This is a genomic window from Anoxybacillus sp. B2M1, assembly GCF_001634265.1.
Lineage (GTDB): Bacteria > Bacillota > Bacilli > Bacillales > Anoxybacillaceae > Anoxybacteroides > Anoxybacteroides rupiense.
Window position 1 is genome coordinate 978,698 of the sequence record NZ_CP015435.1, and the last position, 57,671, is coordinate 1,036,368.

51 protein-coding genes and 1 pseudogene are annotated in these 57,671 nt (G+C 43.1%); 22 read left to right on the forward strand and 30 right to left on the reverse strand.

The features are described from left to right. Window positions 1–31: 31 nt before the first annotated feature. Entirely contained in the window at window positions 32–1,414 is a 1,383-nt protein-coding gene (locus tag GFC28_RS04710) for a methyl-accepting chemotaxis protein (protein WP_044745426.1), read from the reverse strand. Window positions 1,415–1,665: 251 nt separating this feature from the next. Here GFC28_RS04710 and GFC28_RS04715 point away from each other — a divergent pair, with 251 nt between their 5' ends. Next, window positions 1,666–1,998: a hypothetical protein gene (locus GFC28_RS04715; RefSeq protein ID WP_044745427.1), complete on the forward strand. Its 333-nt coding sequence runs from the start codon at window positions 1,666–1,668 to the stop codon at window positions 1,996–1,998. A gap of 666 nt (window positions 1,999–2,664) precedes the next feature. Here GFC28_RS04715 and GFC28_RS04720 read toward each other — a convergent pair. Next, a complete protein-coding gene (locus GFC28_RS04720) occupies window positions 2,665–2,919 on the reverse strand; it encodes a DUF1450 domain-containing protein (protein ID WP_044745490.1) in 255 nt (84 codons plus the stop codon). A 191-nt stretch (window positions 2,920–3,110) separates the two neighbouring features. Between GFC28_RS04720 and GFC28_RS04725 the strand changes: the two genes are divergently transcribed. The 6 genes from GFC28_RS04725 to GFC28_RS04750 all read left to right on the forward strand — a co-directional run bounded on the left by GFC28_RS04725 (window position 3,111) and on the right by GFC28_RS04750 (window position 8,862). Then, a complete protein-coding gene (locus tag GFC28_RS04725) occupies window positions 3,111–3,839 on the forward strand; it encodes an amino acid ABC transporter ATP-binding protein (protein WP_044745428.1) in 729 nt (242 codons plus the stop codon). 23 nt (window positions 3,840–3,862) lie between these two features. Continuing rightward, the gene (locus GFC28_RS04730) at window positions 3,863–4,723 is read left to right on the forward strand and encodes a glutamate ABC transporter substrate-binding protein (protein ID WP_044745429.1); all 861 of its coding nucleotides are present in this window, start codon (window positions 3,863–3,865) and stop codon (window positions 4,721–4,723) included. Window positions 4,724–4,925: 202 nt separating this feature from the next. Then, window positions 4,926–5,579 carry an amino acid ABC transporter permease gene (locus GFC28_RS04735; protein ID WP_044745430.1) on the forward strand — a complete coding sequence of 218 codons (654 nt, stop codon included), beginning with the start codon at window positions 4,926–4,928 and terminating at the stop codon, window positions 5,577–5,579. A gap of 26 nt (window positions 5,580–5,605) precedes the next feature. Then, a complete protein-coding gene (locus GFC28_RS04740; protein WP_044745431.1) occupies window positions 5,606–6,256 on the forward strand; it encodes an amino acid ABC transporter permease in 651 nt (216 codons plus the stop codon). Between the two features lie 405 nt (window positions 6,257–6,661). Continuing rightward, window positions 6,662–7,933: a sensor histidine kinase gene (locus GFC28_RS04745; protein ID WP_044745432.1), complete on the forward strand. Its 1,272-nt coding sequence runs from the start codon at window positions 6,662–6,664 to the stop codon at window positions 7,931–7,933. Beyond that, entirely contained in the window at window positions 7,933–8,862 is a 930-nt protein-coding gene (locus tag GFC28_RS04750) for a response regulator (RefSeq protein ID WP_044745433.1), read from the forward strand. The genes GFC28_RS04745 and GFC28_RS04750 overlap by 1 nt, the downstream gene beginning before the upstream one ends. A gap of 240 nt (window positions 8,863–9,102) precedes the next feature. Here GFC28_RS04750 and GFC28_RS04760 read toward each other — a convergent pair whose 3' ends face one another. Genes GFC28_RS04760 through kynU form a run of 4 tightly spaced genes read right to left on the reverse strand, consistent with a single transcriptional unit; the run spans window position 9,103 to window position 12,545 of the window. Then, entirely contained in the window at window positions 9,103–9,729 is a 627-nt protein-coding gene (locus GFC28_RS04760; RefSeq protein WP_044745434.1) for a LysE family translocator, read from the reverse strand. Between the two features lie 34 nt (window positions 9,730–9,763). After that, complete coding sequence (gene kynA, locus GFC28_RS04765) at window positions 9,764–10,615, reverse strand: tryptophan 2,3-dioxygenase (protein WP_044745435.1); 852 nt, start codon at window positions 10,613–10,615, stop codon at window positions 9,764–9,766. Window positions 10,616–10,635: 20 nt separating this feature from the next. Further along, a complete protein-coding gene (gene kynB / locus GFC28_RS04770) occupies window positions 10,636–11,280 on the reverse strand; it encodes an arylformamidase (RefSeq protein WP_044745436.1) in 645 nt (214 codons plus the stop codon). Further along, on the reverse strand, window positions 11,277–12,545 hold the full coding sequence (gene kynU, locus GFC28_RS04775; RefSeq protein WP_044745437.1) for a kynureninase: 1,269 nt from the start codon (window positions 12,543–12,545) through the stop codon (window positions 11,277–11,279). The genes kynB and kynU overlap by 4 nt, the downstream gene beginning before the upstream one ends. 118 nt (window positions 12,546–12,663) lie before the next feature. Here kynU and GFC28_RS04780 point away from each other — a divergent pair, with 118 nt between their 5' ends. Together GFC28_RS04780 and GFC28_RS04785 are read left to right on the forward strand one after the other, a co-directional pair. Then, the gene (locus tag GFC28_RS04780) at window positions 12,664–13,269 is read left to right on the forward strand and encodes a TetR/AcrR family transcriptional regulator (RefSeq protein ID WP_044745438.1); all 606 of its coding nucleotides are present in this window, start codon (window positions 12,664–12,666) and stop codon (window positions 13,267–13,269) included. Between the two features lie 26 nt (window positions 13,270–13,295). Next, the gene (locus GFC28_RS04785) at window positions 13,296–14,021 is read left to right on the forward strand and encodes an NAD-dependent deacylase (protein ID WP_044745439.1); all 726 of its coding nucleotides are present in this window, start codon (window positions 13,296–13,298) and stop codon (window positions 14,019–14,021) included. 22 nt (window positions 14,022–14,043) lie between these two features. Here the strand turns inward: GFC28_RS04785 and GFC28_RS19205 are convergent, their stop codons facing one another. The 11 genes and pseudogenes from GFC28_RS19205 to GFC28_RS04830 form a co-directional block, all read right to left on the reverse strand. Next, window positions 14,044–14,211: a hypothetical protein gene (locus GFC28_RS19205; protein ID WP_156487511.1), complete on the reverse strand. Its 168-nt coding sequence runs from the start codon at window positions 14,209–14,211 to the stop codon at window positions 14,044–14,046. A 239-nt stretch (window positions 14,212–14,450) separates the two neighbouring features. After that, window positions 14,451–15,803, reverse strand: a complete 1,353-nt coding sequence (locus GFC28_RS04790; RefSeq protein ID WP_044745440.1) for an aspartate aminotransferase family protein — start codon at window positions 15,801–15,803, stop codon at window positions 14,451–14,453. Window positions 15,804–15,827: 24 nt separating this feature from the next. Further along, window positions 15,828–17,294, reverse strand: coding sequence for a CoA-acylating methylmalonate-semialdehyde dehydrogenase (locus GFC28_RS04795; protein WP_044745441.1), 1,467 nt, complete (start codon window positions 17,292–17,294; stop codon window positions 15,828–15,830). Between the two features lie 280 nt (window positions 17,295–17,574). Beyond that, window positions 17,575–19,158 carry a PucR family transcriptional regulator gene (locus tag GFC28_RS04800; RefSeq protein WP_044745442.1) on the reverse strand — a complete coding sequence of 528 codons (1,584 nt, stop codon included), beginning with the start codon at window positions 19,156–19,158 and terminating at the stop codon, window positions 17,575–17,577. Window positions 19,159–19,340: 182 nt separating this feature from the next. Next, a pseudogene (locus tag GFC28_RS19695) lies at window positions 19,341–19,581 on the reverse strand (zinc ribbon domain-containing protein); the annotation flags it as partial. Between the two features lie 206 nt (window positions 19,582–19,787). Next, window positions 19,788–20,021, reverse strand: coding sequence for a hypothetical protein (locus tag GFC28_RS04805; RefSeq protein WP_044745443.1), 234 nt, complete (start codon window positions 20,019–20,021; stop codon window positions 19,788–19,790). Between the two features lie 74 nt (window positions 20,022–20,095). Beyond that, on the reverse strand, window positions 20,096–21,514 hold the full coding sequence (hydA, locus tag GFC28_RS04810) for a dihydropyrimidinase (protein WP_044745444.1): 1,419 nt from the start codon (window positions 21,512–21,514) through the stop codon (window positions 20,096–20,098). A gap of 24 nt (window positions 21,515–21,538) precedes the next feature. After that, window positions 21,539–22,822 carry an NAD-dependent dihydropyrimidine dehydrogenase subunit PreA gene (gene preA, locus GFC28_RS04815; RefSeq protein ID WP_044745445.1) on the reverse strand — a complete coding sequence of 428 codons (1,284 nt, stop codon included), beginning with the start codon at window positions 22,820–22,822 and terminating at the stop codon, window positions 21,539–21,541. Window positions 22,823–22,841: 19 nt separating this feature from the next. Next, on the reverse strand, window positions 22,842–24,197 hold the full coding sequence (locus GFC28_RS04820) for an NAD(P)-dependent oxidoreductase (protein ID WP_044745446.1): 1,356 nt from the start codon (window positions 24,195–24,197) through the stop codon (window positions 22,842–22,844). A gap of 554 nt (window positions 24,198–24,751) precedes the next feature. Continuing rightward, window positions 24,752–25,198, reverse strand: a complete 447-nt coding sequence (locus tag GFC28_RS04825) for a DMT family transporter (protein WP_044745447.1) — start codon at window positions 25,196–25,198, stop codon at window positions 24,752–24,754. A 541-nt stretch (window positions 25,199–25,739) separates the two neighbouring features. Beyond that, window positions 25,740–27,854, reverse strand: a complete 2,115-nt coding sequence (locus tag GFC28_RS04830; protein ID WP_044745448.1) for a GDYXXLXY domain-containing protein — start codon at window positions 27,852–27,854, stop codon at window positions 25,740–25,742. A 381-nt stretch (window positions 27,855–28,235) separates the two neighbouring features. Here GFC28_RS04830 and GFC28_RS04835 point away from each other — a divergent pair, with 381 nt between their 5' ends. Further along, on the forward strand, window positions 28,236–29,165 hold the full coding sequence (locus GFC28_RS04835) for an NAD-dependent epimerase/dehydratase family protein (protein ID WP_044745449.1): 930 nt from the start codon (window positions 28,236–28,238) through the stop codon (window positions 29,163–29,165). A 250-nt stretch (window positions 29,166–29,415) separates the two neighbouring features. Here the strand turns inward: GFC28_RS04835 and GFC28_RS04840 are convergent, their stop codons facing one another. Then, window positions 29,416–30,897, reverse strand: coding sequence for a glutamate synthase subunit beta (locus GFC28_RS04840; RefSeq protein ID WP_044745450.1), 1,482 nt, complete (start codon window positions 30,895–30,897; stop codon window positions 29,416–29,418). Window positions 30,898–30,937: 40 nt separating this feature from the next. Next, window positions 30,938–35,500 carry a glutamate synthase large subunit gene (gene gltB, locus GFC28_RS04845; RefSeq protein ID WP_044745451.1) on the reverse strand — a complete coding sequence of 1,521 codons (4,563 nt, stop codon included), beginning with the start codon at window positions 35,498–35,500 and terminating at the stop codon, window positions 30,938–30,940. A gap of 132 nt (window positions 35,501–35,632) precedes the next feature. On the opposite strand from gltB, the gene GFC28_RS04850 reads away from it, so the two are divergent. The 3 genes from GFC28_RS04850 (at window position 35,633) to GFC28_RS04860 (ending at window position 38,931) form a co-directional block, all read left to right on the forward strand. Continuing rightward, complete coding sequence (locus GFC28_RS04850) at window positions 35,633–36,535, forward strand: glutamate biosynthesis transcriptional regulator GltC (protein WP_044745452.1); 903 nt, start codon at window positions 35,633–35,635, stop codon at window positions 36,533–36,535. A gap of 50 nt (window positions 36,536–36,585) precedes the next feature. Further along, window positions 36,586–36,741: a hypothetical protein gene (locus GFC28_RS19215; protein ID WP_156487512.1), complete on the forward strand. Its 156-nt coding sequence runs from the start codon at window positions 36,586–36,588 to the stop codon at window positions 36,739–36,741. Between the two features lie 810 nt (window positions 36,742–37,551). Next, entirely contained in the window at window positions 37,552–38,931 is a 1,380-nt protein-coding gene (locus GFC28_RS04860; protein ID WP_044745453.1) for an amino acid permease, read from the forward strand. A 90-nt stretch (window positions 38,932–39,021) separates the two neighbouring features. Here the strand turns inward: GFC28_RS04860 and GFC28_RS04865 are convergent, their stop codons facing one another. The 3 genes from GFC28_RS04865 to GFC28_RS04875 all read right to left on the reverse strand — a co-directional run bounded on the left by GFC28_RS04865 (window position 39,022) and on the right by GFC28_RS04875 (window position 43,323). Then, on the reverse strand, window positions 39,022–40,377 hold the full coding sequence (locus GFC28_RS04865) for a GntP family permease (protein ID WP_044745454.1): 1,356 nt from the start codon (window positions 40,375–40,377) through the stop codon (window positions 39,022–39,024). Window positions 40,378–40,481: 104 nt separating this feature from the next. Then, entirely contained in the window at window positions 40,482–42,032 is a 1,551-nt protein-coding gene (locus GFC28_RS04870; protein ID WP_044745455.1) for a gluconokinase, read from the reverse strand. A gap of 268 nt (window positions 42,033–42,300) precedes the next feature. Further along, a complete protein-coding gene (locus GFC28_RS04875; protein WP_044745456.1) occupies window positions 42,301–43,323 on the reverse strand; it encodes a LacI family DNA-binding transcriptional regulator in 1,023 nt (340 codons plus the stop codon). Between the two features lie 494 nt (window positions 43,324–43,817). Here GFC28_RS04875 and GFC28_RS04880 point away from each other — a divergent pair, with 494 nt between their 5' ends. Beyond that, entirely contained in the window at window positions 43,818–44,744 is a 927-nt protein-coding gene (locus GFC28_RS04880) for a bifunctional helix-turn-helix transcriptional regulator/GNAT family N-acetyltransferase (RefSeq protein WP_044745457.1), read from the forward strand. A 164-nt stretch (window positions 44,745–44,908) separates the two neighbouring features. Here GFC28_RS04880 and GFC28_RS19950 read toward each other — a convergent pair whose 3' ends face one another. Then, entirely contained in the window at window positions 44,909–45,031 is a 123-nt protein-coding gene (locus tag GFC28_RS19950; protein WP_255357496.1) for a hypothetical protein, read from the reverse strand. Between the two features lie 87 nt (window positions 45,032–45,118). Here GFC28_RS19950 and GFC28_RS04885 point away from each other — a divergent pair, with 87 nt between their 5' ends. After that, entirely contained in the window at window positions 45,119–46,096 is a 978-nt protein-coding gene (locus GFC28_RS04885; protein WP_044745458.1) for a LacI family DNA-binding transcriptional regulator, read from the forward strand. A 617-nt stretch (window positions 46,097–46,713) separates the two neighbouring features. On the opposite strand, the gene GFC28_RS04890 is transcribed toward GFC28_RS04885, so the two are convergent. The 3 genes from GFC28_RS04890 to GFC28_RS04900 form a co-directional block, all read right to left on the reverse strand. Then, on the reverse strand, window positions 46,714–47,346 hold the full coding sequence (locus GFC28_RS04890; RefSeq protein ID WP_044745459.1) for a YdeI/OmpD-associated family protein: 633 nt from the start codon (window positions 47,344–47,346) through the stop codon (window positions 46,714–46,716). Between the two features lie 205 nt (window positions 47,347–47,551). Continuing rightward, window positions 47,552–47,941 (reverse strand): SRPBCC family protein, encoded by a 390-nt coding sequence (locus tag GFC28_RS04895; RefSeq protein WP_044745460.1) that lies wholly within the window; start codon window positions 47,939–47,941, stop codon window positions 47,552–47,554. 3 nt (window positions 47,942–47,944) lie between these two features. Then, on the reverse strand, window positions 47,945–48,268 hold the full coding sequence (locus tag GFC28_RS04900; RefSeq protein ID WP_044745461.1) for an ArsR/SmtB family transcription factor: 324 nt from the start codon (window positions 48,266–48,268) through the stop codon (window positions 47,945–47,947). A gap of 490 nt (window positions 48,269–48,758) precedes the next feature. Between GFC28_RS04900 and GFC28_RS04905 the strand changes: the two genes are divergently transcribed. After that, window positions 48,759–49,118, forward strand: a complete 360-nt coding sequence (locus tag GFC28_RS04905) for a hypothetical protein (RefSeq protein WP_044745462.1) — start codon at window positions 48,759–48,761, stop codon at window positions 49,116–49,118. Between the two features lie 16 nt (window positions 49,119–49,134). Here GFC28_RS04905 and GFC28_RS19460 read toward each other — a convergent pair whose 3' ends face one another. Then, window positions 49,135–49,275, reverse strand: coding sequence for a hypothetical protein (locus tag GFC28_RS19460; protein WP_172798639.1), 141 nt, complete (start codon window positions 49,273–49,275; stop codon window positions 49,135–49,137). A 164-nt stretch (window positions 49,276–49,439) separates the two neighbouring features. On the opposite strand from GFC28_RS19460, the gene GFC28_RS04910 reads away from it, so the two are divergent. Next, window positions 49,440–49,625 carry a spore coat protein gene (locus GFC28_RS04910; protein WP_044745463.1) on the forward strand — a complete coding sequence of 62 codons (186 nt, stop codon included), beginning with the start codon at window positions 49,440–49,442 and terminating at the stop codon, window positions 49,623–49,625. A gap of 23 nt (window positions 49,626–49,648) precedes the next feature. Continuing rightward, the gene (locus GFC28_RS04915) at window positions 49,649–49,942 is read left to right on the forward strand and encodes a spore coat protein (protein WP_044745491.1); all 294 of its coding nucleotides are present in this window, start codon (window positions 49,649–49,651) and stop codon (window positions 49,940–49,942) included. 381 nt (window positions 49,943–50,323) lie between these two features. On the opposite strand, the gene GFC28_RS04925 is transcribed toward GFC28_RS04915, so the two are convergent. After that, window positions 50,324–51,172, reverse strand: a complete 849-nt coding sequence (locus GFC28_RS04925; protein ID WP_044745465.1) for an MBL fold metallo-hydrolase — start codon at window positions 51,170–51,172, stop codon at window positions 50,324–50,326. A gap of 131 nt (window positions 51,173–51,303) precedes the next feature. On the opposite strand from GFC28_RS04925, the gene GFC28_RS20045 reads away from it, so the two are divergent. From GFC28_RS20045 to GFC28_RS04945, 4 genes are read left to right on the forward strand one after another with little or no spacing between them, the layout of a single operon-like run. Continuing rightward, the gene (locus tag GFC28_RS20045) at window positions 51,304–52,683 is read left to right on the forward strand and encodes a globin-coupled sensor protein (RefSeq protein ID WP_044745466.1); all 1,380 of its coding nucleotides are present in this window, start codon (window positions 51,304–51,306) and stop codon (window positions 52,681–52,683) included. A 28-nt stretch (window positions 52,684–52,711) separates the two neighbouring features. Beyond that, window positions 52,712–53,053 carry a hypothetical protein gene (locus GFC28_RS04935; RefSeq protein WP_044745467.1) on the forward strand — a complete coding sequence of 114 codons (342 nt, stop codon included), beginning with the start codon at window positions 52,712–52,714 and terminating at the stop codon, window positions 53,051–53,053. After that, window positions 53,019–53,426, forward strand: coding sequence for an ATP-binding protein (locus tag GFC28_RS04940; RefSeq protein ID WP_044745468.1), 408 nt, complete (start codon window positions 53,019–53,021; stop codon window positions 53,424–53,426). The genes GFC28_RS04935 and GFC28_RS04940 overlap by 35 nt, the downstream gene beginning before the upstream one ends. Continuing rightward, a complete protein-coding gene (locus GFC28_RS04945; RefSeq protein ID WP_044745469.1) occupies window positions 53,423–53,719 on the forward strand; it encodes an STAS domain-containing protein in 297 nt (98 codons plus the stop codon). The genes GFC28_RS04940 and GFC28_RS04945 overlap by 4 nt, the downstream gene beginning before the upstream one ends. Window positions 53,720–54,389: 670 nt before the next feature. On the opposite strand, the gene GFC28_RS04955 is transcribed toward GFC28_RS04945, so the two are convergent. Together GFC28_RS04955 and GFC28_RS04960 are read right to left on the reverse strand one after the other, a co-directional pair. Beyond that, complete coding sequence (locus tag GFC28_RS04955; RefSeq protein ID WP_044745471.1) at window positions 54,390–55,511, reverse strand: response regulator; 1,122 nt, start codon at window positions 55,509–55,511, stop codon at window positions 54,390–54,392. Between the two features lie 848 nt (window positions 55,512–56,359). Next, complete coding sequence (locus tag GFC28_RS04960; protein ID WP_044745472.1) at window positions 56,360–57,451, reverse strand: Delta(10) desaturase DesB; 1,092 nt, start codon at window positions 57,449–57,451, stop codon at window positions 56,360–56,362. Window positions 57,452–57,671 lie beyond the last annotated feature (220 nt).

Consider the following 57,671-nt stretch of genomic DNA (forward strand, 5'->3'; position numbering starts at 1 on the left):
GAACCTACGCTTCGAATAACGGGGCTTTTTCCTATATGACCGACACTGATAAATCCACACCTACTACACCGACAATTTGCTGCTGATGCAAAATAGGCGCAGAAATCGTCAGGCACGGCTTCTTCGTTAACGCTGAGATATAAACGTCTGAAATAAACGTGTTTCCTTTGCTTGCCTCGATAAACCAAGGACGTGCCTTCGCGTTGACAAGCCCTGCGGGAGGATTGGAATAAACGAAGGTCCCATCTAAACGATTCGACCAGACCGCTTCAATATTAGAATGAGAGCGCAAAAATTCGTTCAAATATTTTTGGTGCTGCCGCTCGTCCAGTTTATATAATGGGCACGTCTGCAAAAACGTAAACAGCTGCTTTTTCGCTTCTTCGATCATTTGTTCATCAAGAGAAGCAATCGTTATCGCATGATCTTGTTTCATCATGCCTTGCAATTCGTTGGAAGTTTGCTCTAAAGCTTCATTGATTCGCATGATTTGCTGGACATTTTGGTGCTGACGATCCATATCCTTTGCTACTGTCTGAGCATATTCTTTATTTGCTACCGACATATTGGAGATTTCATCAAGCAATAACGCGATTTCTTGAATGCTTTCCGTTTGTGCCTCTACCGCTTGTGTCGAATCCGATACCATGCCTGTAATTCCGCTTAGCTTCCCCTTAAATGTATCAAGAATGTAAAGCACATCCGTCATTTCTTTTGAGCCATGTTCAATTTGTTCCGTCTCCTTTTTCACCATGTCTGTCGATAAAGCAATTTCTTTTTGGATCAATGATAAAATTTCCCGCGTTTGTTCAACCGCTTTTGATGTTTGTCCAGCTAAATTTCCGACTTCATTGGCTACTACCGAAAACCCTTTGCCGTGCTCCCCTGCTCGCGCCGACTCAATGTTGGCGTTTAATGCCAAAATGCTCGTTCTTTGTGAAATAGCACCGATCGTTGAAAGAATTTGATTGATTTCCTGCGATCGATTGACGAGGCTATCCATTTGCCGCAGCAGCATTTGATGACTGCTCCGAAGTTCCGCCATTTCTTCCTGTAATTTTTTGAGCGACTCCCATGAACGGGCCAGCTCTTCATAAAACAATTGGCTGCTGGAATGAATTTCTTGGGAAACAGCAGAAATCTGCACAGCCGCCGCTTCGATTTTTTTTATTTTTTCCGCCACACTTAACACATCATTCACTGTTTTTTCAAGGTGTGCCGTTAATCCAACTGTGCTTTCCTTGCTGGACGAAGATGTTTCATCGAGAGAATGGGCAGCCAGCTTCATTTGTTCAATAATTCCTTTTAACTGATCAGCTGCTACCTGGATCTGTCCCATAACATGTCGATTATCCGCTTCACCGGAATGATGTAACAAACCGTTTTCTTTCAAACGCCGCTTTAATAAAAACATACAATCTCTCCTTCGATGTTATATTTTATAACAAAATTATAACATTGATTCAAAAAACAACTGAATCTTTTTTTGAATATTCTTTATTTTTTTGGTATCCATTTTCCATCACTCGATGAGCCTTCCTGTCTCACTGATGATCCACTATTCTTTTCCATACATGATTTCGCTTAATTCGTACACATTAATAACTGTTTAAACCGATTCATTTAACCGTTTGTATATATTGACGAAAGAGGAGTGTAAACAAAATGAACCTGTTACGTCTATTCAATTTCGGACGTAATCGCAAGATGTGGAAGCAAGCATTACGTCTAATGGGGCGGCGAAACAATAACCGCACAGCGACTTGGAGCATTCTGAGCTTCGGTTTAGGAATGGCGTTAACGGCTGTTTTGAATAGGAGAAAAGCTCGAATCTCTGCATTTTCCCTCAAACAGCCACTTCAACAAGCCATGAATAAAATGAACAGCTTAATGAACCGAAATCAAGGAATGAAACAGCCGAGTTTAGCAACGGTGGAGCTTTCACAGGAGCTTACACAAAACCAAGCGAGCACGCCGACAAATAACCAATCGTCTTAGCAATCCCTCTTATTCCGCGCAAAATCTCTCCTGCCTTTTATGAAAGAGGCGGGAGGTTTTTCTATACGTTATTTGATTAACCATTTGCTTCTTAACCGTTGTGATACATGTCAAAATAACCGCTTGATGACGGGAATATACTAAAAACAAATCCTCCATCTTTGCATGGTCTAAACTCCTTCTACCCCCAGGTTTGCTGACGTTTTTCTAACTGAATTCACATGATTTTATTAAATAAAAACCCTTCACAGGAATCCTTTTCGTTAATGGGTTCGCAAAATCCAATAAAAAGACTTTTCCTCCCCACGGAACTCGTTAGCCACGACACGCAAAGCGCTGATAGATGAAACTTGTGATTCATCGATATTTGATATGAGCAAGGGCATGCCCCATTTTCTCCGGTTGAAAGTCACATGTACAGACTTGTGTTCTGACCATGAGTTTTTATACCTTTCTCCTACCGATTACCGCCTAAGGATAATCCATGAATCGATTGCATCGCCCACCAAGTCCAACATAAAAAAAAGAACCAATACATTGGTCCTGGTTTCCATCAGCGATTCATCTTCGATACAACGCCATATAAATATGACGCTTTTTCCATCTTTTCTCTCTACCCTTTTATCGCGCCACTGCCGTCAGCTTTTAAATGAAATAGCCAATCGATCATTGCGCGGATTTTGCGCGAATTTTCCGCCAATCTTGAATCAGGCGCTGTTGAACTTCGCCGTACAATTCATCCACCGTGCTGCATCTTACCACCTCTTTATCAATCAATGCAAATGGACAGCGTTTGCATGTCTTGCATTTTCCTAAACAGTCTTTGCGCTTAATTTTAATGTTTTTATAGGTATCTTTTAAAAACACATAAAGCTGTTTTGATTCAAACTTATTTTTCTTACAAAAACAGATCTTCTTCATTTCTGCCTTCCAAACCTCCGTAATGATAAAAATTATCATTTTCACCTACTCTCATGATACCAAAAAATTTTCATCGCGAAACAACAAAATTATTTTTTCTCGTTGTTTTTTGTAGATTTCAGTAGATTGTCCTTTATAGTCTATTCAGAAAAAAATAAATTTTTCAAAATCATTTTAAAGGGGGGAAATCATTGATTCATTTTCGCCAAGTGAACAAACATTACGGCAGCTTCCACGTTCTAAAAGATATCAATCTTTCCATTGAACAAGGAGAAGTTGTCGTCATTATCGGTCCATCTGGCTCAGGAAAAAGCACCTTAGTCCGCTGCATTAATCGTCTTGAAACGATCACAAGCGGCGAATTAATCGTCGACGGTGTGAAGGTGAATGACAAAAATGTCGACATTAATAAGCTTCGCCGCAATATCGGCATGGTCTTCCAGCATTTTAACTTATATCCGCATAAAACTGTATTGCAAAATATTACGCTCGCACCTATTAAAGTTTTAGGCGTTTCAGAAAAAGAAGCAAAAGAAACCGCTATGTATTATCTCGAAAAAGTGGGGATTCCAGATAAAGCAAACGCTTATCCCGCTGAATTATCTGGCGGTCAGCAGCAGCGGGTCGCCATTGCCAGAGGCCTCGCCATGAAGCCGAAAATTATGCTGTTTGACGAACCGACATCAGCGCTGGATCCCGAAACCATTGGCGAAGTGCTAGATGTAATGAAAACATTGGCTACAGAAGGAATGACTATGGTCGTTGTTACGCACGAGATGGGGTTTGCTCGTGAAGTGGCAGACCGAATTGTCTTTATGGACAAAGGGCAAATTCTCGAAGAGGCCTCGCCGGGAGAATTTTTTGCCCATCCGCGCGAGGAGCGAGCTCGCTTGTTTCTGAGCCGTATTCTTAGTCATTAGACAACAAATAGGGGGGAATTTTTATGAAAGCCAAAAGAATGTGGAAAAAAGGAAGCGGACTTGTATTAGCAGCCATACTCTGTTTATTCGCTTTAGCCGGCTGCAACAGCAGTGAAACAGCATCCACAGACAGCAAAGGAGACGGATCGAAGCAAACAGAATCAGCTCAAAGCACCCTAGACAAGATTAAAGAAAGAGGAAAGCTCGTCGTCGGAGTAAAATATGATTTGAATCTTTTCGGGTTAAAAAATCCGGAAACTGGTGAAGTAGAAGGCTTTGATATTGACATCGCCAAGGGTCTCGCCAAAAAAATTCTCGGTGATGAAAATAAAATTGAATTAAAAGAAGTAACATCGAAAACGCGAATTCCGATGTTAAATAATGGCGAAATTGATGCCATCATCGCTACGATGACGATTACAGAAGACCGGAAAAAGGAAGTCGATTTTTCTGATGTTTATTTTATGGCTGGACAATCCTTGCTTGTCAAAAAGAACAGTAAGATTAATGGAATAAAAGATATCAAAAAAGGAGTTACCGTTTTAACCGCAAAAGGGTCCACTTCTGCGCAAAATATTCGCGCCAAGGCTCCAGAAGCAACCGTCTTGGAGTTTGAAAATTATGCGGAAGCCTTTACAGCATTAAAAGCTGGACAAGGCGATGCCCTCACAACCGATAATGCATTGCTTTTTGGCATGGCGAAACAGGATCCGAATTTCCGGGTTGTGGATGAGACATTTTCTGAAGAGCCTTACGGAATTGCAGTGCGTAAAGGAGACAAAGAGTTTGTCGATCTCATTAACGAATATTTGCGCGAAATTAAGGAGAATGGCGAATACGATAAAATCTATGAAAAATGGATTGGAGAAAAGCCAAAGCAATAATAGCCATTTGAACGGATGAGCGGGCATATTCCGCTCATCTGCTATTCTATAGAAAGACCATTTGGCAACAGAGCGAATGCAGACAACAAGCCAAGCCACAAACTCTCCTTCTGCCACGCGAATTGTGCGACAAAAGCCTAGCTTGCCATCTATTCGTATATCAAAAACAACCTTGTACCAAGCATAACGAGGAGGTGCAATCATGCCTGATTATTCAATTTTAATCGAACATTGGGATCTGTATATGCAAGGGTTTCTTCATACGATAAAATCCAGTGTTCTTGCCCTAATCGGCAGTTTACTTATTGGAACGGTGATGGCCATCTTTCGCATTGCGCCGGTGCGTCCATTGAATTGGATTGGAGCGGCATATGTTGAATTTATTCGCAATATCCCGCTCATTTTAATTGTGTTTGTATTTTTCGTCGGGTTGCCGTCTCTTGGCATTCGTTTGGACTCCTTCACCGCCGGAACATTGGGATTAACCGTTTACACAGCTGCCTTTATCGCCGAAGTCATCCGTGCCGGGATCCTTTCTGTGCCAAAAGGACAGATGGAAGCTGCACGATCATCGGGATTAACTTATTTGCAAGCCATGTGGCATGTGATTTTGCCTCAAGCTATTAAAATTGTCATACCGCCTATGGGCAACCAATTTATCAATCTCGTTAAAAACTCTTCTGTTCTAGGCGTTATTGCAGGGTTAGATCTGATGTATTTTGGTGATTTAATTTCCTCTGAAACGTTTGTCACTTTTGACGTCTATATTTTTGTTGCCATGTTTTATCTAGTATTAACCATTCCGCTTAGCTTAGGCGTTGGCGCGCTTGAACGCCGCTTAGCAAGAAGTCGATAAGATAATAGAAAAAGGTGGGGTGAGAAATGGACTTTATCGGCGCCTATTCTCCAGTTCATTTAAAATTTTTACTTGAAGGATTTGCCGTCACGCTTGAAGTAGCTTTTATTTCTATTGCGCTTAGCTTTGCGATCGGCATTATCGTTGGGATATTGCGTTATGGGCAGATTCCTGTCGTTTCCCACATTCTCGCAATCCTAGTTGAGGTCATCCGCAACTTGCCGTTATTATTGATTATTTTCTTTACTTATTTCGCTCTTCCTGAGATCGGCTTTAAGCTCGATAAGCTTTATGCCGCGATTTTGGCGCTTGTTATCTTCGAATCAGCTATGCTATCAGAAATTGTGAGAAGCGGATTAAATTCCATTGAAAAAGGGCAAATTGAGGCAGCGAGATCATCAGGGCTGACGTATTTGCAAACGCTATGGCATATTGTCCTTCCCCAAGCGTTAAGACGCATGGTGCCGCCCATTGTCGGACAATTTATTTCTTTATTGAAGGATACATCGCTAGCTGTTGTCATTGCCCTTCCTGAATTAATGAATCATGCTCAAATCATTAACGGAAGAAATGTTAATTATGTCATTCCGATCTTCTTGCTCGTCGCTATCATGTATTTTGTCGTGAATTATTCATTATCACTGCTTTCGCGAAAGCTCGAATATAAGCACCGATAAATAAAAGAAAGAATGAAGAATCAGGAGTGTTGATCATCCAGTAAAACTCAATGAACAGTACGGGATTGCTTGCTTTTTTTTGCTGAAATAAACAAGCGGGTTTGCTTGCCTACCGGGCATGCTATAGGCATGCCCTTCAACCATAGATTCACAGACATCGTTCGTTCAATCTTTAAATTTATACGGCCGACTTCTCCACTCTTCTCCCATCGGAAACGTTTTCTGTCACTCGAAATGCTGAGCATAAAAAAGACGATTCTTCATCCTATGAAACAGATTGGAAAATCCATTTAGTTTTATATAAAATATAATGATAAGAAATCCATACATTTTCTTAATACCCTTTTATTGTATAATAATATGATAGAATGGGAGAAGATTTCCTGATAGACAGAGGGGAACACGATGCGTGAACGAATTTTAACCTTATTGCTTCTCATCTCTGCTACAGCTTTTCTTGGAGAGATGAAAGTAAATCCATTTTCCAGTTCTTTCCGATTTTCTTTAGGAAGTGTCGCTTTTTTCTTTGGACTTGTTTGGCTTCGTACGATTCCTCTATGTCTGACTGGCTTTTGTGTTGGGGTGTTTGTCACCGCCTTTCGCGTAATGATTGATTGGTTAACCAAACAGCAGCCATTGGCTGATAGCTTATTGATTCATTTGCCTGCAGGCATTTATTACATTTTCTTTGCTTGGCTTGTATATATGACAAAATTCCGCCAGCATCTGGACCACCCTATCCACGTCGGAGTGCTTGGGGCAGCGATTGATTTTACAGCTAATATCGTAGAACTGTTCATTCGTCAGCTGCTTGGTGAATCTTTCACCATCGCACACGAAACCGTTTTTATGCTGCTTTTGTTTGCAATTTTGCGAAGCTTCTGTGTAATAGGACTATATAACATTTTAACCATTCAGCATATGCGGGCTTTAGGGGAAGCGCGAAGACAAGAGCTGGAACGCCTTGTCATGATTAATACAAGCCTTTATGAAGAAGCATTCTATCTGCGAAAATCGATGAGCCATTTAGAGGAGATTACGCACAAAAGTTATGAGCTGTATACACAGTTGATGGAGTCTAAACAAGCCGAGCCGGGCACCGCCCTGTATATCGCTGAGCATATTCACGAAGTCAAAAAGGACTCGCAGCGAATTTTGGCCGGATTGTCTGATCTGATTAGCCAAGAACAAGCAGAATTGAATTTGCCGATCAAGGAGCTTTGCCGCATGGTCATTCGCACTAACAAAAAATACGCAGAACTTCTCGGCAAATCGATTCATTTTCATGAAGCATGTGACATCGATTTACCGACCCATCATGTATACGCCCTTCTTTCAGTCCTAAACAATTTAGTCGCCAATGCCGTCGAGGCGGTGCCAGATTCTGGATGGGTCTCTCTTCATGTGCAATTTGAGCACAATGAACTGGTGTTTCGTGTAACTGACTCAGGTCCTGGAATTCCCGATGAGGATCAGGATTGGATTTTTCAGCCGGGATTTACGACAAAATATGATGAAAATGGCAACCCTTCCAACGGGATTGGATTGACCCATGCGCAAGAAATTGTTCATAGCTTTAAGGGGCACATACAACTGACATTTGACGAACACAACCGAACACAATTTCAAGTCAGAATTCCAGGCAGTCAGCTGCTGCGAAAGGAGGAAGCCGTGTGATGTCCCTTCGTTTTTTTCTTATTGAAGATGATGCTGTTGTCCGAAAAATGCTAGAAAAAATAATTGTAGAAAGCGGACTTGGCGAAGTGGTAGGTCAAGCGGAGGATGGCTTGCATGTATCAATCGATCAGCTCTATTCCGTCGATGTTATTTTGATTGATCTTTTGATGCCGGGCTTAGATGGGATACAAACCATCAAAAAATTAAAAGCGCAAGGATTTACCGGTCCTTTTATTATGATTTCACAAGTAGAGCATAAAGAAATGATCGGGCAGGCTTATCTTTGCGGAATTGATACGTACATCCACAAGCCGATTAATCGATATGAGGTCATTTCGGTTCTCAGACGAGTAGCCGACTATATGGCGGCTGTTTCTTCCCTGAATTCGATCCGCCGTTTATTGCACACTTTGGAGCAAAGCAAAAAACATGACATGTATCCTTCTCCGCCGCAGCATACGGCTCGTTATGAAAAAGCGAGCTTGGAGCAAAAAATTGAACAACTCCTTTTAACATTAGGAATTGCTGGCGAATCGGGCGCGGCCGATTTGTTGCACATTATGCAATGGCTTGCTGAAGCGGAACATAAAGGAGCGACCATGCATGATTTGCCACCGTTAAAAGAGCTATATCGGCAAATTATCAAGCGGCTGCACGGCTCAGACGAGGAGCCATCCCTTCAAAAAGAAATTAAAGCGATGGAGCAACGGGTTCGCCGGATGATTTTTCAAGCTTTTACCCATTTATCCTCACTCGGATTAACCGACTATACAAACCCTACCTTCGAGCATTTTGCGCCGCGTTTATTTGATTTCAAGCAAATTCGCCTTCGCATGAAGGAGCTGGAAGCCGGCAAAAAAACAACGAAATGCCGGATTAACGTAAAGAAATTTTTAGCCGCTTTTTATATCGAAGTAAAAGGAGCATAGACGTCTATGCTCCTAAAATGATAGCCAAAGTCCATTTTAACTTTGGCTATCATCCATTAAGGCATTCGCCTCAGGAAGTTTTGAAAACGCTTGGCGGACAAGAAACGCAACTGAATGCAGGCACAAATGAAACCAAGACGTTCATAAGCGATCGAGCGAGTTCAGTGGCACAGGAAAAAGCAGTGATCCCCCCTCCTCTAAAACTCTGAAGTAAATGCCATTTTAATAGTTAACATAATATTAATTATGTTTGCTAAATGCGATTTGTATTCCAATAGACCCCAATAATACCGCCTTGACCCGATTGATTCGCTTGGCGATCGATGAATGGACAAGCAACACATGCCGCAGTTTTTCAGCCCCCACACTGACAGCGACAAAAATAACAAGAGCTTGGATCAGAAAGATCAGCCCCAAGATGAACACTTGCAGCGCTGCATGCCCTATCGATTTATTGACGAACTGTGGCAACAGCGCTAAAAAGAATAGTGAGACCTTCGGGTTTAATAAATTCATCAAAATGCCCTTTTTGTATAGAGCTTTGTATTCTAAAGATTGCTGGTTATCTAAATGAAAGCCTTCTTGCTTTTCGCGCCACGCCTGCCACGCCAAATAGAGCAAATAAGCAGCACCGGCATATTTTACAACAGCGAATGCTAGAGCCGATTGATAAATCAATGCCGAAACGCCGAGCGTAGCGGCTGTTATATGGACAATGAGTCCTGAGCATAGACCAAACGCTGTGGCTATTCCCGCTTTCTTATTTTGTGAAAGGCTTTGAGCGATCACAAATAAAATATCCGGTCCTGGCATAAGCGTCAATAAAACGGCGACTCCTAAAAAAGATAGGATCAACGTCAAATCCACATTCCCCACTCCTTTTCTGCTCGCTCCCCCCTGCTTATAATTTTGTGCGAATATTCCATAATTCAGGGAAGAAGCGATGATCAAGCACTTTCTTTAAATACGTGACACCCGATGAACCTCCTGTCCCTATTTTGTGCCCGATAATGCGTTCCACTGTTTTCATATGCCGGAACCGCCATTGCTGAAGCCAATCTTCAATATCAATGAGCTTTTCAGCCAGCTGATATAATTCCCAATATTGGTCCACCTTTTTATATACATCTAACCAAGCGGCTTCCACCGTCGAATCTTCTTGATACGGCTCTGAATAATCCCGGTCCAAAAGGGATGGATTAATCGCAAATCCAGCACGCGCAAGCGCCTTTAAGGCGACATCGTAGATGCTTGGAGCATATAGCGCTTCTTTTAGCTCCTCATACAAAACTGGATCCTTCTCGTAAATTTTTAAAATATAGTCCGTTTTGTAACCGAGAGCGAACTCAATCATGCGATATTGGTAAGACTGAAAGCCGGACGCCTGTCCTAATTGATCGCGAAACTCCATATATTCAGATGGAGTCAATGTCGCCAGTACGTCCCAGGCATGAATGATTTGCGACTGAATTTTCGACACTCTCGCCAGCATTTTAAAGGCTGGATCCATTTCATTCCGTTCAATGGCTTGAATCGCTGCTTTTAGTTCGTGAAGAATCAGTTTCATCCATAATTCACTCACTTGGTGAATGATAATAAATAGCATTTCATCATGGTGATCGGACAGACGCTTTTGGCTTGATAGAAGCGCATTCAACTGCAAATAATCACCATAGGTCATTTTATTTAAAAAATCCGTATGAATGCCTTTTTCCGCCGCTAGCTTTTGATTTCTTTCTGATGAACTGTGCATGATAGAAACCCCCTTCTTATCTATGTTGCCATCGGCTTAATAACTGCGCGCACCGGGCTTCCGTCAGCATCCTTTAACGGAAGCGGCAGTGCGATAAGCTCATAGTCGCCGCATTCGACATGGTCAAGCATTACATTTTCTAAAATATGCACACCGTTTTTGGCAAATGAATGGTGCGTCTTAAGATCTTTGCTGTCAAGCGGATCGACTGACGGAACATCCACTCCAAGCAGCACAATCCCTTTCTCTTTGAAAAACGGGCCTAAATCTGGATCAAGCAGCGGAATCGACTCAGGAAACCGCTCTGGCTGGTTCGGAACATTTGTTTTTAATAATAGACGCTGAACGCCGGAAAGATCGAAGGATTGCAGCACAGCGCTATTAATAATGGAGAATGGTGATACATCAATCACACGCGCCGGTCCAATAAAAACATCGATCGCCAAATCGATTATTTTTTGACCATGATCATCAAAATGAAACGGTGCATCGACATGTGTGCCAATATGAACGCTTGTTGTCATTTTTCCGATATTGACTGAACCCGTTTGTTCTTTTGTAAAAGATACCTCATACGCAAATGGTGTGTCCCCCGGCCAATGAGCAATCGAATGAGAAAGCGGCTGTGAAATATCGATCCATGAAGAGGATGTTTTTTTTGTCATGCCACCACTCCCCGTTCGTTCGGAAATTTTTTATGCTTTTCTTTCTCCATAATCTCCTTTAAAATATGAACCGCTTGCCAAACATCTTCATACGTGTTGTATAATGCGACCGGAGCCAAACGAATCCCGTTCGGCTTACGAAAATCAGGAATGACCCCTTCTGCCTTCAACGCTTGGCAAATTCTCGCCGCTTCTGGATGCTCTAAATAAACATGCCCTCCTCTGCGCTCATCTTCTCTTGGATTCCCTATCATAAATTCGTAGTTTGCCAATTCACGCTCGATCAGCGCCATCATATACTCGGTGAGTCGCAATGATTTTTGGCGAATGTTCTCCATCCCTACCTCGCAAAATAGAGAAAGAGAGCCAATCAGAGGAGCAGTGCTTAAAATATGTGGTGTGCCGATTTGAAAAGCGCCAGCATGCTCTTCAGGAGTCAGGTCCGGCTCCATATCAAACTGCTTGTTTTTCTTTGAGCTAAACCAGCCGCTTAATCCAGGTTCTCTCCCAAAATGCCTTTCGTGAACATACAGGGCCGCCACACATCCTGGGCCGCCGTTCAAATATTTGTAATTGCACCAAAAAGCAAAGTCGACTTCCCAGTCATGGAGCTGATGCGGAATGGCGCCGACGGAATGACATAAATCAAATCCGATCATAATTCCACGTTTATGCGCTTCTTCTGTGAGCGTTTTCATGTCAAAAAGCTGACCGCTGCGATAAAGAACGCTTGGCAGCACAATGAGAGCAATCTCCTCTGTCATCGCTTCAATCAAATCGGCCTCCTCGATGGTTTTTCCATCCCTGCTTTTGACGAGCACGAGATGCTCCTTCGGGTCGTATCCTTTTAGCTTAAGTTGGCTCTTTAATGCATAAATATCCGATGGAAACGTCAGTTCATCGGCTAAAATTTTCGTTCTTGTAGCTGTCGGTTGATAAAATGTAGCCACAAGCTGATGAAGGTTAACCGTCGTGGAACCTGTAACCACTACTTCCTCCGGTTTGCAGCCAACAAGATAAGCCATGCGCTCTCCCAATGCTTCTGATAAATAAAACCATGGATGTTGTCCGTTTGTCCACCCGTCAATGCCGTATGATTTCCATGAATCTAGAATTTCCAGCAACGACCGTTCCGCGCGTTGTGAAAGCAAGCCAAGTGAATTGCCATCCAAATAAATCGTGCCTTCTTGAAGATAAAATTCCTTTCGATACGATGCCAACTTATCTAGCCGATCAAGCTGGCGTGCTTCCTCTCGCGAATACATTCTCCCACCGCCTTGTTTGTTGTGTTTGAATTTTCTATATTTTTAGTTAAAATATATAGGTAAGTTGACACAATGTCAATGACAGATTATCACCAACATACAGAAAGGAAGATAAGCGATGAAAAAGCTTTCTTCAAGACAGCTTCAAGCAATGGAAACAAGACAAAAAATTATCGCTGCATCCTACGACGTATTTTTAGAAAACGGATTTCAGAAAGCCACCATTTCGCAAATTATCCAAAAAGCAAATGTGGGCTATGGAACAGCGTATGTGTATTTTAAAAACAAGGATGACATTTTTGTTGAAATGATGGAAAAAACGATGAGAAAATTTTACGAAGTAGCGGAAATCCCATTTGCTCCCCAAACAAAAGAAGAAGCCCGCCATCTCATTGAGCATCAAGTCCGCCTTTTTTTACAATTGGCCATCCAGGAGCAGCGGCTGCTTCAGTTAATGAAAGAAGCGATCGGCATTTCTGATTTAGTCGCGAAAAAATGGAAGGCAATCCGTGAACAATTTATCACCCGCATCGCACAGGATGTTGCCTATTCGCAGGCAAACGGACTAGCAAAATCACATTTGCAGCCAAGTTTGGTCGCACGAGGTTGGTTTTACGCTAACGAAATGTATATGTGGGAATTAACCGAACAAGAGGTTCCTTTTTCATTGGATGATGCCGTTTATCATTTAACAGAAATGTACACAAACGGTATATACGAATAATACGTTTTCACAAGAAGGTGAAATAGATGCTTTTAGCAAAGCTAATGCTTGATTCAATGCATACAGTCATATTGACAGGGGCAGGAATGGCAACAGAAAGCGGATTGCCGGATTTCCGTTCCGTACAGACAGGATTATGGCAACAAAAAGATCCGCAGCGCTTAGCAAGTACGCATGCGCTTCAATATCACCGAGAGGACTTTATCTCTTTTTATCAATACCGCATTCGCACGCTCCGGCAATGTCAACCCCATGCTGGTCATCGTATTCTCGCTGACTGGGAAGCACGCGGGCTTATTCAAACTGTCATCACCCAAAATGTCGACGGATTTCATCAGCAGGCCGGCAGCCGAAAGGTCATCGAACTTCACGGTTCACTTCGGACGATCCGTTGTTCGCGCTGTAACCAATCTTATGAAAGCGATGCTTATCTTGATGATACCTTTTCCTGCACATGCGGCGGCTTTTTGCGCCCCTCTGTCGTTCTATTTGGCGAAGCGCTGCCAGCGGAAGCGGTAGAACAAGCATGGCGCGCCGCCGAGCGAGCCAAACTGTTCATCGTGCTCGGTTCTTCCTTGCAAGTATCGCCCGCCAATCAGCTGCCGCTCATCGCCAAACGAAACGGCGCCCAACTCGTCATCGTCAACCTAGAGCCGACCGAACTGGACGAATGGGCCGATCTTGTCATCCAAAATCGAAAAATCGGCGATGTATTGGCGGAGACGGATCGGGAGTTGGAACGAAGAATATAAACAACAGAGCGTGGCCTCTATTCTATAAAGAGGACACGTTCATCCTTTTCCTTTGGCGATCGATGCCTAACTCCACTTTTCTCGTTCGAACTGCTAAGCAATCGATTCGCCATTTCAATATATCATAGCGATTGGTAATCCCGATCACCATTTTTCCTTCATGATAAAACTCGATAATATTCATGCTCATAATATGAACCTATCCAAACCAACAACGGTATCGTCACCTTATAGCCATGTCTTTCAATCCATAGTTTTCTATACCCGTCTAAATCATCTGTCTCTTTGCAATATCACACGTTAATCAATTGAGTATCATCATGATCCACTACACGCCTCACGGTAACCGTATCGTTGATCAACAAAAAACATAGGGCCCATTCATATGAATGAGCCCTGTGTGGATACACAATGAATCATATAAATATACTACTTTATTTCTTCAAGCGCCTCTGTTAATGTTTGCACTAAAAAGGCAGCATCCTCGCTTTCAATCGTCAAAGGAGGCGACAATGTTAACACATTATTAAAGCCAGCTACCGTCACACCGTTTTTGCCAATCAACAAGCCGTTGTTTTTGCAAATATTGATGGCTTGATTGACAAGCGACACATCCAGCGGCTCTTTTGTAGCTTTATCTTTCACCAGCTCGATCCCAATCAGCAAGCCCCTGCCGCGAACGTCGCCGACATAAGGATGGTTTTGCAGTTTATGCTTCAACTCATTCAACAGCTGTTCTCCAACTTCGCGGGACCGGTCAAACAAACGCTCTTTTTCCATAATTTCTAAATTTTTTAAGGCAAGGGCGCATGCGGCCGGATTTCCGCCAAACGTATTTATATGACGGAAATAATCATATTCCTCTTCCCCTTTGAATGCCTCATAAATTTCTTTGCGGACCGCAGTGGCCGATAGCGGCAAGTAAGCGCTTGTAATTCCTTTCGCCATGGTGATGATATCCGGTTTCACTCCATCATGCATAAAGCCAAACGGTTTGCCTGTTCGGCCGAACCCGCATATCACTTCATCGACAATCAGCAAAGCTCCGTGCTTTTCACACACTTCCTTCACCGCTTTCATATAACCATCCGGCGGAATGAGCACTCCCCCGCCTGTGATCATCGGTTCCATGATGACCGCGGCGATGGTTTCACTTAATTCCCATGTCATCACTTGATCAATCGCTTGAACGGATTTTAAATTGCGCGGATTTTCCGCTGTCTCGTTATCGCGGTAGCAATCGGGAGGAGCGACATGAATAAAGCCCGGTGCCAAAGGTTCGTATTTATATTTGCGCTGCGCCTGTCCAGTAGCCGCGAGTGCTCCCATCGAGTTTCCATGATACGCCCGATAACGGGAAATAATTTTATAGCGGCTATGCTCTCCTTTTTGCTGATGATATTGCCGGGCCATTTTAAAGGCGGTTTCATTAGCCTCGGAACCGCTGTTAGAGAAGAAAATGACATATTCGTCTCCTAGCAGCTCGTTCAATTTCTCTCCCAGTTCAACTGCCGGTGCATGGCTTTGCGTCAGCGGAAAATAAGCAAGCTTCTTTAGCTGCTCATAAGCGGCCTCTGCTAACTCCTCGCGACCGTAACCGACATTGACGCACCAAAGCCCGGCCATGGCATCTAAATATTTTTTTCCGGTATGATCGGTTACCCAGCATCCCTTTGCTTCCTCGACAATCAATGTTGATTTAGGATTGTACGGCTTCATGGCATGCCATATATATCGACCATCTTTTTCCAATAAATGTTGGCTTTGATCTGTTTGAACCATTCTGTTCCCTTCCTTCTGTGAAAATTAAAAATCAAATCGGGAGGTTATCATTTTTTTTCGTGTATAGAAATTTACACCATCTTTTCCGTTGACATGAAGATCGCCATAAAATGAATCCTTCCATCCTGAAAATGGGAAAAAGGCCATCGTCGCTGGCACACCGACATTAATTCCTAACATTCCGGCATCTGCTTCTTCGCGAAATTGACGGACGGCTTTTGCATCCTTTGTATAAATGGTCGCTCCATTTCCATAGCGGGATTGGCGGATATATTCAAGCGCTTCATCTAAATCAGCCGCGCGAAGCAAGCTAAGGACAGGGGCAAAAATTTCTTCTTTGGCAATTGTCATTGTTGGCGTTACATGATCAAAAATCGTTGGCCCGAGGAAATTCCCTTCCGAAAGCTCCGCCATTTCTTTTCGTCCGTCGCGAATCAGCACAGCGCCTTCTTCCACTCCTTTTTCGATGTAACCAAGCACTTTCTCCCGATGTGATTGGCGAATGACCGGGGTCAGCAACACGTCCTCATCCATTCCATTGCCGATCACCAGTTCATCCGCTTGCTTTTTTAACGTTTGGACAAACCGTTCATTCTCTCCTACCACCACGACGGCACTGCACGCCATGCAGCGCTGGCCTGCACTTCCGAAAGCGGAGTTGATGATATGCTGCGCAGCAAGCTCAACATTGGCATCGGGCATCACAATATGGTGGTTTTTCGCCCCGGAAAGAGCCTGTACGCGTTTGCCTCTTGCAGCCGATTGCTCATACACATATTTGGCTACAGGCTGGGAACCGACAAAGGAAATAGCCCGAATATCTTCATGGGCAATCAGCGCGTTGACCACATCGTGGGCGCCGTGCACAATATTTAAAACCCCTTCCGGCGCACCGGCTTGCGTAAATAACTCGGCTAATTTATTCGCTAAAATGGGCGTGCGCTCGGAAGGCTTTAGCACAAATGTATTTCCGCAGGCAATCGCCAATGGAAACATCCAAAGCGGTACCATCATCGGAAAATTGAACGGTGTAATTCCCCCGACAACTCCTAACGGATAGCGAAGCATTTCCGAATCAATGTCTTCCGCAATTTCTGCAAGCGTCTCGCCCATCATTAAAGTCGGAGCCCCCGCGGCAAACTCGACGCATTCAATTCCGCGTTGAACCTCGCCATACGCTTCTTTATATGCTTTTCCGTTCTCTTGCACGATCAGCCTTGCCAATTCTTCATGATGCTCCGTCAACAAATGGTGGAACTTAAACATGATGCGCGCCCGTTTTGGAACAGGAGTGTTCTTCCATGAAGCAAACGCCTTTTTCGCCGCTTGTACGGCACGCTCCACATCTTCTTTTGTAGAAATCGGAACTCTAGCCAGCACTTCCCCTGTCGCCGGATTCGGTACTTCCAGCGTTTCCGCTCCGCTCGAATCTACCCACTTTCCATTAATGAAATTTTTTAAAACAGCGGTTTCGTTTCTAACCAAAGCCATGGCGTTCCCTCCTATTGATTGATGGTGCGAAATATTCATTGATCGCCGCGTTGATGAACCAAAAGATTCGTTGCGGTCGCTTAGCGGCTGGACTTCCTGCTTCCTTAAATAAAAGAGCGGATCATCAACACTCGTCATTCATTTCCATTATCGCTTAGTTCGTTGACGCATTCATTAGACATAATGTAAAAAGTGCGTTCGTTCCCATTCCACAATATGACAACTACTTAGACTTTATGACGCAAAATGAAAAACTCTCCTGCTGTTTCAGGAGAGTTTTTCATTCATTGCCGGCTGCCAAATATTCATAGGCCTGAATCATAAACTCGATAGCAAGCCGCTTCTCAGGATTCATAAAATCAGCTCCTAGTAGCGATTCTAGCTTTTGAATGCGATGATAAAGCGTTTGTCTGACGACATATAAACGTTTGGCCGTTTCTTTTTTCGAACCATTGCAGGCCAAATAAACTTTTAATGTTTCCATCAGCTTGCCATTATACTTTTTGTCATATTGAATCACCGGCTCCAGATATTCCATCATCATTTCATGCAGATCACCGTCCTTGTGGATAAGAGAAATAATTCTAGCTAAATGTAAATCTTCATAAAAACAGCTTTTTGTTTTTTGAGAAAGCTGCTGCTGGATTTTGCTTGTTTCAAGAGCGGTTTGATAGCTTTTATGAATAAGTGCAAGATTGTCCGCAAATTTTCCGACACTTAAAAAAAAGCACGGCATGTTTTTCATATTGGCAAATTCAGAGTCCATCAAGCGCTGAATTCCCGTTTGCATCCGCTGCTTCCATGTTTTCACGCTTCGTTTATCCACTAAAATAAACACGATGCTGCCGCGCATCTCAATCGGGAAGGATTGGAACCCCTGCTGTTCCAGCATCGTGCGAAAGAGCAACTTGAAATAAGTCATATCAAAAGCGGAATGCTGCTTTAATGATTTAAATTTACAAATACAGACACAGCCGCCTTTTGGCTTTAGCTCAACATCATGGTCAGCTAAATAATCCAAAATCGTTTGCACGCTATGTTCGCCCTCCAGCCACCCTTTTAGCCATTCTTGCTCCCTTGCTCTTTTCTTCTCTTCAACATATAAATCGCGCAGCAAATACTGGGCGAGCGCCGTCGCCGTTCGATCTAAAATCAGCAAGTCAAACTCGCTAATATCCTGGTCTGTAGAAATCATCGACAGCTCCGCATATTCATGGCTAAAAAGCTGGATCGACTGGGAGGCCGCTTTTTTCGTTGGCTGAGCCACTTGTTTGAGCCATAGCTGTTTTTTTGCTTCACAGCACTCCGGAACAAATTCAACTTCCTTGCCATGCATGCGAAAGAGAATTTGATGACCTAAATACCGATGCAAATATTTTAAAATTTCATTGTAATGCTCAATAGATAAAAGTTTTTGATTTAACTGCTGGGAATAAGCTTCTAAATTGTAGATCATTTGATAGTGTTGATTAATCAAATAGGCGTGGATATCTTGAGTAATTTCAACGAATGGAACTTCTTTCAAAAAAAGGATGATTGGAAAGTGGTGCTTGTTCGCTAGCTGAATCACTTCTGGTGGGATGGATGACGTGTAGGTTCCGATTTCGATGCATAACCCGGAGGCGTCGCTTTCAATCAATTGCTCCACAAAGGAAAGGAATAACTCTCCATTTTCTTTCCATCCTACACCCGTAGATAAAATGAGTTCTTTTCCATTTAATAGTTTATGAATCTTCGTCACTTCCACCACATGGACCCATTTGACCGTCCGGTGCAATCCTTGATGTCCTGCAATGACCTGAGTATGCTCAAAGTGCTTTCTGTTTAATACGTCCAAAACAGTAAATTGAAAATGCTCGTGCACTCCTTCCCCTCCTCTATCAACGGAGATTGTCCCATCACACTAAATAATTATTCACCGCAAACAAATCGATTCCTCCTTTTTATTCATGCCAATCTCAGATAGGTACATCGTGTAATGGCTGCCTTTGAACTACTCCCACTTTTGCTTTGATTCCTGCGCTTTTACTTCTTATGAAAGGAGAATTAGTAGGCGATCCCCATAGTTCCTACGGTTTCATTGTCCAAACAAGACAACAATCGAAATCCTTCTTTATAGAATGTTTTTGCTTGCGTTTAAATCTCTATCGTGATGTGTTCCGTAAGATGGGCCTATCCATTCACGAAGGTTGAGATTCTTAACATCTTTGCTTTGGTATCCACAGTACGAACATAGAGTATTGGATCTCGATACCTTTGCCCTCTCCTTTAAAATCCATTTTATTTTATCCCATTCGCCTTTCCATCGGACGATTCGAGTAAGAAGAAACAGCACAAGAAAACATGATATCCCCTCTAGTAAGAAAAACTAAATAACTAGATGCAAAAATAAAGGTAGACAAAGTCAAAATGACTTTGTCTACCTTTCGCCTTTTCGCTGATTGTCATAAAGATTTGGAAAAACTGCTTCTCTCCTTGGCTGTCAAAAGCCCATTAGGACGATCGCTTCATTTGCTGAATCAGCAAAGAAGAAACATATTTTCTGGCATCAGCCGTTTGAATGTGCAATGTTTGCAAAGGCTGTTTTGGCTCAGAAGCAGCCGGAGTTGGCAGCGCAAATTCTATAAACGCGCCGTTTAAATTTTCATGAACACGCTTGATCACATACCCTTGACGAAGCAATGCATCCATTCGCTCGCGCTCCACCAGAAACTCTTGATAAGACACCGTATCTCCCCCTTTATATCTACCATCTAGCCAAACAGCAGGACCGTAAGTCCTCTCTCTTGTGGTCTATTCTATTAAATCGTTAATTTCTTGTTTTCGTTTAGAACGGTGTATTTTCCATACTTCTCCCGTTTTAAATATTGGCCATAGCCTGGTTTCCCGACAAAGACTTTGTCCCGTACAACAAACTCACCTCTTGAAAGCACTGATATTGGCTCTCCTGCCACTTTCATTCCTTCAAACGGGTTATAGTCAACGGCCATATGATGAGTTTCAGCGGAAATCACCCGTTCCACATTCGGATCAAAAATGACCAAGTCGGCGTCAGAGCCAACAGCGATCGTTCCTTTTTTCGGAAATAATCCAAACAGCTTCGCGATTCTCGTCGATGTAATGTCGACAAACTGGTTGAGGGTGATTCGTCCTTTCTTTACACCTTCACTAAATAAAATGCTGAGTCGATCTTCAATGATGGGGCCTCCGTTTGGTATTTTCGTAAAGTCGGCTCTTCCCAGTTCCTTCTGTCCTTTAAAATCAAATGAGCATTGATCGGATCCCAAGGTTTGCAGTTGTCCATTTTTTAAGGCATTCCATAACACTTCTTGATGCCATTTTTCTCGAAGCGGCGGTGACCATACATATTTAGCCCCCTCAAAGTTCGGTTTTTCTAAATATGACTGGTCTAGCACCAAATATTGTGGACATGTTTCCCCCCACACATTTAATCCTTTATTGCGCGCTTCGGCGATTTTTTCGACTGCTTGTGCACAAGACACATGGACAACATAAAGCTGCGAGTCGGCCAGCTGCGTCAGCTGACAAGCGCGGCCTGTCGCTTCTCCTTCCAATTCCGGGGGCCGAGTAAGCGCATGATAAATGGGCTCTGTGTGGCCTTCAGCGAGCGCTTGCTTTATTAAATAATCAATCACATCTCCATTTTCGGCATGGACCATGACGAGAGCGCCCAGCTGTTTGGCGGCAGAAAGCGTTCTGTACAAAGTGCCGTCGTCTGCTTGGAACACGTTTTTGTAGGCCATAAATACTTTAAAAGATGTAATCCCCTCTTCTTCGATCACCTTTGGCAATTCGCTTAATACATCATCATTGATTTCGCTAATCATCAAATGGAAGCCATAATCAATGACGGCTTTGCCTTTCGCTTTGTTGTGCCAGGTTTCAATGGCCTTCGCCAGCGGCTCCCCTTTATTCGTTAAACAAAAGTCAATCACTGTCGTTGTTCCGCCAAATGCCGCGGCAATCGTTCCCGATTGAAAATCATCCTTTGTCACTGTCCCGCCAAACGGCATATCTAAATGAGTATGCGGATCAATTCCTCCCGGAAAAACATAGCAGCCTTTTGCATCAATGATTTCAGCATCATGCGGACTTACATGTTCGCCAATCGCCGCAATTTTTCCATCTTCAATTAGCACATCTGCATGATAAACATCCGCTGCCGTTACAATCGTTCCATTTTTTATCAGCTTTTTCATAAAAATATTTCCTCCTTGTGTTCTTTACTTGGCTTCCGCATTGGAAACTGTTAATGCACTGATCGCCGCTTGGCGTTCGTTCCATGTCATCGGCGGGCACTCCCTTGGAAGTTCGACCATATCAATCGCGCCGTCAACAGGACAGACAAGCGAACATAAATTGCATCCTACACAATCTTCCTCCCGCACTTTTAAATACTCACGGCCAGTGGCGTCAGCAAGGCGATCGATGCATTGGTGGGATGCATCTTCACAAGCGATATAGCATTTATTACAATTAATGCACACATCGGTGTTAATACGGGCAGCTACTTTATAGTTCAAATCAAGATTGCCCCAATCCGAATATCGGTGAACGGCTTTGCCGACAAGATCCATCACCGAAGCAATCCCTTTGCTGTCAAGATAATGCTGGAGCCCTTCCACCATGTCCTCGATAATGCGGAAGCCATGATGCATCACCGCCGTGCACACTTGCACTCCCGTTGCTCCCATCAGCATAAATTCTACGGCTTCCTTCCAGCTCGATACCCCGCCCATTCCGGAAATTGGCACATTAATTCGCGGGTGGCGAGCACATTCAGCTACCATATTTAGGGCGATCGGCTTCACTGCTGGACCGCAATAACCGCCATGCGCCCCTTTCCCTGCGACATGCGGAATGGTATGCCACGTATCCAAATCGACCCCCATTAAGCTGTTGATTGTATTGATCATGCTGATGGCATCAGCTCCTCCTTGAACAGCGGCCTCCGCTGTTGCTGTAATATCCGTAATATTAGGGGTTAATTTGACAATAACCGGTTTTTCCGCGACCTCTTTGACCCAATATGTCTGCTTTTCTACTAACTCTGGTACCTGCCCCGATGCCGATCCCATTCCGCGTTCCGCCATTCCGTGCGGACAACCGAAGTTTAATTCAAATCCATCCACTCCCACATCCTGTACTCTTTTCACAATTTCATGCCATTTTTCCCTTTTTGGCTCGACCATAAGAGAAGCGATAATGGCATGGTTAGGAAATCGTTTTTTTGTTTCATAAATTTCCTTTAAGTTCACCTCAAGCGGACGATCCGTAATCAATTCAATGTTATTAAACCCCGCGATCCGTTGACCGTTGAAGCTGATGGCTGCAAACCGCGACGATACATTTAAAATCGGTTCTCCAAGTGTTTTCCAAACGGCTCCGCCCCATCCAGCTTCAAATGCTCGTTGCACCTGGTATCCCGAGTTCGTCGGCGGCGCAGACGCCAACCAGAACGGGTTAGGAGACTTGATCCCCGCTAAATTCATGCTTAAGTCGGCCATTGTTGTATTCCCCCTTCATTTAAGCCGTCTCGCTTATGTGCTTTTCTAAATATTGATGAATCGCATAAGCAGCCTCTTTTCCTTGCTGCGCAGCTGTGACTACCATCGCTTCACCTTGTCCTTTGCCGAAAACGATATCGCCGCAAGCAAATATTTTTGGATGCGAGGTTTGGTAGCTTCCCTGACGAATCCGAACAACTCCAGCATCGTGCTCTAATTCAAACTCCGTGATTAGCTCCAGGTGCCGCATCTGGCCAATCGCCTTAATCACGGCATCTACCTGCATGATAAATTCCGATCCTTCAATCGGAACCGGACGCCGTCGCCCATCTTGATCCGGCTCCCCTAATTGCATGCGGATGCATTCGATATGAGTGACTCTTCCTTTCTCATCGCCGATGATTCGTTTAGGAGCCGTCAGCCAACGAAACTCGACTCCTTCCTGTTTGGCAAATTCGTATTCAAAATCATAAGCTGTCATCTCTTCCTTTGTACGGCGATATAAAATCTTTACGTTTTCCGCCCCTAGCCGTACCGAACATGTGGCCCCGTCAATCGCTGTATTTCCGGCACCAATGACAACAACCTTTTTCCCTACCAACCGATCCGTTAACGGCTTGGTTTTCGTTTCTTTAATGAGTTCAATCGCGTCATACACCCCTTCTAAATCCTCTCCTTCAATCCCCAGCATCGGAACTTTCCCCATCCCCGCAGCCAAAACAACCGCATCATAGCTTTCTAAAATCTCGTTTGCGGTTATATCTTTTCCTACCTTTGTATTCGTCCGAATGTCCACACCTAAACGCTTGACTTGGTGAACTTCCCACAATGGCACGCGCTGCGGAAGACGGAATGAAACAATCCCATACGTATTTAACCCACCGGCTTCCTTTTCTGCTTCAAAGATCGTCACGCTGTACCCCATAAGCGCCAGCTCCCTAGCTGCTGACAATCCTGCTGGTCCGCCACCAACGACCGCTACCGCCCTACCGTTTGTTCTTCCTGCTTGAAATAGCGGTTCGTCATTTTGTATGGCCCAATCTGTCGCATACCGCTGCAAGTTTCCGATCATAATCGGCTTTGTCGAATGGTTCAGAACACAGGCTCCTTCGCATAGCTCCTCTGTCGGACATACTCTCGCGCAGCTTGCCCCTACAGGATTTGACAGCATAATAGTCTTTGCTGCCCCTTTCAGATTCCCTGATGCAATCTTTTTGATGAAGGCGGGAATATCAATTCCTGTCGGGCAAGCCTGAATACAGGGAGCATCGTAGCAATATAAGCAGCGATTCGCTTCCTCAATCGCCTCCCGCTGGGTCAATCCAGACGCGGCTTCTTGAAAGTTTTTCGATAAATCGAATGAGGATTGATTCATGGCACACAGCCTCCTTATTCATTTTTTATTTTAAAAAAGGGAATAGAGCTAAAACCCTAATCCCTTCAAGAAACGATGTCTGCCTATCTAGGAGCGTTGCTAGACTCCACTGTTTATTATTTGCCTTTGCTAAGGCTACATACAAGATTCCTAGATATAGAAATCTATTGAGCAGCTTCGCCCTTCTTTCAGTAAAACAACTGGATTTGTGTTCACTCCTTTGCTACGGCAAACGAGGCTATGGCTGTCTTCATGCTCAAGTTTCCAAATTAGCCTAGCGAAAAAAGAAACGCTTTTCTAACCATGGCGTCAATCGTACATGTCCATCTGTACTTTTTAGCATGAGAAAAGCGGTGGATGAGCTCTGCCTTATAATCTATGAGACATACCTATATTTCATTCCTTATGATTGGGTTAAACCCAGAATCTTTTTGCTATTAACAGAAAAATTAAAATATTTAAACATATTTTACTTGGTAGCGTTAAGCTTTTCATTATACATTTTGTTAAATAAAGAAGTTTGTTCATTATTCAACATGTCCATTTGATTCCTTTTACGATGCTGCATTGCTGCGATAAATAAAAAAGAGAGCGGCTAGCATAAACAATAGCCCAAAAAGCCGATTCATATTCATCGGAATTTTAGGTACGCCAAATAAACCAAAATGATCAATGACCATACTAATAACAAGTTGTCCAACGATAGCAGCCAAAATAGCAGCTGCTGCCCCTACTTTTGGAACTGAAATAATCGTAATCGTCACAAAAACGGCTCCTAATAAACCTCCTAATAAATTCCATTTAGGAACTTGAAGCAACTGCACCAACTGTCCTTTGCCAAAAAATAAAGCGACAAACGTTAAAAATAAGGTACCGACAAAAAAGGAAGTAAAGGCTCCTTCCAGACTCCCTATTTTCTTTCCAAGGCTTCCGTTGATCGGCGCTTGAAGCCCTGCTAGCATTCCGCCTACTAAAGATAATAAAATATACAACCATTTCATACTTCTTTCTCCCTTTCATTCACGTTTGTACAAACGATATCAAATGTTGTATGGCTATAACGGTTTTAAGCATTATTTCACAGCAAGCTGACATCAACCTCTCCCACCTACACTTCGCTTAGAGGTGGGAGACTTCTCGGTGAATGTGTTAAAAATGCTTGCCAGACAAGGAGCATAAATCGAACCAAAAAGTGCATGCGCAGCCGAGCGAGACCAGCGCCTATGATTGAAAGCATTTGTCAGCAGCCTGAATCCGATCGTTTAACATTTGTTTGGATATGAAGTTGAGAACGTTTTTCTGCGGTCGGGCGAACCAAACAATACGGCTCACAGACGCCCTTATTGGTCTGCTGTCCGGCACTCTGTCACGCTTTGGCATAATGTTTTCTTCCCGATTGCTGCTCTCCAAAATGGTGTGTTCCATCCTTCCGATGTCGTTAAATCCGCATAGAGGGTACGATAAACTCTTTCCTCCTTTCCTCTCATTACACATCGTCAAATAAGTGGTAAGAAAAAAACATTCGGGGTTTCCCGAACGCTTTTAACGGTCACTAACACTCTCTAGCAAAGCATCGCCCGTTTGGCTTACTCGGACATAGGCGTAACGAGCGCGCTGCTGCAGTTCTATTCCTGTTTTTTCTGGAACAAAAAAGGATTCAATTCCATAAAGGATCGTATCTCCTTGCCACTTCCCATTGATGATGACTTCGCCCTTTTTCCGGATATACGACAAATCCTTTTTCCCGTTCATAACATATACGCGTGCAAAGCGGTAAACTCCTGCCTCATCTTTTTGCAAAATGAGTTGAACCTTTCCGTTCCCGCTCATTCCTTGAATCTGCGAAATTTCATAGCGCAGGCGAACATAATCACCCTGGAGTAAAGAGCGCGGATCCATCGGCATGAGCTCCAGCTTTACCACTTCTCCATTTCGCAAAAGCCTTTCTTTATCAAATACGGTATAGCCGATAAAAACGATTTGCAGCGCGATGATCATAAGCAAAGGAATCCATTTGCTGCGAACCCAGCTTACTTGTTCGTTTGGCAGAAGATGTTTCTTTTTTTCTAAAAATATTGTACCTGCCAGCACGAGAATTCCAAAAATCAACAGACTTATGGCTTTGTCGAGAAGACTCCACGCAAATTCGTAATATTTTAAAACAAGAAATAGCCACAAATAAAACCAAGCAATCCCTAATCCAATGGGCTCCTGTTGCTTCGATTGAAAAGCGATCCATCCTGCTGTGATGAATATCAATAAAAGATTCGCCAATACCACCCAAAGATCAAGAGCAAAAAAATCCATACTTGTTAATAATAAAAGAGACCCCATGCCTATAAAGAGAGACAAACGCTGAGTATGCTTCCGCTGGTGGGATGCCATATATAAAAACGCATTCAACAGGACAACGAATAAAAGAGCAAGGCGCAGCTTGTCGCTCCATTCTTCGACAATGAGCATTCCGAAAGCAGATAATGCTACATGAGTAAGAAGCTTAATCCCCGTTTTTTCTGATTTAAAGTATCCAACAAGCAGGACCAGAAAATAGGTTGTGACAATCCAAATGGAAATATCCATGGATGCAATCACACCAACTCCATAACCGATCGCAAGCAGCGTGCAGCGAACTACATCATTCCAGCTTTGCATAAGCATCCCTGGCAAAACAAACGCTCCGACGGATAAAGCAAATAATAGATTTGACGAGAAATGATGGGTCCAAAGCGAAAAAAGGCCCATAATACTTGAAATGGCAATAATGGAAGCAACGGCTGTGACAATAGCCTGAAACACAGCTAAAAAAGTGGTTCCAGCGTTTTCTTCCATTGCCCAATTTCTTAACCTCTTCAGCAAAAACAGACTTCCATAAACAATCCCCGCCGCCAACAGCAGACCTGCAAGCAAAACACCTTCTTGAAAATGCCGGGCCACAAATCGGAAATATTGGACAATCAAAAATCCTCCTGCAAATAAACTTGTGATAAGGACATAGGAGCGATGCTTAACAATGGCGAAAAAATAATAAAGAAACACGAGCAAAAGCAATGAATACACATAAGGCCACCACGTAAAGCTGCCTTCAGTCAAACCGGATCCGACAATCAAGAACAACCATCCTTGCATGGCCACATACAAAAGATAGGAAACAAAAGAAGAACGGTGGAGAAAAAAAACAGCTCCATTCACAGCTGCAAACACAAGCAGAAATAAAAAGGATACCCACTGATCTCTTTCAGTCTGATAAGAGGACGGAAAATAATAAAACCAAAAGGTTAGTTGCAGCAGCACAGCACTTAAGACGCGAAAGGGCTCATAACGAGTGATGAGCGCAAATACAGCACTTGGTATAAACCAAATGAAGAAAAGCCAAAAGCTATCCGCATGTGAATTATAAATTTGTCCTATCAGCGCAACAGAAACCCCAAATCCAATGGCTCCTGCCACAAACAGCCATTGGCTCAAAAAATCGTGGCGATTCATGACATAAGCCAACAAAATACTGATGCCATACAATAAACACATAACCCCTATACTTACTACTATCTTTTCCAATCGATCAAATCCTTGCCAATTAGCAGCAAAAAAATAAATAACAGAAGCCATCATCAGCCCGATTCCCATAAAATACCCGGCCTTTACAAGACGAAGGTTCATTGTCTCGCCTCTCTTTCTTCATTTATCATGGCTACATACCTTTCTTGACTCAGGTGTGTTGATGATCCAATAAAAACCAATTGACATTGTTTGAGGGAAGAGGCAGAAATCTTGTATCTAGCTAGATCATTTCATATTTTCAGTAAAATAATGGAGCATCAACACTTGTGTTCTTGATTTTATTATACCATAATGACACATATAAACCTTGTCCATTTATTGGGGTGCGACCTTCTTTTCCGCATAACCATACATTCGTTCCAATCATTTACAAGCAATCCTCAATACGTTATAATAAATTAACAGCATTTTAATTTTTTTCCTATCATAAACAATTATTAGAACAATGATTCTTCTCTAATCAGTCAAGGGAGTGAAACAATGAAAACGGCCGTTGTGTTTGGCGCTACTGGGGGAATGGGAAGCGCATTAGTCGAAGCCCTTATCAAACGTAAAATATATGTGATAGCGGTAGCCCGTTCAAAACCAACATTATTAGATAAACAGCAAAACTGGGGAAACCTCACAAGCATCTTGCCCGGCGATGCTATGAATCTCGAGGATGTCGAAGCCGCCGTAGCAAAAGGAGACATGGTCTTTCATGCTATCAACCTTCCCTATCAACATTGGGATCCTAATCTAGCGATTATTCTTTCAAACATTTTAGAAGCGTGCCGAATCTACAATAAACCGTTTGTTTACGTAGATAATATTTATTCATATGGTTTGCAATCTCAAAAAACAACCGAAGCGTCTCCTAAAAAACCGCATACAAAAAAAGGCAAACTGCGGTTAAAGCTGTTGGAGCAAATTGAACAATCTAGCATTCCATACCTAATCGCCCATTTTCCTGATTTTTACGGCCCCAACGCAGGAAACACCCTTCTTCATTTTACATTTCAGCAAATGCTAAAAAGGAAAATGGCTTTTTATGTTGGCGATCCTTCCATTCAAAGAGAATTTATTTACATTAAAGATGGAGCAGAAGCATTAGTAGAATTATCGCTGCGTCATGATTGTTTTTATCAATCATGGAATATACCAGGAGCCGGAACGATTTCCGGAAAAGAAATCGCTGAAATTGCCGGAGGCTATTTAAACGCTAACATCCGCATCAAACCCATCTACAAATGGATGATTCAACTTGTCGGGATGTTTAATCCCTTTATGAGAGAATATGCAGAAATGATGTATTTAAACGAAAAGCCGGTCATATTAGACGGCGGCAAATATGAAAAAACCGTCGGTCCGATTCCGCAAACTCCTTATGCAGTCGGTATTAAAGAAACGTTAAAGCATATGCAATCGTAGTTTTCTTCTATAACCAAACTCTTTATGAACCTCTCCCGCCTCCCCTTCGTTTCAAAACGGGAGATTTCTCGATAGATAAGTTCAAGGGAAGATGGGGCGGATGAACTAGAAACGAACACCGCCATCTGCTTGTTCGTTCGAACATTATCGTTTTTAGATTGGATTTATAGACTTGTGATTTAGGCACTCGACTATAAAAAACGGAAGGGACCTTGAAGATCTCTTCCGCTTTTTAACATCATCTATACCATTACGGTAAATAGGTCACTCCCATTAAGAAACGGTCCACTTCTCTTGCTGCTTCCCGACCTTCATGAATGGCCCATACGACTAAGCTTTGACCGCGTCTCGCATCACCTGCAGCAAACACTCCCTCTACATTGGTTGTATATTGACCATAAGGAGCCTTCACTTTTTGATTCACGGTTTCGACGCCAAATTGCTGTAAAAGAGGCTGTTCAGTGCCTTCAAAGCCAATAGCAATAAACACTAAATCACACGGCCACACTTGTTCAGTCCCAGGAATTTCTTTAAATACCGCTCTTCCGCTTTCATCTGTGATTTTTTCCATTTGAATCGTATGCAGCTCTTTGACTTTGCCCTGTTCATCCCCAACCATTTTTTTCGTTTGAATACAGTACTGCCGAGGATCTGCACCAAATTTCACTTTTGCTTCTTCATAGGCGTAGTCTAATGTAAACACAAGAGGAAACTGCGGCCAAGGATTATTTTCAGCGCGCTGTTGCGGTAAGGCCGGATGTTTGCCAAACTGAACGACGCTTTTACATTTCTGTCTTAGCGCCGTAGCCACACAGTCCGCCCCCGTATCTCCGCCGCCAATGACAATCACATGCTTATCGCGCGCATCAATCAAACCGTCATCTGTAAAGTTGGAATCAAGCAGGCTTTTGGTCGTCAATGTTAGATAGTCCATAGCAAAATGGATGCCTTCAAGCTCTCGGCCTTCAATGACCAGATCGCGTTGCTTTTGAGCGCCTGTACATAAAACGACCGCATCGTATTGTGAACGCAGTTCATCAGCTGTGACGTCTCTTCCTATCTCCGTATTCGTGACAAATGAAATTCCCTCTTCTTCTAAAAGGCGGACTCTTCGTTCCACGACTTCTTTTTCAAGCTTCATGTTTGGAATGCCATACATCAATAAACCACCGATGCGATCTGCTCGCTCATAAACCGTAACGGAATGCCCGGCTTGGTTTAACTGATCGGCGCAGGCTAGACCCGCCGGCCCCGATCCGACAATCGCCACCTTTTTCCCTGTCCGTTTTTTCGGAATCCTTGGCTGAATCCATCCTTCGGCAAACCCTTTATCAATAATAGCGCGTTCAATTCCTTTAATTGCCACAGCTGGATCTGAAATCGCCACCGTACAGGACCCTTCACACGGCGCAGGACATACCCTTCCTGTAAACTCTGGGAAATTATTTGTTTTTAAAAGGCGGTCTAATGCCTCCTTCCATCGGCCGCGGTAAACAAGATCATTCCATTCCGGAATCAAGTTATGAATCGGACATCCAGAGGTTAATCCGTTCCATTCCATGCCCATATGGCAGAAAGGGGTCCCGCAATCCATACAGCGGGCACCTTGTCTTGCCAACGTTTCATCAGAAAACGGAAATGTATATTCCTTCCAATCATCTAAGCGGGAAAGTGGCTGACGCTTCACTTCTTCTTCGCGCGCATACTCCATAAAGCCTGTTGCTTTGCCCATTGTCATTCCCCCTCCTTTTCCGCTGTGCAGAGGCTATCGCCTATTTTGCGATCGCCTCTAAATTTGCATGCTGAATGTCAATCGACTTTTTTTGCTTTGCCACCACTTCGAATGCCGTCAAAAGCGCTTTTTCCTTCGAGAGACCTGAACGTTCCATTTCTTCGATTGTTTCTATCATTAATTTGTAGTTTTTCGGGATGACTTTGATAAATTTCGCGACAAATTCTTCCCAATGAGCCAATACATGAGCGGCTCTTGGACTGCCGGTATATTGATAATGCTTCGTCATCATTTCTCGTACCCGCTTGATTTCTTCTTCATTTTCCAGCTTCTCAAACAATACCATTTCCTTGTTCGCTGTACGCATAAATTGTTCCGCATGATCGGCCAATACATAGGCGATACCACCAGACATTCCCGCTGCAAAATTTTTGCCGACGGCCCCTAGGATGACAACACGCCCTCCTGTCATATATTCACAGCCATGATCGCCGATTCCTTCGACAACCGCATTCACGCCGCTATTTCTTACACAGAATCGCTCTCCTGCCCGTCCGCGAATATAGGCTTCGCCGCTAGTGGCTCCATAAAATGCGACATTCCCGACTATAACGTTATCACCCGAAGAGAAAGCGGCTTCCTCTGGCGGAAGAACAATCACTTTTCCTCCAGAAAGCCCTTTTCCAATATAGTCATTGGCGTCACCGGTCAAAGTCATAGTCATTCCTTTTGGCACAAATGCCGCAAAGCTCTGACCAGCAGATCCATAAAAATGGAAGCGTATAGTATCTTCAGGAAGCCCTTCTTCGCCATAGCGCTTCGATATTTCGCTGCCGACAATCGCTCCAACTGTGCGATGGATATTTCGGATAGAAAGATGCTTCTCTACTGGCTCCCCATTCTCTAGCGCTGAAGCAGCAACCGGCAACAGCTCATGACAATCAAGCGACTCTTCGATTTTATGGTATTGCGGTCGTGCAAAAGTACGCGGTCCATCCACTTGATAGAGCAATCGAGATAGATCAAGATGCTTGGCTTTCCAATGCTGCTTCATACGATCGCTCACTTTTAATACATCGACGCGTCCAACCATTTCATCGATGGTCCGAAAACCGAGCTCTGCCATCATTTCTCTTACTTCTTGAGCGATGAAATACATAAAATTCACAACATGCTCTGGTTTTCCCATAAATTTTTCGCGCAGTTCCGGATTTTGCGTAGCCACCCCAACCGGACATGTATCTAAATGACAGACTCTCATCATGACACAGCCGAGAACCACCAGCGGCGCTGTAGCAAATCCAAATTCTTCAGCACCGAAAAGAGCAGCCATCACCACATCGCGACCTGTCATCAGCTTGCCGTCTGTTTCCAAAACAACGCGGTCACGCAGACCATTTAACATGAGCGTTTGATGCGTTTCAGCAAGCCCCAGCTCCCAAGGAAGGCCCGCATGCTTAATACTTGTTTTCGGCGACGCTCCTGTACCGCCATCATAGCCGCTAATAACAATGACATCGGCCGCCCCTTTAGCCACACCTGCCGCAATCGTTCCCACTCCAGCCTTCGAAACAAGTTTGACGCTAATACGCGCTTTTCGATTCGCGTTTTTCAAGTCGTAAATAAGCTGAGCTAAGTCTTCGATTGAATAAATATCATGATGCGGAGGTGGAGAGATTAGCTCAACTCCCGGCGTAGAACCGCGAACCTTGCCGATCCAAGGATACACTTTGTTTCCTGGCAGTTGTCCTCCTTCGCCAGGCTTTGCTCCTTGTGCCATTTTGATTTGCAGCTCATCCGCATGAACTAAGTAATGGCTTTTCACCCCAAAACGGCCTGAAGCGATTTGTTTAATGGCGCTTTTACGAAGATCGCCGTTTTCATCAGGAACGTATCGGCTTGGGTCCTCTCCGCCTTCGCCGCTATTGCTTTTCCCGCCAATGCGGTTCATCGCGATCGCCAGCGCTTCATGAGCTTCCTGGCTCAATGAGCCATAGGACATCGCTCCTGTTTTAAAGCGGCGCACGATCGACTCTACCGGCTCTACTTCTTCGATTGGAACCGGTTTTCTCGTTTTATCAAATTCGAACAAATTTCGCAAAAATGTCATGCGTTCTTCATTTGCCATTTTGCTATATTCCTTAAAGAGCTGATAGTCGTTTTTTCGGCAAGCCCATTGAAGCGTATGAATCGTCTTTGGATTAAACGCATGATGCTCGCCGTTTCTTCGCCACTGGAACTCGCTGCCCGAATCCAGTGTCGCTTCCCGTTCCGTTGACTGGAATGCTCGCTCATGGCGCAATTTCGCTTCTAATGCAATCTCATTCAGCCCGATTCCACCGATTTGTGAGGCGGTTCCAGTAAAATACTGATTTATCACTTCTTCGCCGATGCCGACCGCTTCAAAAATTTGTGCTCCCCGATAACTTTGCACCGTCGAAATCCCCATTTTCGACATAACCTTGACCACACCATCTGTCGCTGCTTTTTTATATTTGCTCACCGCATCCTTGTAAGAATAAGCAAGTACTTCTTTTTGGATCGCGTCGCGAATCGTTTCTAAAGCCAAATAAGGATTCACTGCATCAGCCCCATACCCGATCAAGGCCGCAAAATGATGAACCTCTCGCGCTTCCCCGCATTCGACGATAATGCTTGCATTCGTGCGCGTTCCTTTGCGAATTAAATGCTGATGAAGCGCACTCACCGCCAAAAGCGGTGGAATAGCGATATGCTGCTCATCCATGCCCCGATCAGAGAGAATAAGAAGCGTTTTTCCTTCTCTTATAGCAGCATCTGCTGCTTCACAAAGCTGATCGAGTGCATATTTCAAATGATCTGTGAATAATGACGGCAGCACAGCACAGCGAAACTCTGGGTACGGATTTGCTTTAAGCGCAGCAAGCTCTTCATTCAAAAGAATCGGAGAGTCTAAGCGGATGCGGCGGGCCGCTGATGCATCCGGATGAAGAATATTCCCTTCTTTTCCGAGGAGTGTCATCGTGGAGGTGACGATGTATTCACGAAGCGAATCGATCGGTGGATTTGTCACTTGTGCAAACAGCTGCTTAAAGTAGTTAAACAAGCTTTGCGGTTGATCTGATAACACCGCAAGCGGCGTGTCATTCCCCATGGCTCCGACAGGATCCTTCCCATCTTTGACCATTGTGAAAATCGTCTTTTCCACATCTTCGTGTGTATAGCCAAACGCCTTTTGCTTGACAACCAGCTCCTCCACCTGCTCCATTTGCTCTGGAATTGGCAAGTCTTCCAACGATATCAACTGTTCTTGAAGCCATTGCCGATACGGCTGCTCTTTAGCAATTTCTGCTTTGACCTCCTCATCGGAAATAATTCTTCCCTCTTCCAAATCCATTAACAGCATTTTTCCCGGGCTTAGACGATCTTTATATAAAATGTTTTCCGGTTCTAATTCAATCACTCCTACTTCTGACGAAAGAACGATGTAATCATCTTTTGTGACATAATAACGAGCCGGTCTCAACCCATTGCGATCCAAAATCGCTCCGATTTGTTTCCCGTCTGTAAACACAATGGCGGTGGGTCCATCCCATGGCTCCATTAAACAGCTATGATATTCATAAAATGCTTTTTTCTCGTCATTCATCTCTTGATCCCAAAACCACGGCTCTGGAATCAGCATCATCGCCGCATGTGCCGGCTTTTTGCCCGCTAGAACAAAAAATTCAAACGCGTTATCTAAAATGGAGGAATCGCTGCCATTCATATCTAAAATCGGAGTGATTTTCGCTAAATCATCGCCAAAAAGCTCGGAGACAAATTGCTTTTCTCGCGCTGCCATCCAATTAATATTCCCGCGCAACGTGTTAATCTCACCATTATGAATCAAATAGCGGTTTGGATGGGCTCTTTCCCAGCTTGGGAACGTATTGGTGCTGAAGCGAGAATGCACAAGGGCAAAGGCGGATTGAAACCGTTCGTCTTGAAGATCAACATAGAACTCATCAAGCTGATCCGGAGTTAACAAACCTTTATAAACAATGGTGCGGCTCGATAAGCTAGCGAAATAAAATTCGCTGTCAGAAATCAGCTTTTCCGCTTGCTTACGTATGATATACAACTTTCTTTCAAAAGCAAGCTGATCGACAAGATCACGGCTCGCTTCGATAAACACTTGGCGGATATAGGGCTTTGTCTGCCCAGCCTGTTTTCCGAGTTTTCTGATATCCACGGGTACCGTCCGCCATCCTAATAATGTTTGTCCTTCATTTTGAATGATCTCATTAATTTTACGTTCATAATCGATCCGTTCCTGCTCGTTTTCCGGCAAAAATACCATCCCAACACCGTATCTCCCTTTTTCGGGAAGACGCATTTTCCCACAAACCTGCTGAAAATACTCGTGCGGAATTTGTACCATAATGCCGGCGCCGTCTCCTGTTTCTGGATCGCTTCCTTGCCCGCCGCGATGCTCAAGCTGGCGCAGCATATGAAGTCCTTTTTTTACAATATCATGGGATGGCTTTCCTTTAAGATGTGCATATAAGCCGATGCCACATGCGTCATGTTCAAATTCAGGACGGTAGAGACCTTGTGCTTGCGGTAATCCGTAATGTTTCATTTGTCTTCTCCCCCATTCCTTTTACCGATAAAGTCTGTTATTGTAATTTTAGTTTCCAAAAATGATATAAACAATATATAATTCAGATTAAATCAATCTCATTTTGAGATAAATGAGAAGGAGAGAACAAAAATGGAGCTAAGGCAGCTAAAATACTTTGTTGAAGTCGCCAAGCGCGAACACGTATCAGAGACCGCTGAAGTGCTTCATGTCGCCCAATCCGCCATCAGCCGCCAAATCGCTAATTTAGAGGCTGAGCTCGGCGTCCAACTGTTTGAACGGGACGGGAGAAATGTGAGGCTTACCCCGGTTGGCCGTTACTTTCTTCCGCATGCTGAAACGGTGCTGCGAGCAGTCGAACATGCCAAGCAGCAAATCGATGAATATTTAGATCCAGAGCAAGGAACGATTAAAATTGGCTTCCCTTCTAGTCTGGCAAGTCACACCATGCCAATGGTGATCTCCGCCTTCAAAGAGCGGCATCCAAACGTAAAATTTCATTTGCGTCAAGGATCTTATCGATTTTTAATTGAGGCCGTAAAAAAAAGAGAGATCGATCTTGCCTTCCTCGGACCTGTCCCGACCGAGGAAAAAGGAATCAAAAAAGAGATTTTATTTATTGAATCTTTTGCCGTGCTGCTGCCGCAAAATCACCGGTTTGCTAAAAAAGAAAGCCTGCTGCTGAATGAGCTGCGCCACGAGCCGTTTGTTACTTTTCCAGCCGGTTACATTTTGCATAAAATTGTGCTTGATGCTTGTAAGCAGGCCGGATTTTCGCCAATCATCTCATCTGAGGGAGAAGATTTAGATGCCATTAAAGGGCTTGTGTCTGCCGGCATTGGCGTCACCCTGCTTCCTGAGAATACATTTTATGATACAATGCCGCGCTTTACCGTGAAAATTCCGATTTCCATGCCTGACGTCAAACGAAATGTCGGCATTATTCTTTCTGATTATCACGAGCCGGCACCATCTGTAAAAGTATTTTATGAGTTTGTGAAGCAATTTTTCTCCGTTTTAGAGCGATATAAATAATGATAGAAAATTACAAAAAATGCTATAATGAACATAAGGAGGTGTTGAGAATGGAGCTTTTTATCGGAGCAGTTCTTTTGTTGTCTGGAGCGGTTGTCATCATGAAATTTTTAGGAAGCTCTCCTAGCCTAAGAAAACGTGATGAACACAATCAAAGCAAACCAATGGATGATTCGATCTATCCATCCCATCCATCAGGCCTGTAAACGAACCTAACCACACCTATAAGAAGACCCATTCCAAAGCAGAATCCCCATTTTTTCAACGGTCGGAAGAAAGCCTCCGACGGTTGAAAAGGTGCAAACTTCATATCAAATGTTTCATCTATACCATGTTTCTCACTATTTTCATGACGGTGCCCGCCATACACTTGGAAAGGGAGCGAACGGACTCTAAAAAAATCGATACAACCTCCAAGCTCCTGACCTGAAAAGTTCTATTTCTCCACAAAGATAAAAGATCCTTTCCATCCCCCCGTAATCATGACATTTTTTCAACATGTAAGATCTAAGCACAAATATAATTATAAAGATTGAACGAATCCCATCTGTAAAAAACGCGATTGTAAGGCCAGTCAGCCACTTGCCTTTTCGTTGCACCCGCACATGACGAAAACAACCGTCGCACTCCATATCCATGCCACCGCTACTATATATAAAACCAATCACCTTCCCGTTTTTTAAATGCTTGCTTTTATCGTATTTTATTTTTATATAGATGTCCGTTCATTCTCAGGATCCACACACGATTTTCTGTGATGCTTTTGGTTCATTGTCGCTTTTCATTTATATCCCTTTTTCAATGCCAATTTATATGGTTGCATGTGACGCTCAACTAGCACCATTGGTATCTCTATCCTTCTATTGACAAAGCAAATCAAACTATTATATTCTAGTAACATATTTTTTACTTAAACGCATAAAAGCATAAAAGCGTTTAAGTATTAAAGTTGTAGAAAAATTTCTTGAAACTATCGCTCATTTTTTTCAGCAAAAGAGAAGAAAGGAAGGAACAGCATGAAAAATCGTCAGCAAGACTTAAAGCGGGGACTGCTGCCTAGGCATGTCCAATTTATTGCTTTAGCTGGAATGATTGGCACCGGCATCTTTAAAGGCAGTTCAGACACGCTATCAATCGCGGGACCTGGGGTTGTTTTTGCTTATTTATTAGGGGGCTTGCTTTTATTTATCGTCATGTCGGCATTAGCGGAAATGGCCATCGCCCATCCAAACTCAAATGTTCAGCACCTGATAGATAAGGCGTTTGGCTTTCATGTCTCTTTTATTGCGGGCTGGCTCTACTGGATCAACTGGACGATTGTTATCATCGTTGAAATTTTAGCAGCAGGCAGCTTTCTGCAATATTGGTTTCCAGCCATTCCGCTATGGCTTTTAAGCTTGCTTTGCGCCAGCTTCATTTTCGCCATTAACTTTGTTCAAGTGAAATATTATGGAGAAATTGAGTTTTGGTTTGCCGCCATTAAAATTTTGGCGTTAACCGCCTTTATTGTTTTGGGCTGTTTGCTGTTAACAAACATCATCCCAGGACAAACAATCGATGCGCTCTCTCATTACACGGATCACGGCGGCTTTTTCCCTCACGGAATAACAGGGGTGCTAAGTGCCCTCTTAGTGGTGATGTTCTCATATGGCGGTGCGGAGTTAATCGGCGTCGCCGTGACAGAAACCAAAAATGCGGAACAAGTGCTGCCAAAAGTAGTGAAAGGAACGATGTGGCGAGTAATTTTGTTTTATATGCTCCCTATGCTTATTATTTGCGGTTTAATGCCATGGGATAAAGTGACAGGCGAAAACAGCCCATTTGTCCAAGTATTAGATATGACCGGGTTGCCAGGAGCGGCCCATATTATGAACTTTGTTTTAGTGACAGCTGTTCTATCAGCGGCGAACTCGGGAGTATATGCAACTTCGAGAATGTTATATTCAATGGCACAAAACGGCGAAGCGCCAAAAGCTTTATTAAAAGTAAATAAGCAAGGGGTACCGATTATTGGGCTCACGATTGCAGCCATCTGTATTATCATCGGTTTATTTTTAGCTTATATCGCTCCCGGACAAATTATCAGTTATTTAATGAGCATTCCTGGATTTACTGTTCTTTTATTGTGGATCGGTATTTGCTTGGCCCAGTTAAAGCTGCGGTTTCGTTATCAACAAATCCCGGCATTTCATGTCAAGGGATTCCCGTACTTAACTAGTTTTGCCGCATTGTCTTTATCTGCCATTTTCATTTCTTTTCTGTTTAATCAAAACAATTGGATCGGTTCAGCGGTTTGTCTTGTAACGCTTTGTCTGCTTATTTTATTCTCTTTTATAGTCAAAGCAAAGACGAAACAATCCAACAAACCAACCGACCGCTCGGCCGCCAATCTTTAAAAATGAACCACTTGAACAGCAAGAGGCCAGTCATTGACTGGCCTCTTCATTATGCCATTCCCTTTAGAGTCCGGCTTGTTTATAGGTAGGTTAAACAATCAGATTTAATAATGCGAGCAATCCTAATGCTACCACCGAAATGATGGTCTCAAGAGCGGTCCACGTCATCAGCGTCTCTTTGACGGTCATGCCAAAATACTCCTTAATCATCCAGAATCCCGAGTCATTGACATGTGACAAAATGAGGGAGCCAGCGCCTGTCGCCAGCACAAGAAGCTCCATATTAGTTCCTGGAATACTGGAAGCAATCGGCGCCACAATGCCAGCAGCAGTCATCATGGAAACTGTAGCCGATCCTGTGGCAATGCGAATAAGCGCCGCAATCCCCCAGCCTAGCAATAGCGGCGAAATATGCGAATGCTGAGCCGCTTCCGCAATTTGTGTGCCGATTCCCGAATCGAGCAGCACCTTGTTAAATGCTCCACCAGCGCCAATGACAAGCAAAATATTGGCCACGGGACCAAGGCAGTCGTTCGCTAGCTTTAACACTTTATCACGCTTCCATCCGCGTGCATATCCCAGGCTAAAGAAAGAGTAAACGGTTGCAATCAATAAAGCAACGATCGGGTCGCCAATAAAGCGGATCACCTTCGCGGCTTCTGTCTCCTTCTCCTGGTCGAAGGCAACATTGGCGATCGAGGCCATCAACATTAAAAGAACTGGCAGCAAAATCGTAAACAGTGTGTTTGCGAAGCTTGGAAGTTCCTTCGCTTCATGATGCAGCACCAACTGCTCAGCCATTTCATCCGGCACTTTCTTATGCAGGCGCGCACCGATCCATTTTCCAAACAACGGCCCTGCAATAATGGCTGTTGGTAATCCAACAATGAATGAATACAAAATGGTTAAGCCAACATCTGCTTGAAAGATGCCAACCGCAGCCATCGCAGCCGGGTGCGGCGGAACGAGCCCATGTACAACCGATAATCCCGCAACAAGCGGAACACCAACGGTAATAAGCGAGATGCCCGTTTCCATGGCAATCGTAAATACAAGCGGAACTAATAGCACAAATCCCACTTGGAAAAATACCGGAATCCCCACTAAAAAAGCGACAACCATCATAGCCCAATGCACTCTTTTTTGTCCAAAGCGCTGAATGAGCGTCTTGGCAATTCGTTCTGCCCCTCCTGACTCTGCCATCATTTTTCCGAGCATCGTTCCAAGCGCTAACACAATCGCCAAAAATCCAAGAGTGTTGCCAAGCCCTGCTTTAATCGAATCGATAATACCAGGCACTTCATCGGAAGGAGCAATGAGGGGCATCCCCATCGCTAGACCAACACCAACTGCGGTCAATATTAACGCAACAAACGGATGAAGCTTTGCAACAGTAATTAAAAGAAGCAAAATGACAATCGCCGCAATCACAATAACCATTCCCATCCCCTTATCCTCCTGTTCAACTAAATCGGTTTAGTTTCGATGAATCATAAAGAATGCACCTATTCGGCTTAGGTTTGATCATCCGATCGTTGTCAACATCTATCCTATTTTCGTGAATATTTTGCTTGAAATGCGCTAAGAGCGCCAAATTCATCTTTCAATCGCTGGTACAACCGCTCATATAAATCAAATAGTTCCAAATAAACCGCTGTATTTTTCTCGTTCGGAACATGGGTCGCTTGAATATGAACCCACTGCTTAACCTCTTCCAATGACGAAAGGTCGCCAAGCGCATAAAGCGCCATAACCGCCGCTCCCAGCGCTGACGCTTCGTGCGTTTCCGGAACAAGCAGCTCTTTCCCCAGCATATCGGAGAGCATTTGCCGCCAAAATGCCGATTTTGCAAACCCGCCTGATACGCGTATCTCCGACAGCGAACCGGTCACATCGCGGATGGCTAGAACGACAGAAAGGATGCTCAGACACACGCCCTCCATCACCGCACGAATAAAATGCTCGCGCTTATGATGAAGACTAATTCCAAAGAAGGTTCCTCGCGCCTTCGCATTCCAATATGGCGCCCGTTCTCCCGAGAGAAACGGAAGAAATACTAACCCTTCTGAGCCTGCCGGGACGGTTTCGGCATACTGTGTCAAAAGATCATATGGATCCATTCCCAGCTTTTTAGCCACCTCTCGTTCCTGACCGCCAAACTCATCGCGCAGCCATCTTAACAAAATTCCTCCATTATTAGTTGGCCCGCCGACGATCCAATGATGATCGGTCAGCGCATAACAAAATGTCCGCCCTCTTAAATCTGTTTTTGGCACAGAGGAAATCGTACGTACAGCACCGCTTGTCCCGATCGTAATCGCCGCTTCTCCAGGAGAAACGGCCCCTACTCCAACGTTGGCAAGTACCCCGTCACTCGCCCCGATCACGGCAGGGATTCCTTGGTCTACTCCCATTTGTTCTGCCCATTCTTTTTTCATTCCTTGCAAAATATAAGTTACTGGAACAGGGCGGGATAAATGCTGTTTCGTCACTCCGAGCAAATGTAGAACACCGTCGTCCCAGTCCAATGTGTCAAGATGGAAAAGCCCGGTTGCGGAGGCGGTCGAATAATCTACAACGTATTGTTCATATAGCCGATAAATAACATATTCCTTAATCGATACAAATTTATGGGCCTGCCGAAATAATGGCGGCTGCTCTTCTTTCATCCAAAGCAATTTAGGCAAAGGAGACATCGGATGGACAGGCGTTCCTGTCCGTTGATAAATCTCTAATCCTTTCATTTCATCCAACAGCCTCTCCGACTGCGCAGCGCTTCGATTATCTGCCCAGATTAAACAGCGCGTCAAAGGAATCCCTTGTTCATCTAGGGCAATCAGCGAATGCATCGCCGCGCTAAATCCTAAAGCTTTAACTTGAGCAGGCCGAATACCCGCTTTTTTTATGGCAGCGTTTACACTTCGGACAACGGCAGAAAAAATGAGGTCAGGATCCTGCTCTGCCCAGCCAGGATGCGGCTGTATAATAGGATAATCAAATGAAGCGGATGAAACGACTTGGCTAAATTTGCCAAACACCACCACTTTTGTACTTGTTGTGCCAATATCGACTCCGATGACGACATTTCTGCTGTTGTTCACGGTCACCTGCTCCTTTTTCTTGTCTGTTCTCTATAAGATGGATTGGTTTAAAAATATCTGTATGCATCCGTATAAGGAAAACAACCGTCAAAAACGGTTGAAGCTCCATCACGCAAATGTTCGCCTGTGAAGTTACATCCACATAGCAATGATAGAATGACAGATTTTTTCCACTGCTTCGTGGGATCACAAGTTAATAACCATATTAAGATCAAAATGCCTGATCAGCCCCACACATACTCGATTGCTTCCATTTGTCCTCAGGTTGTCATAGGTTTGAATGCCATGACACAGACTGGCGTTTTTTTAGCACGGGCTCCAATCGTAAAATTTGCGGCTCTTTTTCTTCATGGCTGCGCTCTATCTTTTGAAACAACCGTTCCGCTGCTTTCCTTCCCATTTCAAACGCTGGTTGGGCAATTGTCGTTAAAGTTGGGGTATAAATGGAAGCAAACGGTACATCGTCAATGCTAATAAGAGCGATGTCATACGGAATGCGGAGCTGATTTTCTTGAACAAAATGAAGTACCTCCATCAATGTTAAATCATTAATCGCAAACAACGCTTGTGGCGGACAGCCAGACCGAAAAAGCTTCGTCAGCCCTTCCTTGATGCAAGGGATCTCCAGATTCACGATGTACTCATCCATTACCTGTAGTCCTCTCGCCTTTACAGCTAGCTTAAAGCCTTCCACCCTCTCCGTTCTTGGAATGTTATACGATACAAGCGGAGGGGTTACGATTCCAATCCGTTCGTATCCTACATCAGCCAAATGATCCACCGCAAGTTTAGCTGCTTTATAGTTATCCAAGAGAACCGCATCCACAGGCAGATCTGGAACCGTGCGATCGACAAATACAAGCGGAAACGATTCATTGACCATCTTTTCATACCATTCATAGTTTCTTCCTGTCGGAAAAATAATTAATCCATCAACCTGCTTGGCTCTTAGCATTTCAATATACTTTTTTTCTTTCTCCGGATCATCATCGGTGTTGCATACAATGACATGAAAATCCCGTTCTTGACATACGTCTTCAATCGCCCGAAGCACCTGTGTTGTTAGCATATGTAAAATATTAAAAACAATGACACCGATCGTAGAAGTAGATTTTTGCTTTAGGCTCCGTGCGACAAAGTTCGGTTGATAGCCAAGTTCTTCAATCGCTTGCGCAATACGTTTTTTCGTCTCTTCACTCATATATTCATAACGCTTATTTAAATACTGGGAAACTGTACTTTTGGAAACATTCGCTGCTTTCGCCACGTCGGCCATTGTAATTTTTTGCAAGGATATCCCTACTTTCCTGATACTAAATCGATTTAGTAAACAAGCAAACAAACAAATTATTTTATAAACCGGTTTAGTTAAATTATATATCATTTGAAAGCGCTTTTACAACTACTTTTTCGCCAACTGAAGATACAGAGTATAGAAACTCATACAGACAGAGCGCATTAGACAAACCTTTGTCAGGCGAATATGTGATTTTGCTTTTTTTCAATCAATCGAATGATCCCCCTATTACCGAAAAAACGATTTTTTATAGAACACCATCCGGCGATGAACCGAAACAATCACACGTCTCCTAAGTCGAATACGATAAAAAACCATTTAAGTCTAATCTATTTTATTTGATGAACCTATCTCACTAAATGATTGGATAGATCAGGCTTTTGCCTCAAACAGAACATAGACTGGCCGTTTTTTAGATATATAATTGACTAAAGCAATATAATCAAATAAAATATTTGACAAAATCAAATAAATTAGGAGGCACTCGTATGATTTTTGAGGAACGAATCAATGCTGTCCGTCATTTTAATCGGTTTATCACAAGACAAATTGGTGCATTACAAGAAGGATTATTACATAGCCCCTATTCCCTTACAGAATCTAGAATATTATTTGAAATTGCTAATCATAGCCAAATCACCGCCTCAGATTTGACTAGGCAGTTAGGATTAGATCCAGGCTATTTAAGCCGGATTTTAACACGATTAGAAGAACAGGGAGTTATTTATAAAGAGCGATCAGAAACCGATGGAAGGCAACGAATTTTAAAGCTTACTTCAGAAGGAAAAGCGGTTTTTTCCTTGCTCAACCAACGTTCATATGATGAAGTATCTGAATTCCTAAGTGAATTATCAGATATTGAACAGCAACAGCTCATTCACGCTATGCAAACGATTGAAGGAATACTTACTAAAAATCGCAGGTTTAAATTCTCTGGACCGTACTTTTTACGACAACACGAGCCAGGCGATATGGGGTGGATCGTTCATAAGCACGGGGCACTCTACGCGAAGGAGTATGGATGGAATGAGCAGTTTGAAGCGCTGGTTGCTCAAATTGTTGCCGATTTTATTAACCATTATAATCCTGATAAAGAACGGTGCTGGATCGCCGAGATGAACGGCGACATTGTCGGTTCTGTCATGGTGGTACACGAAAGTGACGCCATTGCCAAATTGCGTTTGCTCTTAGTTGATCCGCAGGCGCGCGGATTGGGGCTTGGTACACATCTTGTTCAAGAATGCATTCGCTTTGCTAAACGAAAAGAGTACCAAAAGCTTGTCCTTTGGACCAACAGCGTTCTTATAGCTGCAAGACATATTTATCAAAAACTTGGATTTACGCTTGTAGCCGAAGAAAAGCATCACAGCTTTGGCCATGAGCTGATCGGGGAGACTTGGGAATTAGAGCTTTAACACATGGACGAAGAGATCTCCTACGTCTCAGCAACATAGCGATGAAAGAGGGATTTTTCATCAAGCAGACGTTCTATGTTGTTTCTCCTCCTGCTTCCGTTTTCTTTTTTATCATCTAAATCAGAAACAAAGCGTTCCCTGAAAGAAGATAGGGAACGCTTTGTTTAGCGGAAAAACGCATGAAAAGGATCTTCCTCTTCTTGTTTGGGTGCTTCTCGTAAGGCTAAGTGCGCGCCGGCTAGCTCTACAGCACATAAAACGATATAAAACAAAAATCCTAGCAACATGATTTCCTCCTTTATGCTATGGTTAAAATGACAATAATTTATGAAATGCGTTTCAATGCAATAGTTTTTTTGAGGGAAGGGAAGACAATGGCAAACATTCGAGAAATCGCTAAACTAGCAGGAGTTTCTGTCGCTACGGTATCGCGTGTATTAAATCATTATCCTTATGTAAAGGAAGAAAAACGGCAAGCGGTCTGGAAAGCGGTCGAGAAGTTAAACTATACAAAAAATATCAATGCTGTTCATTTAGCCAAAGGAAAAACATCGATTATCGGCGTGATTCTGCCGTATGTCAACCACCCATACTTCAGTTCAATTGTGGACGGTATTTCACAAGAGGCGCTCCGCCACGGTTATCATCTTCTTCTATTTCAGACGAATTATGACGTGCAAAAGGAACTGGAAGCACTTGAGATGCTGCGAGTGAAACAAGTCGATGGACTGATTATTTGTTCCCGCACAATTAGTTGGGAGATGCTTAAGCTGTATCAAGAAGACGGTCCGATCATCTTATGCGAAGATACCACGGGCTGCGAAATGTCGTCCGTGTCCATCGATCATTATGAGGCATTTATGTTGGGGATGAACTATTTGATTGCAAAGGGGCATCGAAAAATTGGCTATTGTATCGGCCGGACGTCAGGCACAAATAGTGAACGGCGAGACGCTGCTTATCGGGATGCCTTACAAAATATCGATACAGTTCCAAGAGAAGAATGGATTTTTGATCGTTGTCTCGAAATCGCGGACGGGGCGCGCGTTGTCAAGGCACTTCTTTCGATGGAAGACAAGCCGACTGCGCTGCTTGTCGCAAGCGATCAAGTGGCAGCTGGAATCGTGTTATGGGGGCAAAAAAATGGTTTGCAGGTACCAGAAAACTTGGCGATTGTCAGTTTTGACAATCATCCGATCGCTGAAGCGCTCGGCATCACCACAGTGGACTTGCCGTTGTTATCGATGGGGCAAAAAGCGTTCCAACTCATACATGACTGTTTCATCGGCAAAACAACGACCAACCAAAATGAGCAATTGCCTGTCCGCCTTATCGAACGGTTCTCGGTGTAGAATAGCGTTCAGCAGCGCCTCCTTATAAACGTAACCATCTGGAATCCGCTTTGGGTGGTCTTGGGCTTGCTTATTCTCTCTTGATTCTTTTACGTTATGGTTCAACGAGCATAGCGGATTATGGATGATATGAAAGGGAGTATCACAATGAGCTCTTTGCTTCAACTTACACTTTCAGCTATGAACCTCCCCCACCTCCACTCTGTTTAGAGGAGGGAGACTTCTTGGGGGGATGGTGTTAAATGTATCGTAAAATGTTTCAATGCTGATCTCTTGGAGCAATCGCAAATCTTCAAGGTTGCATTTTTTGATTTGTACAGTCATTTTCCTATACAACTCCTTGATAGAGAAAAATTAATCAATTCTTTTGTTTCCCTTTTTGACAAATTCCCAGTCAACTTCTATACTTTTTCTCGCAAGTTACAGAAGATGAAGCCGCGTTTCGGCTTATTTTTCAGAAAATTCAGTTAATGGGACATGATTCTATAATCAAGACAAAAAGCATTCCATATAGAATGCTTTTTGTTGTTCAAATATTGCGAAAAGCGTTATGAATTTTTCTGTCGCCTTGGAACAGCTTTTTAATAATGAGTTTATTGAATGGAAGCGTGAATATACTAATCATTTAATCCTTTTCCATTAAGGATGTGCTGTATATACTTTTCAATTCTTGATTCTCGAGTTTTGGATTGTTTGGCCCCAGAAAAATAAAGGATGTAAGCTCTTTGTCGCCCCGGGGTCAATGATCCAAAAGCTGTTTTTAAGGCTGGAATTTCATCGAATTTTTTTTGAAGCTCTTCAGGAATCGGTTCTGGATTCTTTTTAAAATCCACTTTCAAGCCTGCTTTTTCAATTTCAATCGCTTCGTTAATATATGCCTTCAATACAGGTTCAAGCTCAGCTATTTCTTGAATATTTGTAAAACGAATCCGTCGTGCAGCCTGCGTATTCTCCCCAGGTTTTTCTAGAATATGATGGTCATCTTTTAACAAGGCACCTTTGAAAAAACTAAGTGCACAGTATTCATTAAAAGCACTGATTGTCACAACATTGCTCTTTTGGAATGTGTAACAGGGAATCCCCCATTTCACTTCTTCTGTCAATCCGCACCCAAGAACAATTGTTCGTAATTCTTCTAATTCTTTCGGCCATTTGTTTACTTTACAATCTGGAGTACTCACTAGCGGACAGCGTCCACAGCCCTCAGTTAAATATTGATCAACTTTAGGATTCATTGGATTTTTTTTCATTAGATTCCCCTCATAAATTTACTTTTGAGACATTGAGTCAAAATAGAATGCACCATCGATCTCGGCCCTGCAGTATAGCAGTTTTCCATTGTTCCGGCTTATCCTGTTTTTTTGAATAAAAGAACGGCTAAGACTAAGTATATTCGAATCGTTTTTCTCCCGGTGTTCTCTTGAGACACTTAATAAAACAAATTTACGTTTTTCCTTACACTTCCTCTAACGCTTTCTTCAGTTCGTTGACCTTGTCTGTCCAACCATATTTTGCACCTTTAAATGCATAATCTTCTTGTTCGAATCCTGTTTGTTCAAGATGTAAATAGGTGATATCGCCTTCTTGTTTTAATGTCCATGTGACAACCGTATTGATCGGGCCGCCTACCCATGTGTAAGACAACTTATAAGGCTCCTCCACTACTAACACTTCGCAATTCACCACTAAGTTTATTTGTTCATTTCGAAACTGACATTTATGTCCTACGATAGGTTTAAAATCATTTTCCATAACCCATTTTGCAAGCATGTCCGAATTTGTTAAGGCGTGCCACACCTTTTCGATTGAACTTTCGAATTGAAACTCTAATGATAGATGTGCCATTATTTATTCCTCCTCTAATAACTGTCTTAAAATAGCCATTTTATCATTCCAAAATTTCTCATAATAAGATACCCAATCTTTAATTTCCTTTAATGGAGTTGCATTGATTCGATACCTTGTTTCTCTGCCAACTTTTCGATCGATCACTAAATCAGCTTCTTTTAGAATAGACAGGTGTTTAGAAACAGCTGTACGCCCCATTTGAAAATGAGCGGTTAATTCATAAAGCGGCAACTCTTCCTTATCTGCCAATAGGCGCAACAATTTGCGCCTTGTCGGATCAGCGATAGCTACAAAAACGTCGCGTTTCAGAGTTTTCTTTACCAATGGCCTCCTCCTTATCAATTAGACACCAATTAGTGTCATTATTATACGACACTAATTGGTGTCAAGTCAATGAGTTTTATATATTCTGTAAAAATTCGAGTGAGGAACGTGTTGCCAAACGCATAATGGCTGCTTAACAATTCGGCTTGAAAATTTCATTATGAATTAGCACGTTATTTCAGAACCAAAAAGAGGTGATCGTCGAAATTACGGAATAACCTCTGACCCTGAAATACTTAGATGTCACCCTTACGATTGGATCATCAAGTGAAAAAAAGAGCGCCCCTTCTTTTTACAGCACAGGCTTTTCTTCTAAATATAATTATGATGATTCACCTGCAATACAATTTGTATACAGCTAAAAGCTCCCCGGATTCAAACCTTAACAATTATGAATACTCGACATAGAAAACTCAACAATTCCCCCGTATAGATGCGGCAGTTCCGAGCATACTAACCGATAACAATATAAATGAATAAGGTGAATGGGATGCTAGAGAATTGGAAACATTGGATTAAGCAAGCGGCCAACGCTATTGAAGATTGGTTCGAACAAGAAGAGCGGTCGTTTGCGGATATTGCGCATTTTATACGCTGTCATCCTGACACATCTGTCACGGAACAAACATGGCTCGGTCTGACGTACCGCTTTTATTCGCTTCATCTCAAGCACGTCTCGTTCTCGATGGAAGCGAGAAAAAAGGGGACAAACGAAGAACACATTTTATTTCTTTCCGTGTGCCGCCCCTTAAAGGCGCCGATCGTGTATCGTTCTTATGACGAACAAGGCGACCTGTACCGAGTCATCCACGTTCCGCCGCTCACGCAACAAGCCGCATCCCGGCCATAACGTGATGCGGCTTGTTTCAACCTTTAATGCCTTGCAGCCATTCTTGATAACATTCGGCACACAACGCTTTTTCTTGTTCTTCATCCGCTGTATAGAAGGATACATAATGAACTTGGTCAGCGCATTCGCTTTGGCAATAAAAACACGTTTCGTCCATCTCCAAATCCCCCTTTGCCCATTATTAGCGTGAGCACACGGGAATTTTTTTGCGTGTAAACTGCTCCCCATTCTCCTGGTGAAAGCGCCTTTTATTTTTGAAAAAATTACGCTAATATACATGTTCACCATGCACACAATAGGTTTCGGAAGGTGGTGAAAGAGATGAGAGCAACAGGTGTTCATGAAATTTTGGAGCTTCATGAGCTTCTTATGTTGAAAAACGTCTGTCTTGCAAAAAGTAAGGTGATGCAGACGATGGCCACAGATCCTGAGCTTCAATCATTAATTCGCCAAGATATTGAAACAACCCAACAACAAATCGTTGATTTACAATCTCTTCTATCCTAACTCCAAAAGAGGTGATGTAGATGATGCAACAACCAACTGGTGGCTCTCAGCCTTTAAATGATCAATTAATCGCCATCGATCTTCTTATCAGCATAAAGAATGGAATTAAAAGCTACGCAGTAGCCATTACAGAATCCGATACTCCCGAGGTGCGCAACATCCTTAAACAACATTTAAATGATGCCATTCAATTTCACGAAAAAGTGAGTCAATATACGATTAATAAAGGCTATTACCATCCAATAAATGTTCAAGAACAGCTGCGTGTTGACATGCAAGTGACCCAGCAAATCACACAAGCGAATCAACTGCAATAAACTCATCAGGATTCAGTTAAACGCTGAATCCTGATGAGTTTAGTTGTTCTATCTTGTCATTCCCATGCCTCTCTGTTCATAAATCCCCAGACAAATCCATTCGTCGCCAACGGAAGAATGGAAAAATACTGCTTTAATGAACCTCCCCCACCTAAACTCGATTAAAAGGTGAGAGACTTCTTGATAGATGATGTTAAAATTCCATTCATTCATCTTCATTGATGGATGCCTGTTTTTTATGGATCTATTTTCATGCTTGCTAAAAACCATCATCCCAACCACTCAAACGAACTTCTCAAATCTCCTTGCCCCGGAAAGAATCGAAAAAATAATACGATCCTCTTCTCCCTTATCATCTGTCACAGACTATCCTCTGCTTCTTTACTGAATATATTTACCATAATCAGGGACCGCTATATGATCGAAATCTCTGACTAACTGGATCAATCCTGCACGGAGCTGCTCTCCAGTTACTGGTTTTCCGTGTCCTGTAACAGCTACTTCTGGATGCAGAGTTGCCAATTTACGAACAGACTCTTTTGCCTTCTCCCAATCATTTGTAAAATAACGCGGCGGTCCACTAAACTCTAGCTTCTGCGTCAGCACTTTAAACAGTTGATCCTGACGAACAGTAACAAATGCATCTCCAGCAATGAGCGCGCGGTCTTTTTCACGAAACAATGATATATGTCCAGGGGTATGACCAGGGGTATGAATCCAGCGAAATTCAGGCAGATGAGGAACCATTCCTCCACTTGGAAGTGGTTGAACACTGCTTCCTAAATCGATAGGTTCATTCGGAAAAAGAGCGGATACCTTTGCGATCATCCCTCCCTCTACTGACGAATCAGGCGCAGGATAGCTTTTTTTCCCTGTTAAATAAGGCAGTTCAGCTGGATGAGCATAAACAGGGATGCGCCAATATCGGATCAGTTCAATCACAGTTCCGACGTGATCAAAATGTCCATGAGTCAAAATGATCGCCTTAGGGCGGCTATTCGAACCAAAACGCTTTTCGGCTGCAGCGATAATCTCATCAGCTGAACGAGGCATTCCCGCATCTACAAGTATAAAATCAGCGGCATTGGGAAGACCGATCAAGCAAATATTCACAATCTGAACGGTATAGCAATATAAATCTGGCAATATTTCCGTTCCTGTTCCATGAGCAACCGATATAGCCGGAATAAAGGTATAGTCGCTTCCGTAGTGATTTTCTTCTATCTTCATATCCATTCCCTCCTTCAATGATACTATCCCACTTTTTTTGCCGCCTATTCTGATATAAGAAAATATTCCTAAAACACCGATTATCCTTTATAATGTGCAGAAGGGGGATATTCATATTAGGAGGGATGTATATGATGAAAGTCTCATTCCATAAGCTACTCCAAAACGAAGACGGAGCAATCCAACTGTTTCGCAAAAAAGAGAAAAAGGACGCGAACACGGCTCCCATGCAAACATCTTCGCTTAACTTGCCCGATTCGGCCGTTGCCTATTATCGACAGCTTTCCGCATCCAATTATCATCAACAAGTCGTTCTTATTGGATTGACAGCGGAGGATTTTCAGCGTCTCGCCTCCCTGCGCCCGATTTTTGCCAAACATGTTCACGCCATTGTTGATGCTTTTTATGAGCACCTTGGCCAAATAGCAGATTTGGTCCATATTATTGAAAGCCACTCGACGATTGAGCGCCTCAAGAAAACACTGCAATCGTATTTAATGGACATGGTATCTGGTGAAATAGGTGAACAGTATATTATTAGAAGAAAAGTAATCGGCAATGTTCATCATCGTATCGGCTTGTTTCCAGAGTGGTATTTAGGCGCTTATTCTCTTATCCAAAATGAGGTGCTGAAAATATTGATGGAAGAGCTTCCGCCGAGTGAAGCCGTTCTTGCCTATTCTTCTTTTTCCAAGCTTTGTTCGTTCGACATGCAAATTGCCATTGCGACGTATATTGAATCCTATACGTCATCCATGATGAAGCTAAACGAAATCGAAGAGCTGCAGCACCGTCTCACGGAATCAGCTGCGATTCTTGCTTCTAGCGCTGAGGAAACGAGCGCCTCCATCACAGAAAACGAAAAAAATGTACAGGATATTCTAAACGAAATCTATACGATTCAGCAGCAATCAGCCGAAATCGCGGAGCGGGTCGAAAACGGAAAGCACGATGTCATGGACACATTAACAAAGCTTGATACGATCGCCGAGTTAATTCATGGAACGAAAGCATTAACAGCGGAGCTGACTAACAGTTCTTCTCAAATTGGCGAAATTGTGAACACGATTCGCAACATTTCTAATCAGACGAACATTCTCTCTCTCAACGCCAATATCGAGGCCGCCCGTGCTGGTGAACATGGAAAAGGATTTGCCGTTGTAGCAAATGAAGTGCGAAAGCTCGCTTATCAAACGGCTCAATCACTCGATTACATTCAAAATCATATTGATATCGTGCAACAAACGATTCATCAATTTGAATCCTCGTTTCAACGCATTGTCGATGAAACAGGAGCTTTTCGCGCAGTAAACGAGAGCGTGATTCATATTTTTGATCAATCCATTTCCGATGTTAGGTCAAACAGTGATAAAATTAGTGCATTCACAGAGTTTATGAAAGACTTCCAGCACACATTTAATGAAATCTCGAAGGCTGCTTATCAAATTGCCGAAATGGCAGAACAGCTGAACTATCTGAATCATGAACTCACAGATAAATTCAAAAAGTAGCTCCTTACAACTTTAGGGAGGAAATACGATGAACCAACCTCAATTTAAATATGAACAGCGCACATTTAAACATTTATTTGAAATGTCAGAAACGCTTCTGCACGAAGCTAACGAACAACTGATCCGCATTGACATTGGACAATTGCCAAACGACGTAGACGCACGAAATTATGTTAAATTTCGTCTGATGCATTTGCAGCGCTCGTTTGGCGAAAGCGTTCCGATCGAGTTTCGCTCCACCTATAATTCCTTATGGAGCCAATTGTATCGTCTCGAGCATCAAGCCGACTATCGTCATCCGTATATCCAACAACTTCTTACTCACATCATGAGCGATGATCAAGATCACAGGAAAAATTACCGAAAATAACTATAGCAAAAATATTGCGGCAATGCTCGAACGATTAAATCAATACATTGTACTGACAGAGATGGAACAATACGCGCTGCAGCTTGTCTTGTGGGAGCTCATTTCCAACGTCATTCGCCATTCTACAGTAAAAAAAGCGGATGTTCTTATTCATTTATCGACAGAGGACATCACGATTGAGCTCATCGATCACGGAAATGGTTTTGACTGGCGCAGTCAAATCACAAAAGCTCCTCCTTCCCTGCTTGCGCCACATGAAGGATGCGGATTATTTCTCATTCAACAGCTTGCAACACACGTAACCTTTGACGATGCTGGCAAAAAAGCGCGTGTCATCATTCAGCGCGCAAAAATTGAGGAGGAATTTCGATGATTCAAATAACAACCAACAACGATGTGATGATTGCCGTATTTCAGCAAGATATTAACTTTGAAACAACGCGCATCATGGAAGAAATACTGCGTCATCATACATACAGCAACATTTCGCGGTTGCAAATCGACCTTTCTGCCGTCCGATTCATTGATAGCTCTGGAGTGCGCCTATTTATTAGCTGGCTATATCCTCTAAAAGACCGTATACACATTGAAATTATGGGAGCGTCTGCTCCGATTAAAAACGTATTGTCCATTTGTCAAATTGATCAGTTTGTCGATGTCAAATAAAAAATAGCGCCTAAAAGTTTTTATGACGAATCATCAGCTTAAGCTGCCTTTCCTTGACACTCGAGAAAAAGCGGACGATAAGCGGCTTTTGTATAGTAAGAGATCACAAATATCGCTTTATGCTCCATTCTTATTTATCTTCGCCATCGGCAGCCAAAAGCTAGCCGATGGCGCCAGAAAAACGAAAAGCCAGCTGGCGGATCAACATGCTGTGATCCGAAACACTGGCTTGTTCTGTAAACCGGTTATATACTTTTCACAAAAACCGCTGACCAAATAAACGTTTCCTCGATTAAGAGCGGCTGTTTTTATCCTATCCCGCCAGAACGACTCCCACCTTCAGGAATATGAAGGGCGTTGCCCGATAAACAAGGGGGAGCGGAATGTCGGTTGGCACTAGCCAAAGTAGAATGGAATCACCAGGATATATGGGTCCTTCTATACTTGTAAGTGGTTCTTAGAAAAACGAAAAGATAGGTCGTTTGTCATGTACAAGCTTCAACGTGCCCTTGTCTCTGCACGGCTCGAAGCAGCGAAAAACAAGCCCAGAACAAACTTACAAGATTCGTTGTCATTTCACCGTTGGAACGGCGGGGAGAGCCTGCTAAAAAACCGAAAGATGCTTCTTGTTTGCAGGAATCCTCCATTTCGCAGCGAATGCGGGAGCAGCCTAAAGAATGTGCATGCCCACAAATGCCATATCATCATCGCCAAAGCGCTGATGATTCATTTTACCTTCAAGTTGCTGCACAAATTCTTGAAACGATCGACAGTTTGGCAAAATGCGCTCCACATAGCTCTCCCATTCCCCTCCGGTCGCTTCGATCATTCCATCTGTATAAATCGCCAAATAAACCGGCCCGCTGAACTGAAGCTTCTCTTTTTTATAAGAAAATTGGGGCACGATCCCGATCGGTATTCCTCCTTCTTTCAATCTCTTCATCTCTCTTCCTTCTAAAAGCAGCGCAGGCGGATGTCCGGCATTCACATACTCGAGCGTTTTTCGTTTCGTATTGACAACACCATAAAAAGCGGTCAAATAGGTCCGATTCTCAAAAAGACGCAAGGTATGCCTGTTTAATTCGTAAACCACGCGCAGCGGATCAGTTACACGCATCATAAGCCCTGGCAGCAATGAACGAATCGACATCGCTACAAGCGCAGCGGCAACGCCATGCCCCATCACATCAATAACAATAAACGCATATTCGTGAGGACTCACTTGATTCCAATAATATAAATCTCCTGACAGCTGAGAAGAAGGAATATATTTTCCGTATACACAAATTTCTTCATTGTAGATCGAAGATGGGAGCATTCCTTCTTGGATACAACGGGCAAGCTGCAAATCCTTTTCCATTTTTCTTTTCAGTTCCAACAACTGCCGGTCTTTCTCGATATGGACGATCCTCATTCTTTTTGACTCATCCGTCCTTTGTTTTTGACGATACGCCAAGCGAATGCGGGAGATTAGCTCCGTCGTTGTAAATGGTTTACGAATATAATCAAACGCTCCGGCCTCCAAACTGTATTCAATCTCGTCATCACATTCAATCATCGCCACAACTAGAATATCTTTTTGAAAAAAAATAGACGGCTTTCGCTCTGTTTGCTCCGCTAATAGCGCCTGAACGTTGGCTAACACAGCATCAACTTGCTTTTCTTGCAACATATACGCGTGGGCCTTATCCATTTGATCAAACACCTGTATCGATATTCCCTTGATATTCTTTAACATTTCTTTCATTTTCATGACGGCTGCTTGATTCTCTTCAATTACGACGATGTTCATCGTTTAACACCCTTTTTTCATCCCCTGTCTCTTTTATCCGTGCATCATTATTTTCGATAAGCCTTCCATATCAATTGAGTACAATCTAACAAATGCATGGCGGATCGTCAATATGACTTTCTCCTAATGAACCAAAGAGGCGTCCGCACGGTGTCAATAATCGTGTTGCTTTATTGAATAAATAGCTTCATCATCAACGGTAGCCCATAAGATGATGGCTTGCAATCGATTCCGTGTTTTTGAATCTGCGTGGCTACATATGAATCGAATTTGTTATCATCATATTTCAGTCAAAAGGCACCCCAAAGGATGCCTTTAATCAAATGACTATCACATTGTCGTCTCGATTTTTCCAAACACTCCATAAATATACCCGCATAGCATGCAGTATACGATATGAAACCTTATATCCCCATCTTTGCTTTTTCTTACACTGTTACCTGACACAACATTTTCGATCCCACTTGTACCACAATTAGGACATTGCAGATTGACCATTCCTATCCTCTCCTCTCCCTTTATAATCATTCGATAAAAAAAGACAGATTCCTACATGATTTGATCATTTGTTGTCGACAAAAAATAGCGAGACTTAGGATGAATGGTCTTTGCAATTAGAAAATGATATGATGCTTTTAACTCCCTTTGGCTCAGATTGTCCCCTCCATCAAAGGGTTTTTTATTCATGAAGGATTATGAGAGGCCGCTTCTTCAGCAATTGGCAATCCCTGTCCGCAAAACCTCTTCACCGTATGGAAAGCAGAGAAATCGGTATCATTCCTCCTATTCCCGAAACATCAAGTGTCTTTTCTCTCGAACAAGAATGTTACTGTTTTCTTCTGGATTGCTCATCTGTCTGTTTCACTGCTTATTCTTCCTTCTTGAGTTCTGCATTCTATTTTACGATATTCAATATTGGATGGATTCAGCCCATTTCCTAAAGATCCGTAAACGTTCCCTTGGCGCGGTTCGACCAATTCGTTTTGCTGATAGTAAAGTCTTGGTGTCTTCCAGAGTGCCCATAATGCTTTGAGCATTGGCATTTCATGGTATCGATCTGGCCACATTCTTTTAATATGTTCTTTTACTAACGGATAGTATTTGGAACTCATGCTTGGAAACAGATGATGCTCTGTATGATAGGAAAAATTAAAATGGAGGAAATCCACCCATTTTGGAACGGTAACGGAAAGACTGTTAGCAAGCGGGTCGTTGACAGGAACTAAAGGATTGAGACGATGATTGGTTGAAATATAGCTCATCACAATAAAATTAGCGATCAACAGCGGTAATAAAAAGCTAAAAAACCAATTCGCGAATCCAACAATAAACAGCAAACCAATCCATGATATCCAAGGCAACATAAACTGTAAAAAGACGATAGCGCGATTTTTGGGCTGAAACTGTTTGCGAAAATAACCAAGCATCCTGATCGAATGAAACGTAAACATAATCGTTAACGAACTAAAGGCGAAAAACGCCCGTATCGTAAATGGAATTTTATAGATCCAGCGCAACAGACGGCTTTGTGCCAATTTGCTCATGCTCGGCCATGCATCAGGATCTTTTTCTTCATTTTGTGTATGGACATGGTGTGTGGCATTATGCCATTTTCTCCATAGCTTCGGACCGGTGCATAACGGCCAAAAGGCAACAGCTCCAAGAAAATCCCGTAGCCATGGTGTCCGCACAACCGTACCATGCAAAATTTCATGTCCTAAAAACCCAAGCGCCGCAAAACTAAAACCTAATACAACAGAAATCAAGGTATTCCATATCACATGAAGATCGAACAAAGAAATAACGAGGATACCACTAAGTACTGTCAATAGATACACCAATCCAAGGAAAAGACGGGATGGGGTAGGTTGAAATGCTTTTTTCGGCAAATACGGGGAGATTTGCGCCGCATACCAACCGAATGAATGAAACTCTTTCATATCATAACTCCTTTCAACTTTAACCTTTTGCCTGTAATCGAATGTAGCAAAAGGGGCCAACCTAACAAAAATTACAATTTTATAAAAAAATCACATAACTGTTGATACGTTTGATTTATCTTAACATTCCCCTATTTGTCCTGTCAATGGATTTATGACCTAGTATTATTAACAGTTGCTAATCTTTCTATCAGCACGATCCCTAAAGCTGAATATACCA

Bases quoted from the DNA above. Each gene is read 5' to 3' on its own strand.
- GFC28_RS04825 (WP_044745447.1), bottom strand. From the start codon at position 25,198: ATGAAATGGTTGTATATTTTATTATCTTTAGTAGGCGGAATGCTAGCA.
- hydA (WP_044745444.1), bottom strand. From the start codon at position 21,514: ATGAAAAAGCTGATAAAAAATGGAACGATTGTAACGGCAGCGGATGTT.
- GFC28_RS19460 (WP_172798639.1), bottom strand. From the start codon at position 49,275: ATGGACGAAACGTGTTTTTATTGCCAAAGCGAATGCGCTGACCAAGTT.
- GFC28_RS04735 (WP_044745430.1), top strand. From the start codon at position 4,926: ATGCCTGATTATTCAATTTTAATCGAACATTGGGATCTGTATATGCAA.
- GFC28_RS04780 (WP_044745438.1), top strand. From the start codon at position 12,664: ATGAAAAAGCTTTCTTCAAGACAGCTTCAAGCAATGGAAACAAGACAA.
- GFC28_RS04860 (WP_044745453.1), top strand. From the start codon at position 37,552: ATGAAAAATCGTCAGCAAGACTTAAAGCGGGGACTGCTGCCTAGGCAT.
- GFC28_RS04890 (WP_044745459.1), bottom strand. From the start codon at position 47,346: ATGAAAAAAAATCCAATGAATCCTAAAGTTGATCAATATTTAACTGAG.
- GFC28_RS20045 (WP_044745466.1), top strand. From the start codon at position 51,304: ATGATGAAAGTCTCATTCCATAAGCTACTCCAAAACGAAGACGGAGCA.
- GFC28_RS04710 (WP_044745426.1), bottom strand. From the start codon at position 1,414: ATGTTTTTATTAAAGCGGCGTTTGAAAGAAAACGGTTTGTTACATCAT.
- GFC28_RS04940 (WP_044745468.1), top strand. From the start codon at position 53,019: ATGATCAAGATCACAGGAAAAATTACCGAAAATAACTATAGCAAAAAT.
- gltB (WP_044745451.1), bottom strand. From the start codon at position 35,500: ATGAAACATTACGGATTACCGCAAGCACAAGGTCTCTACCGTCCTGAA.
- GFC28_RS04730 (WP_044745429.1), top strand. From the start codon at position 3,863: ATGAAAGCCAAAAGAATGTGGAAAAAAGGAAGCGGACTTGTATTAGCA.
- GFC28_RS19205 (WP_156487511.1), bottom strand. From the start codon at position 14,211: ATGAGCATGAATATTATCGAGTTTTATCATGAAGGAAAAATGGTGATC.
- GFC28_RS04790 (WP_044745440.1), bottom strand. From the start codon at position 15,803: ATGGTTCAAACAGATCAAAGCCAACATTTATTGGAAAAAGATGGTCGA.
- kynU (WP_044745437.1), bottom strand. From the start codon at position 12,545: ATGTATTCGCGAGAGGAAGCACGCCAGCTTGATCGGCTAGATAAGTTG.
- GFC28_RS04915 (WP_044745491.1), top strand. From the start codon at position 49,649: ATGCAACAACCAACTGGTGGCTCTCAGCCTTTAAATGATCAATTAATC.
- GFC28_RS04835 (WP_044745449.1), top strand. From the start codon at position 28,236: ATGAAAACGGCCGTTGTGTTTGGCGCTACTGGGGGAATGGGAAGCGCA.
- GFC28_RS04935 (WP_044745467.1), top strand. From the start codon at position 52,712: ATGAACCAACCTCAATTTAAATATGAACAGCGCACATTTAAACATTTA.
- GFC28_RS04850 (WP_044745452.1), top strand. From the start codon at position 35,633: ATGGAGCTAAGGCAGCTAAAATACTTTGTTGAAGTCGCCAAGCGCGAA.
- GFC28_RS04905 (WP_044745462.1), top strand. From the start codon at position 48,759: ATGCTAGAGAATTGGAAACATTGGATTAAGCAAGCGGCCAACGCTATT.
- preA (WP_044745445.1), bottom strand. From the start codon at position 22,822: ATGGCCGACTTAAGCATGAATTTAGCGGGGATCAAGTCTCCTAACCCG.
- GFC28_RS04895 (WP_044745460.1), bottom strand. From the start codon at position 47,941: ATGGCACATCTATCATTAGAGTTTCAATTCGAAAGTTCAATCGAAAAG.
- GFC28_RS04865 (WP_044745454.1), bottom strand. From the start codon at position 40,377: ATGGGAATGGTTATTGTGATTGCGGCGATTGTCATTTTGCTTCTTTTA.
- GFC28_RS04720 (WP_044745490.1), bottom strand. From the start codon at position 2,919: ATGAAGAAGATCTGTTTTTGTAAGAAAAATAAGTTTGAATCAAAACAG.
- GFC28_RS04830 (WP_044745448.1), bottom strand. From the start codon at position 27,854: ATGAACCTTCGTCTTGTAAAGGCCGGGTATTTTATGGGAATCGGGCTG.
- GFC28_RS19215 (WP_156487512.1), top strand. From the start codon at position 36,586: ATGGAGCTTTTTATCGGAGCAGTTCTTTTGTTGTCTGGAGCGGTTGTC.
- GFC28_RS04840 (WP_044745450.1), bottom strand. From the start codon at position 30,897: ATGGGCAAAGCAACAGGCTTTATGGAGTATGCGCGCGAAGAAGAAGTG.
- GFC28_RS04740 (WP_044745431.1), top strand. From the start codon at position 5,606: ATGGACTTTATCGGCGCCTATTCTCCAGTTCATTTAAAATTTTTACTT.
- GFC28_RS04925 (WP_044745465.1), bottom strand. From the start codon at position 51,172: ATGAAGATAGAAGAAAATCACTACGGAAGCGACTATACCTTTATTCCG.
- GFC28_RS04945 (WP_044745469.1), top strand. From the start codon at position 53,423: ATGATTCAAATAACAACCAACAACGATGTGATGATTGCCGTATTTCAG.
- GFC28_RS04955 (WP_044745471.1), bottom strand. From the start codon at position 55,511: ATGAACATCGTCGTAATTGAAGAGAATCAAGCAGCCGTCATGAAAATG.
- GFC28_RS04820 (WP_044745446.1), bottom strand. From the start codon at position 24,197: ATGAATCAATCCTCATTCGATTTATCGAAAAACTTTCAAGAAGCCGCG.
- GFC28_RS04715 (WP_044745427.1), top strand. From the start codon at position 1,666: ATGAACCTGTTACGTCTATTCAATTTCGGACGTAATCGCAAGATGTGG.
- GFC28_RS19950 (WP_255357496.1), bottom strand. From the start codon at position 45,031: ATGTTGCTAGGATTTTTGTTTTATATCGTTTTATGTGCTGTAGAGCTA.
- kynB (WP_044745436.1), bottom strand. From the start codon at position 11,280: ATGACAAAAAAAACATCCTCTTCATGGATCGATATTTCACAGCCGCTT.
- GFC28_RS04750 (WP_044745433.1), top strand. From the start codon at position 7,933: ATGTCCCTTCGTTTTTTTCTTATTGAAGATGATGCTGTTGTCCGAAAA.
- GFC28_RS04960 (WP_044745472.1), bottom strand. From the start codon at position 57,451: ATGAAAGAGTTTCATTCATTCGGTTGGTATGCGGCGCAAATCTCCCCG.
- GFC28_RS04795 (WP_044745441.1), bottom strand. From the start codon at position 17,294: ATGGCTTTGGTTAGAAACGAAACCGCTGTTTTAAAAAATTTCATTAAT.
- GFC28_RS04910 (WP_044745463.1), top strand. From the start codon at position 49,440: ATGAGAGCAACAGGTGTTCATGAAATTTTGGAGCTTCATGAGCTTCTT.
- GFC28_RS04785 (WP_044745439.1), top strand. From the start codon at position 13,296: ATGCTTTTAGCAAAGCTAATGCTTGATTCAATGCATACAGTCATATTG.
- GFC28_RS04745 (WP_044745432.1), top strand. From the start codon at position 6,662: ATGCGTGAACGAATTTTAACCTTATTGCTTCTCATCTCTGCTACAGCT.
- GFC28_RS04880 (WP_044745457.1), top strand. From the start codon at position 43,818: ATGATTTTTGAGGAACGAATCAATGCTGTCCGTCATTTTAATCGGTTT.
- GFC28_RS04885 (WP_044745458.1), top strand. From the start codon at position 45,119: ATGGCAAACATTCGAGAAATCGCTAAACTAGCAGGAGTTTCTGTCGCT.
- kynA (WP_044745435.1), bottom strand. From the start codon at position 10,615: ATGCACAGTTCATCAGAAAGAAATCAAAAGCTAGCGGCGGAAAAAGGC.